53 protein-coding genes (1 of these 53 cut by a window edge) are annotated in these 55,756 nt (G+C 62.4%); 23 read left to right on the forward strand and 30 right to left on the reverse strand.

Annotated elements, in window-relative coordinates; all coding sequences use genetic code 11:
- Positions 1-81 precede the first annotated feature (81 nt).
- From ACF8RA_RS14950 to ACF8RA_RS14990, 9 genes are all read right to left on the reverse strand, one after another.
- Positions 82-1,050, reverse strand: a complete 969-nt coding sequence (locus ACF8RA_RS14950) for a peptide ABC transporter ATP-binding protein (RefSeq protein WP_176683796.1) — start codon at positions 1,048-1,050, stop codon at positions 82-84.
- The gene (locus tag ACF8RA_RS14955) at positions 1,050-2,018 is read right to left on the reverse strand and encodes an ABC transporter ATP-binding protein (protein ID WP_392519315.1); all 969 of its coding nucleotides are present in this window, start codon (positions 2,016-2,018) and stop codon (positions 1,050-1,052) included. The genes ACF8RA_RS14950 and ACF8RA_RS14955 overlap by 1 nt, the downstream gene beginning before the upstream one ends.
- Positions 2,019-2,028: 10 nt before the next feature.
- Positions 2,029-2,955: an ABC transporter permease subunit gene (locus tag ACF8RA_RS14960; protein WP_009685150.1), complete on the reverse strand. Its 927-nt coding sequence runs from the start codon at positions 2,953-2,955 to the stop codon at positions 2,029-2,031.
- A gap of 10 nt (positions 2,956-2,965) precedes the next feature.
- Positions 2,966-3,976, reverse strand: coding sequence for an ABC transporter permease subunit (locus ACF8RA_RS14965; RefSeq protein ID WP_392461913.1), 1,011 nt, complete (start codon positions 3,974-3,976; stop codon positions 2,966-2,968).
- A gap of 91 nt (positions 3,977-4,067) precedes the next feature.
- Positions 4,068-5,678, reverse strand: coding sequence for an ABC transporter substrate-binding protein (locus ACF8RA_RS14970; RefSeq protein WP_176683793.1), 1,611 nt, complete (start codon positions 5,676-5,678; stop codon positions 4,068-4,070).
- A gap of 78 nt (positions 5,679-5,756) precedes the next feature.
- Positions 5,757-7,136: an OprD family porin gene (locus tag ACF8RA_RS14975; protein WP_021781802.1), complete on the reverse strand. Its 1,380-nt coding sequence runs from the start codon at positions 7,134-7,136 to the stop codon at positions 5,757-5,759.
- Positions 7,137-7,364: 228 nt separating this feature from the next.
- Entirely contained in the window at positions 7,365-8,957 is a 1,593-nt protein-coding gene (locus ACF8RA_RS14980) for an ABC transporter substrate-binding protein (RefSeq protein WP_176683792.1), read from the reverse strand.
- Positions 8,958-9,103: 146 nt separating this feature from the next.
- Positions 9,104-10,729, reverse strand: coding sequence for an ABC transporter substrate-binding protein (locus tag ACF8RA_RS14985; protein ID WP_176683791.1), 1,626 nt, complete (start codon positions 10,727-10,729; stop codon positions 9,104-9,106).
- A 388-nt stretch (positions 10,730-11,117) separates the two neighbouring features.
- Positions 11,118-11,834, reverse strand: coding sequence for an SIMPL domain-containing protein (locus tag ACF8RA_RS14990; RefSeq protein WP_021781805.1), 717 nt, complete (start codon positions 11,832-11,834; stop codon positions 11,118-11,120).
- Between the two features lie 202 nt (positions 11,835-12,036).
- On the opposite strand from ACF8RA_RS14990, the gene ACF8RA_RS14995 reads away from it, so the two are divergent.
- The 7 genes from ACF8RA_RS14995 to ACF8RA_RS15025 all read left to right on the forward strand — a co-directional run bounded on the left by ACF8RA_RS14995 (position 12,037) and on the right by ACF8RA_RS15025 (position 17,749).
- Positions 12,037-13,293: an ATP-binding protein gene (locus tag ACF8RA_RS14995; protein ID WP_176683790.1), complete on the forward strand. Its 1,257-nt coding sequence runs from the start codon at positions 12,037-12,039 to the stop codon at positions 13,291-13,293.
- Positions 13,293-13,853: a response regulator transcription factor gene (locus ACF8RA_RS15000; protein ID WP_003255244.1), complete on the forward strand. Its 561-nt coding sequence runs from the start codon at positions 13,293-13,295 to the stop codon at positions 13,851-13,853. The genes ACF8RA_RS14995 and ACF8RA_RS15000 overlap by 1 nt, the downstream gene beginning before the upstream one ends.
- 108 nt (positions 13,854-13,961) lie before the next feature.
- Positions 13,962-15,041, forward strand: coding sequence for a serine hydrolase domain-containing protein (locus tag ACF8RA_RS15005; protein ID WP_392461921.1), 1,080 nt, complete (start codon positions 13,962-13,964; stop codon positions 15,039-15,041).
- Positions 15,038-15,334 (forward strand): amidase, encoded by a 297-nt coding sequence (locus ACF8RA_RS15010; RefSeq protein WP_176683788.1) that lies wholly within the window; start codon positions 15,038-15,040, stop codon positions 15,332-15,334. Before ACF8RA_RS15005 ends, ACF8RA_RS15010 begins: the two co-directional genes overlap by 4 nt.
- Before the next feature lie 44 nt (positions 15,335-15,378).
- Positions 15,379-15,960, forward strand: coding sequence for a YceI family protein (locus ACF8RA_RS15015; protein WP_176683787.1), 582 nt, complete (start codon positions 15,379-15,381; stop codon positions 15,958-15,960).
- A 1-nt stretch (position 15,961) separates the two neighbouring features.
- Entirely contained in the window at positions 15,962-17,119 is a 1,158-nt protein-coding gene (locus ACF8RA_RS15020; protein ID WP_176683786.1) for a phosphatidylserine/phosphatidylglycerophosphate/cardiolipin synthase family protein, read from the forward strand.
- 51 nt (positions 17,120-17,170) lie between these two features.
- A complete protein-coding gene (locus ACF8RA_RS15025; protein WP_021781811.1) occupies positions 17,171-17,749 on the forward strand; it encodes a DJ-1/PfpI family protein in 579 nt (192 codons plus the stop codon).
- Positions 17,750-17,779: 30 nt separating this feature from the next.
- Here ACF8RA_RS15025 and ACF8RA_RS15030 read toward each other — a convergent pair whose 3' ends face one another.
- Positions 17,780-18,178, reverse strand: a complete 399-nt coding sequence (locus ACF8RA_RS15030; RefSeq protein WP_176683785.1) for a nuclear transport factor 2 family protein — start codon at positions 18,176-18,178, stop codon at positions 17,780-17,782.
- 115 nt (positions 18,179-18,293) lie between these two features.
- On the opposite strand from ACF8RA_RS15030, the gene ACF8RA_RS15035 reads away from it, so the two are divergent.
- Positions 18,294-18,884 carry a GNAT family N-acetyltransferase gene (locus ACF8RA_RS15035; protein ID WP_003255235.1) on the forward strand — a complete coding sequence of 197 codons (591 nt, stop codon included), beginning with the start codon at positions 18,294-18,296 and terminating at the stop codon, positions 18,882-18,884.
- Entirely contained in the window at positions 18,881-19,753 is an 873-nt protein-coding gene (locus ACF8RA_RS15040; protein ID WP_176683784.1) for a carbon-nitrogen hydrolase family protein, read from the forward strand. The genes ACF8RA_RS15035 and ACF8RA_RS15040 overlap by 4 nt, the downstream gene beginning before the upstream one ends.
- A 121-nt stretch (positions 19,754-19,874) precedes the next feature.
- Here ACF8RA_RS15040 and ACF8RA_RS15045 read toward each other — a convergent pair whose 3' ends face one another.
- Complete coding sequence (locus ACF8RA_RS15045; protein ID WP_003255232.1) at positions 19,875-21,398, reverse strand: fumarate hydratase; 1,524 nt, start codon at positions 21,396-21,398, stop codon at positions 19,875-19,877.
- 249 nt (positions 21,399-21,647) lie between these two features.
- Here ACF8RA_RS15045 and ACF8RA_RS15050 point away from each other — a divergent pair, with 249 nt between their 5' ends.
- Positions 21,648-22,568, forward strand: a complete 921-nt coding sequence (locus ACF8RA_RS15050; RefSeq protein WP_392461923.1) for an iron-sulfur-binding ferredoxin reductase — start codon at positions 21,648-21,650, stop codon at positions 22,566-22,568.
- Positions 22,569-22,611: 43 nt separating this feature from the next.
- Here ACF8RA_RS15050 and ACF8RA_RS15055 read toward each other — a convergent pair whose 3' ends face one another.
- On the reverse strand, positions 22,612-23,340 hold the full coding sequence (locus ACF8RA_RS15055; protein ID WP_176683782.1) for a phosphatase PAP2 family protein: 729 nt from the start codon (positions 23,338-23,340) through the stop codon (positions 22,612-22,614).
- A gap of 183 nt (positions 23,341-23,523) precedes the next feature.
- Here ACF8RA_RS15055 and colR point away from each other — a divergent pair, with 183 nt between their 5' ends.
- The 5 genes from colR (at position 23,524) to ACF8RA_RS15080 (ending at position 27,230) form a co-directional block, all read left to right on the forward strand.
- A complete protein-coding gene (colR, locus tag ACF8RA_RS15060) occupies positions 23,524-24,207 on the forward strand; it encodes a two-component system response regulator ColR (RefSeq protein WP_003255215.1) in 684 nt (227 codons plus the stop codon).
- Entirely contained in the window at positions 24,197-25,507 is a 1,311-nt protein-coding gene (locus ACF8RA_RS15065) for a HAMP domain-containing sensor histidine kinase (protein ID WP_176683781.1), read from the forward strand. The genes colR and ACF8RA_RS15065 overlap by 11 nt, the downstream gene beginning before the upstream one ends.
- Before the next feature lie 107 nt (positions 25,508-25,614).
- Positions 25,615-26,295, forward strand: coding sequence for a class I SAM-dependent methyltransferase (locus ACF8RA_RS15070; RefSeq protein ID WP_176683780.1), 681 nt, complete (start codon positions 25,615-25,617; stop codon positions 26,293-26,295).
- 6 nt (positions 26,296-26,301) lie between these two features.
- A complete protein-coding gene (locus tag ACF8RA_RS15075; protein WP_176683779.1) occupies positions 26,302-27,000 on the forward strand; it encodes a lipopolysaccharide kinase InaA family protein in 699 nt (232 codons plus the stop codon).
- Positions 27,000-27,230, forward strand: a complete 231-nt coding sequence (locus tag ACF8RA_RS15080) for a hypothetical protein (RefSeq protein ID WP_021781819.1) — start codon at positions 27,000-27,002, stop codon at positions 27,228-27,230. The genes ACF8RA_RS15075 and ACF8RA_RS15080 overlap by 1 nt, the downstream gene beginning before the upstream one ends.
- A 108-nt stretch (positions 27,231-27,338) precedes the next feature.
- Here the strand turns inward: ACF8RA_RS15080 and ACF8RA_RS15085 are convergent, their stop codons facing one another.
- From ACF8RA_RS15085 to ACF8RA_RS15135, 11 genes are all read right to left on the reverse strand, one after another.
- Positions 27,339-30,383: a multidrug efflux RND transporter permease subunit gene (locus tag ACF8RA_RS15085; protein WP_392461925.1), complete on the reverse strand. Its 3,045-nt coding sequence runs from the start codon at positions 30,381-30,383 to the stop codon at positions 27,339-27,341.
- Between the two features lie 12 nt (positions 30,384-30,395).
- Positions 30,396-31,544, reverse strand: a complete 1,149-nt coding sequence (locus ACF8RA_RS15090) for an efflux RND transporter periplasmic adaptor subunit (protein WP_176683777.1) — start codon at positions 31,542-31,544, stop codon at positions 30,396-30,398.
- A 218-nt stretch (positions 31,545-31,762) separates the two neighbouring features.
- Positions 31,763-32,860: a DUF1513 domain-containing protein gene (locus ACF8RA_RS15095; protein ID WP_176683776.1), complete on the reverse strand. Its 1,098-nt coding sequence runs from the start codon at positions 32,858-32,860 to the stop codon at positions 31,763-31,765.
- A gap of 2 nt (positions 32,861-32,862) precedes the next feature.
- Complete coding sequence (locus ACF8RA_RS15100) at positions 32,863-33,927, reverse strand: imelysin family protein (RefSeq protein WP_104960841.1); 1,065 nt, start codon at positions 33,925-33,927, stop codon at positions 32,863-32,865.
- A 19-nt stretch (positions 33,928-33,946) separates the two neighbouring features.
- Positions 33,947-35,374 carry a di-heme oxidoredictase family protein gene (locus ACF8RA_RS15105; protein WP_176683775.1) on the reverse strand — a complete coding sequence of 476 codons (1,428 nt, stop codon included), beginning with the start codon at positions 35,372-35,374 and terminating at the stop codon, positions 33,947-33,949.
- 110 nt (positions 35,375-35,484) lie between these two features.
- A complete protein-coding gene (locus tag ACF8RA_RS15110) occupies positions 35,485-35,871 on the reverse strand; it encodes a hypothetical protein (RefSeq protein ID WP_020192047.1) in 387 nt (128 codons plus the stop codon).
- A gap of 13 nt (positions 35,872-35,884) precedes the next feature.
- Positions 35,885-36,367: a hypothetical protein gene (locus tag ACF8RA_RS15115; protein ID WP_392461930.1), complete on the reverse strand. Its 483-nt coding sequence runs from the start codon at positions 36,365-36,367 to the stop codon at positions 35,885-35,887.
- A 141-nt stretch (positions 36,368-36,508) separates the two neighbouring features.
- Positions 36,509-37,843 carry an imelysin family protein gene (locus ACF8RA_RS15120; RefSeq protein ID WP_392519316.1) on the reverse strand — a complete coding sequence of 445 codons (1,335 nt, stop codon included), beginning with the start codon at positions 37,841-37,843 and terminating at the stop codon, positions 36,509-36,511.
- Between the two features lie 158 nt (positions 37,844-38,001).
- Complete coding sequence (locus tag ACF8RA_RS15125; protein ID WP_176683772.1) at positions 38,002-40,053, reverse strand: bifunctional diguanylate cyclase/phosphodiesterase; 2,052 nt, start codon at positions 40,051-40,053, stop codon at positions 38,002-38,004.
- Positions 40,054-40,547: 494 nt separating this feature from the next.
- Positions 40,548-41,330, reverse strand: coding sequence for a hypothetical protein (locus tag ACF8RA_RS15130; RefSeq protein WP_392519317.1), 783 nt, complete (start codon positions 41,328-41,330; stop codon positions 40,548-40,550).
- 206 nt (positions 41,331-41,536) lie between these two features.
- On the reverse strand, positions 41,537-42,439 hold the full coding sequence (locus ACF8RA_RS15135; protein ID WP_104886648.1) for a GntR family transcriptional regulator: 903 nt from the start codon (positions 42,437-42,439) through the stop codon (positions 41,537-41,539).
- Positions 42,440-42,632: 193 nt separating this feature from the next.
- Between ACF8RA_RS15135 and ACF8RA_RS15140 the strand changes: the two genes are divergently transcribed.
- Positions 42,633-43,382: a hydroxypyruvate isomerase family protein gene (locus ACF8RA_RS15140; protein WP_176683770.1), complete on the forward strand. Its 750-nt coding sequence runs from the start codon at positions 42,633-42,635 to the stop codon at positions 43,380-43,382.
- 152 nt (positions 43,383-43,534) lie between these two features.
- Here the strand turns inward: ACF8RA_RS15140 and ACF8RA_RS15145 are convergent, their stop codons facing one another.
- Both ACF8RA_RS15145 and ACF8RA_RS15150 read right to left on the reverse strand, forming a co-directional pair.
- The gene (locus ACF8RA_RS15145) at positions 43,535-44,131 is read right to left on the reverse strand and encodes a superoxide dismutase (protein WP_003255187.1); all 597 of its coding nucleotides are present in this window, start codon (positions 44,129-44,131) and stop codon (positions 43,535-43,537) included.
- 271 nt (positions 44,132-44,402) lie between these two features.
- Positions 44,403-45,002 carry a LysE/ArgO family amino acid transporter gene (locus ACF8RA_RS15150; RefSeq protein WP_003255185.1) on the reverse strand — a complete coding sequence of 200 codons (600 nt, stop codon included), beginning with the start codon at positions 45,000-45,002 and terminating at the stop codon, positions 44,403-44,405.
- Positions 45,003-45,103: 101 nt separating this feature from the next.
- On the opposite strand from ACF8RA_RS15150, the gene ACF8RA_RS15155 reads away from it, so the two are divergent.
- The 3 genes from ACF8RA_RS15155 to ACF8RA_RS15165 all read left to right on the forward strand — a co-directional run bounded on the left by ACF8RA_RS15155 (position 45,104) and on the right by ACF8RA_RS15165 (position 47,979).
- Positions 45,104-45,994, forward strand: coding sequence for a LysR family transcriptional regulator ArgP (locus ACF8RA_RS15155; RefSeq protein WP_176683769.1), 891 nt, complete (start codon positions 45,104-45,106; stop codon positions 45,992-45,994).
- A gap of 49 nt (positions 45,995-46,043) precedes the next feature.
- Positions 46,044-47,036 (forward strand): NAD-dependent epimerase/dehydratase family protein, encoded by a 993-nt coding sequence (locus ACF8RA_RS15160; protein ID WP_392519318.1) that lies wholly within the window; start codon positions 46,044-46,046, stop codon positions 47,034-47,036.
- 73 nt (positions 47,037-47,109) lie between these two features.
- A complete protein-coding gene (locus tag ACF8RA_RS15165) occupies positions 47,110-47,979 on the forward strand; it encodes an ATPase (RefSeq protein ID WP_176683767.1) in 870 nt (289 codons plus the stop codon).
- Between the two features lie 109 nt (positions 47,980-48,088).
- On the opposite strand, the gene ACF8RA_RS15170 is transcribed toward ACF8RA_RS15165, so the two are convergent.
- On the reverse strand, positions 48,089-49,138 hold the full coding sequence (locus ACF8RA_RS15170) for an alkene reductase (RefSeq protein WP_176683766.1): 1,050 nt from the start codon (positions 49,136-49,138) through the stop codon (positions 48,089-48,091).
- A 17-nt stretch (positions 49,139-49,155) separates the two neighbouring features.
- Positions 49,156-49,458: a helix-turn-helix transcriptional regulator gene (locus ACF8RA_RS15175; protein ID WP_003255178.1), complete on the reverse strand. Its 303-nt coding sequence runs from the start codon at positions 49,456-49,458 to the stop codon at positions 49,156-49,158.
- 150 nt (positions 49,459-49,608) lie between these two features.
- On the opposite strand from ACF8RA_RS15175, the gene ACF8RA_RS15180 reads away from it, so the two are divergent.
- On the forward strand, positions 49,609-50,193 hold the full coding sequence (locus ACF8RA_RS15180) for an ACP phosphodiesterase (protein WP_176683765.1): 585 nt from the start codon (positions 49,609-49,611) through the stop codon (positions 50,191-50,193).
- A gap of 112 nt (positions 50,194-50,305) precedes the next feature.
- On the opposite strand, the gene ACF8RA_RS15185 is transcribed toward ACF8RA_RS15180, so the two are convergent.
- Together ACF8RA_RS15185 and olsB are read right to left on the reverse strand one after the other, a co-directional pair.
- Positions 50,306-51,094, reverse strand: coding sequence for a lysophospholipid acyltransferase family protein (locus ACF8RA_RS15185; RefSeq protein ID WP_209967854.1), 789 nt, complete (start codon positions 51,092-51,094; stop codon positions 50,306-50,308).
- Entirely contained in the window at positions 51,094-51,849 is a 756-nt protein-coding gene (olsB, locus tag ACF8RA_RS15190; RefSeq protein ID WP_003255175.1) for an L-ornithine N(alpha)-acyltransferase, read from the reverse strand. Before olsB ends, ACF8RA_RS15185 begins: the two co-directional genes overlap by 1 nt.
- 160 nt (positions 51,850-52,009) lie before the next feature.
- Between olsB and ACF8RA_RS15195 the strand changes: the two genes are divergently transcribed.
- The 3 genes from ACF8RA_RS15195 (at position 52,010) to ACF8RA_RS15205 (ending at position 55,447) form a co-directional block, all read left to right on the forward strand.
- Positions 52,010-52,894 (forward strand): acyl-CoA dehydrogenase, encoded by an 885-nt coding sequence (locus ACF8RA_RS15195; RefSeq protein WP_176683763.1) that lies wholly within the window; start codon positions 52,010-52,012, stop codon positions 52,892-52,894.
- A gap of 193 nt (positions 52,895-53,087) precedes the next feature.
- Positions 53,088-54,029 carry an AEC family transporter gene (locus ACF8RA_RS15200; RefSeq protein WP_176683762.1) on the forward strand — a complete coding sequence of 314 codons (942 nt, stop codon included), beginning with the start codon at positions 53,088-53,090 and terminating at the stop codon, positions 54,027-54,029.
- 56 nt (positions 54,030-54,085) lie between these two features.
- Complete coding sequence (locus ACF8RA_RS15205) at positions 54,086-55,447, forward strand: amino acid permease (protein ID WP_176683761.1); 1,362 nt, start codon at positions 54,086-54,088, stop codon at positions 55,445-55,447.
- 271 nt (positions 55,448-55,718) lie between these two features.
- Here the strand turns inward: ACF8RA_RS15205 and ACF8RA_RS15210 are convergent, their stop codons facing one another.
- Positions 55,719-55,756: the 3' portion of a calcium/sodium antiporter gene (locus ACF8RA_RS15210; protein WP_176683760.1), read on the reverse strand. The gene runs 1,006 nt beyond the window's last position; 38 of the gene's 1,044 nt are visible here — the last part of the coding sequence; its start codon lies beyond the right edge, outside the window; its stop codon occupies positions 55,719-55,721.

Raw genomic sequence — 55,756 nt, forward strand, 5'->3', positions numbered from 1 at the left:
GGGCCCGAAGCCTGGAGCAGTTCACACTACCCCGGCAGCCTCATCGGCTTTCTCGTCCCCTTCGCGTATCACCTCACAAGATTAGAGAAACTGCTCGGCATAGTGACAAGCCACCTGCCGCGTACTCACCTGCCTCAGCGCCGGCACCTCCTTGGCACACCGCTCGGTCGCATGCGGGCAGCGTTTGTGGAATGCACACCCATCCGGCGGGCTCAGCGGGTTGGGCAGCTCCCCGGCGATGCGAATCTTCGGCTTCAACGGGTCTGGATGAATCGCCGGTGTCGCCGACAGCAACGCCTGGGTATACGGGTGCAGCGGCTTCGCGTAGATGTCCTCCTTCGGCCCCATCTCCGCCGGCCGCCCCAGGTACATCACCAGTACCTGATCCGCCACATGCCGTACCACCGCCAGGTTGTGCGAGATGAACACGTAGGCGGTATTGAACTCCTTCTGCAGATCCATGAACAAGTTCAGCACCTGCGCCTGAATCGACACGTCCAGCGCCGAGGTTGGCTCGTCCGCCACCAGCACTTTCGGCTGCAGCATCATCGCCCGTGCCAGGGCAATGCGCTGGCGCTGACCGCCGGAAAACATGTGCGGGTAGCGCTGATAGTGCTCGGGGCGCAGGCCGACCTGCTCCATCATCTTCTGCACCTTGTCGCGGCGCTCGGCCTTGCTCAGCGAGGTGTTGATCAGCAGCGGTTCGGCCAGTTGGTCGCCGATCTTCTGCCGTGGGTTGAGCGAGGCGTAGGGGCTCTGGAACACCATCTGCACATCGCGGCGCAGTTGTTTGCGCTCTGCCTTGCTGGCGCCCTTCACCTCGGTGCCGGCAATTTGCAGCGAGCCGGACGAAGGCTCTTCGATCAGGGTCAGGGCGCGGGCCAGGGTCGACTTGCCACAGCCGGACTCACCGACCACGGCCAGGGTCTTGCCGGCCTCCAGTTCGAACGACACGCCATTGAGCGCGCGCACCAGCGCGTGGCCCTTGAACAGCCCGCGGGACACTTCGTAATGCCGGGTCAGCTCCCGTGCGGTAAGTACGACGGCCATCACGCCACCTCCTGATTCAGCGGGTAGAAGCAACGCACCAGGCTGTGGGCCTGTGGGTCGAGGGGCGGGCGCTGGCGCTGGCAATTGTCCTGTACATAGGGGCAGCGTGGTGACAGCAGGCAGCCGACCGGGCGGTCGTAGCGGCCGGGGACGATGCCAGGCAGTGTGGCCAGGCGCTCGGCGCCAATGCTGTGCTCGGGAATCGCGGCGAGCAGGGCTTCGCTGTAAGGGTGGGCGGGCACATCGAACAGTTCTGGCACCTGGCCCACTTCCACGGCTTGGCCGGCGTACATCACGCACACCCGCCTGGCGGTTTCGGCGACCACGGCGAGGTCGTGGGTGATCAGGATGAGCGCCATGTTGCGCTCCTTCTGCAGGTTGACCAGCAGTTCCATGATCTGAGCCTGGATGGTCACGTCGAGGGCCGTGGTCGGTTCGTCGGCGATCAGCAGCTTGGGCTCGCCGGCAATGGCCATGGCGATCGCCACACGTTGGCTCATGCCGCCTGACAGCTGGTGCGGGTAAGCGTCCAGGCGGCTTTCTGCGGCCGGGATCTCGACCTTCTTCAAGAGCTCCAGAGCACGCTGGCGGGCAGCCTTGCCCTTAAGGCCCAAGTGCTGGCGCAGCACTTCCTCGATCTGGAAGCCCACGGTGTAGCTGGGGTTGAGCGCGGTCATCGGGTCCTGGAAGACCATGGCGATGTCCTTGCCCACCACCTTGCGCCGCTGACGGCCGCTGAGCTTGAGCATATCAGTGCCGTCGAAGGTCAGTGAGTCGGCGGTGATGCGCCCGGGAGCGTCGATCAGGCCCATCAGGGCCATCATGGTGACCGACTTGCCCGAGCCGGACTCGCCGACGATGGCCAGGATCTCGCCAGCGTCCACTTTCAGGTCCAGGCCGTCTACCACCGGTACTGCATTGGCGTCGCCGAAGCGCACGTTCAGGTTGTTGATCTGCAACAGTGACATGGCGTTCTCCTCAGGCGGCGTTCTTGAGTTTCGGGTCCAGCGCATCGCGCAGGCCGTCGCCCATCAGGTTGATTGCCAGCACACTGAGCAGAATGGTCAGGCCAGGCAGGCTCACTACCCACCAGGCGCGCTCGATGTAGTCTCGGGCCGAAGCCAGCATGGTGCCCCACTCGGGGGTTGGCGGCTGTACGCCGAGGCCAAGGAAACCCAGTGCGGCGGCGTCGAGGATGGCCGAGGAGAAGCTGAGGGTGGCCTGCACGATCAGCGGGGCCATGCAGTTGGGCAGCACGGTGACGAACATCAGACGTGGCAGGCCGGCACCGGCCAGGCGTGCGGCGGTGACGTAGTCGCGGTTGAGTTCACCCATCACCGCGGCGCGGGTCAGGCGCACATAAGAGGGCAGCGAGACGATGGCGATGGCGATCACGGTGTTGATCAGGCCAGGGCCGAGGATGGCGACGATGGCCACGGCCAGCAACAGCGACGGCAAGGCCAGCATCACGTCCATCAGGCGCATGATCGACGGGCCGAGCAACTGCGGAAAAAAGCCGGCCAGCAGCCCAAGGAGAATGCCCGGGATCAGTGACATCACCACTGACGACAGGCCGATCAGCAGCGACAGCCGTGCACCTTGAATCAGCCGCGAAAGCAGATCACGGCCCAGTTCGTCGGTGCCCAGAATGAACTGCCAGGTGCCGCCTTCCAGCCACACCGGCGGGGTCAGCAGGAAGTCGCGGTACTGCTCGCTCGGGTCATGCGGGGCGACCCAAGGCGCGAACAGCGCGCAGAACACCACCAGGCACATGAAGGCCAGGCCCATTACCGCGCCCTTGTTGCGCGCGAAGGCTTGCCAGAATTCTTTGTACGGGGAGGGGTAAAGCAGGCTCTGGTCCACCGGGCTGGCCGGCGACACGGATTTTGGAATCGGGCTAGTCATGGCAAAGGCCTCAGCGCTGATGACGGATGCGTGGGTTGGCCAGGCCGTAGAGGATGTCCACGACGAAGTTGACCAGAATCACCAGGCAGGCGATCAACAGGATGCCGTTCTGGACCACGGGGTAGTCACGGGCACCGATGGCTTCGATCAGCCATTTGCCGATGCCCGGCCAGGAAAAGATGGTTTCGGTCAGCACCGCACCGGCCAGCAGCGTGCCGACCTGCAGGCCGAACACGGTCAGCACCGGGATCAGCGCATTGCGCAGGCCGTGCACGAATACCACACGGGCCGGCGACAGGCCTTTGGCGCGGGCGGTGCGGATGTAGTCCTCACGCAGCACTTCGAGCATCGACGAGCGGGTCATGCGGGCGATCACTGCCAGCGGGATGGTACCGAGCACGATGGCCGGCAGGATCAGGTGCATCACAGCGTCCTTGAACGCGCCTTCTTCATCGCTGAGCAGGGTATCGATGAGCATGAAGCCGGTTTTCGGCTCGATGTCGTAGAGCAGGTTGATGCGCCCGGATACCGGGGTCCAGCCCAGGCTTACCGAGAAGAACATGATCAGGATCAGGCCCCACCAGAAAATCGGCATCGAGTAGCCGGCCAGTGATATGCCCATGACCCCGTGGTCGAACAGCGAACCGCGCTTGAGTGCGGCGATTACACCGGCCAGCAGGCCGACGACGCCGGCGAACAGCAGGGCGGCGAAGGCCAGTTCCAAGGTGGCCGGGAACAGGGTGAGGAACTCGCGCCACACGCTTTCGCGGGTGCGCAGCGATTCGCCAAGGTCACCCTGGGCAAGTTTGCCGACGTAGTCCAGGTACTGGACCGGCAGTGGCTTGTTCAGGCCCAGGCGTTCCATGGCCTGGGCATGCATTTCGGGGTCGACCCTGCGCTCGCCCATCATCACTTCCACCGGGTCGCCGGGGATCAGGCGTATGAGCGCGAAGGTCAGCAAGGTGATGCCGAAAAAGGTCGGTATCAGCAGGCCAAGGCGCCGGGCAATAAAACTCAACATTGTCGGGGTTACCTCATCAGGCCGTGGGGCGATCAGCCCGCTACGGCAGTGCCGCCGGTCCCCGTGTGGGGTGCCGGCGGTCGTTGTTGTTCTACTTCACCTTGGTCGTGGCGAAGTTATTGTTGGTCAGAGGGCTGATCACGTAGCCCTCCACGTTGTCACGCATGGCGGTGAACATCTTTGGATGAGCCATGCTGATCCAGGGTTGGTCGTCATCGTACACTTTCAATGCCTCGTTATAGAGCCTTGCACGCTCGTCGTTGTCGATCACTTCGCGGGCGCGGCTGATCAGTTCCTGGAACTTGGGGTTGCACCAGCGCGCATAGTTCTCGCCACTTTTCACGGCATCGCAACTGAGCAGCGGGCTGAGGAAGTTGTCCGGGTCGCCGTTGTCGCCGGCCCAGCCGGTGGACACCAGGTCGGCTTCGCCGTTCTTCGCCCGGCGCAGCATCTCGGCCCATTCCATGACGCGGATATCCAGCTTGAGGCCGATCTGTTTGAGGTCGGCTTGCAGCATCTCGGCGGACAGGCGCGGGTTGGGGTTGGTCGGGCCGCCGCCGTTGCGGGTGAACAGGGTGATTACCGTGCCCTCGGGTACACCGGCCTGACTGAGCAGTGCGCGGGCTTTATCGAGGTCGCGCGGTGGGTTCTGGTTGTGGGTGTTGTAGCCGATCATGGTGGGGGGGTAAGGGTTTACACCTACCAGCGCGTTGCCTTTGCCAAACAGTTGGTCGACATGGGTCTGGCGGTCGAAGGCCATGTTGATGGCTTTACGCACGCGCACGTCGTTGAGGTATTTGTGCTGGGTATTCATGGCGATGTAGCCGGTGACCAAGGCCTCGATTTCTTCAACCTTGAGTTTCGGGTCTTGCTTGATCGACGGTACGTCATCGGGCTTGGGATAGAGCGCCACCTGGCACTCGTTGGCGCGCAGTTTTTGCAGGCGCACGTTGCTGTCGATGGCGATGGCGAACACCAGCGCATCGGCCGGCGGCTTGCCACGGAAATAGTCCGGGTTGGGCTTGAAGCGGACCTGGGCGTCCTTGTTGTAACGCTGGAAAATGAAAGGGCCGGTGCCGATCGGCTTGCTGTTCAGCTCGGCGGTCTTGCCAGACTTGAGCAACTGGTCGCCGTATTCGGCGGAGTAGATCGAGGTAAAGCCCATGGCCATGTCGCGCAGGAACGGCGCTTCCGGTCGGCTGAGGGTAATCACCACGGTGTGCTCGTCAGCCTTGCTGACCGACTTGAGCAGTTCCTTGAACCCCATGCTCTCGAAGTACGGGTAGCCGACGCTGGTCTTGTCATGCCAGGGGTGGTTCGGGTCGAGCTGGCGATTGAGGCTCCACAGCACGTCATCGGCGTTGAAGTCACGAGTTGGCTTGAAGTAGTCGGTGGTGTGGAACTTCACCCCCTGACGCAGATGGAAGGTGTAGGTCAGGCCGTCGGCTGAAATGTCCCAGCGCTCGGCCAGGGCTGGCTGGATCTCGGTTGTGCCGGGTTTGAAGTCGACCAGGCGGTTGAACACTGTCTCGGCCGAGGCATCGGCGGTGACTGCGGTGGTGTACTGGACGATGTCGAACCCTTCCGGGCTGGCTTCTGTACACACCACCAGCGGTTTGGCCGCCAGTTGCGTGGCGCCGCCCAGAAGCAGCGCGACCAGGGCTAGGCGCAACGGCCGCGATTTCATGAAAGCTCTGTGCATGTGTTGAAAACTCCCTGCTTGCATTGGTTCCAGCGTAGCCGCCCCGGCCCGCAGCGAAACGGGCCAGGGCGCCGACGGTCAGAGAATGTTGAATGGAATGGTGGTGACCACGCGGAACTCATCCAGGCTGCCGTCGCCCTGTGCCTTGCTGGCGCGATGGGTGGTGTAGGTGGCGCGGATGCTGGTGTCTTTCAGCGGCCCGCTCTGCAACGCGTAGCTGGTGCCAATACCCCACTCATAGTGGGTTTCGCCATCCAGGCCATTCACGTCGTAGGCAGTGCCGCGGTAGTGGGTGCCGTCGATACCCCAGCCGCGGGCGTTGTACAGGTTGAACTTCAGGCCAGGCACGCCATAGGGCGCCATGTTCAGCACATAGGAAATCTGCAGCGATTTCTCGTTGGGGCCGTTGAAATCCGACAGCAGCGAGTTGGCCAGGAAGATGCCGTTGGTTTCGTGCAGGTAGTCAAAGTACTCGTTGCCGTTGACCTGCTGCCAGGAGGCGCTGAGGGTGTGGGCCTGATGGGTCAGGCCCAGTGACAGGCTGTAGGTGTCGTTGTCGATCTTGCCCATTTTCTGGCTGCCGGCGTCGACGGTCTTGTAGTAGTTCAGGCCGGTGCTCAGGCTGAGCACTGCGCTGTCGCCGAGCACATGGTTGGCGCCGAAGTAGTACTGGTTCCAGAAGTCGTCGACCTTGGTGGCGTACAGGCTGGTACTCAGGCTCTTGAACGGCTGGTAGTTGATGCCGGCGGTGCTGGCACGGTCGGTTTCCACGCCGGTGGCGCTGTACTCGCTGCGGAACTTGCTGAGGCTCTGTTCGGTACGTGGCGAGACGCGGTCGAAAGTACCCAGGTCGATGCTGAGGTTGTCGAATTCGGCGCTGTGCAGGAATGCGCCCTGGAAGCTCGAGGGCAGGGCGCGGTTGCCGATGTAGGCGATCATCGGCGTGTCTACCGACTGGCGGCCGAGGGTAAGGGTGGTGTTGGACACACGCGCCTTGATATTGCCCAGGCCCAGTTTGCTCCACTGGCCGATGGGGTCGCCATCGCTGTGGGTGAGGGTGCGGTTGTTGGGGCCGGCAATGGCTTCGCGGCTCTGCTGCAGGGCGATGGCGTTGTAGCCGGCGGCCTCGACGGCGAAGCCCACGGTGCCCTGGGTGAAGCCGGAGCTGTAGTTGAGGATGGTGCCCTGGACCCAGTTTTCACGGCTGTGGGTGTCGTGGCGGGTGCCGTCGTTCTTGTAGTACTTCCATAGCGGCGCGCGTGCGGCGCGTTCACGGGCATACCAGTTGCGGGTGCTGCCGGACAGGCTTTGGCCGTCGATGAAGCCGCTGGCTTGCGCTTGCTCGCTGGTGCTTTTGAGGGTGAGCGGGAGGTAGTCCTGGCTCTGCGGATCTGCCTGGGCCACAGTGGAAAAGGCACTGATGGATAACGCCAGTGCGGTCAAGGTGAATACTTTCAAGGTTAAAGCTCCCTTTCTTTTCTAGTTATGGCCGGCCTTGTGGGCCGGGTGATTGCTGCTGTGTTGCCAGGGTTGCCGCGGGATCACCGGGCAGAATCGGGGTGTTGTGTTGGCCGTACTGGCCTCTTCGCGGGCAAGCCCGCTCCCACAGGTAGGGCGCAGTGTCCGAACCTGTTGAGATCCTGTGGGAGCGGGCTTGCCCGCGAAGAGGCCGGTACTGGCTAACGCTTAATCAACACTCACACCGGAAAAATCATTGCGCCCAAACGGGCTGACCTTGAACTGGGAAACCTTGACGCTAAGCGGCTGGTTCACTGTGGAGTGCGCCACCGGGGTAATCGGTACCTGCTGCTTGAGCCGCTGCTGGGCCTGCTGGTAGAGGGCGGTGCGCTGGGTACGGTCGGTCACCTGCTTGGCCTGCTTGACCAGGCTGTCGTACTGCGGGTCGCACCACTGCGAGTAGTTGTTGCTGCCGATGGCATCGCAGCTGTATAGGGTGCCCAGCCAGTTGTCCGGGTCGCCGTTGTCTCCGGTCCAGCCGATCAGGGCGACGTCGTGCTCACCGTTTTTCATGCGTTTGAGGTATTCGCCCCATTCGTAGCTGACGATGCGCACCTTGAAACCGAGTTTGCTCCAGTCGGCCTGGAGCATTTCGGCCATCAGCTTGGCATTGGGGTTGTACGGGCGTTGCACCGGCATGGCCCACAGGGTGATCTCGGTGCCAGGTTCGACACCCGCCTGTTGCAGCAGCTGTCTGGCCTTTTCCGGCGCGTACGGGGCGTCCTTGATGTTGTCGTCATAGGACCACTGGGTCGGCGGCATGGCGTTGACCGCCAGTTGGCCGGCGTCCTGATAAACCGCCTGGATGATGGCTTTCTTGTTAACCGCCATGTCCATTGCCTGGCGCACCTCCAGGCGGTCGAATGGTGGGTGCTGGGTGTTGTAGGCGATGTAGCCGAGGTTGAAGCCTGGTTGCTGGAGCACCTGCAGCGTGCTGTCGGCCTTGAGCGCCGGCAGGTCGGCCGGGCGCGGGTGCAGGGTGACCTGGCATTCGTTGCGGCGTAGCTTCTGGATGCGCACCGAGGGATCGGTATTGATCGAGAACACCAGGTTGTCGATCTTCACTTCGTTCGCTGCCCAATAGTCCTTGTTGCCCTTGTAGCGGATCTGCGAATCCTTCTGGTAGCGCTGGAACACGAACGGCCCGGTACCGATAGGTTGCTGATTGATGTCGCCGGGGCGTCCACTGGCCAGTAACTGCTCGGCGTATTCAGCGGAGAGAATGGAGGCGAAGCTCATGGCCAGGTTCTGGATGAACGCGGCATCGACCGTGTTCAGGGTGAACACCACGGTCATCGGGTCGATCTTCTCGACACGGGCGATGTTCTTGTCCAGGCCCATGCCGATGAAATAGGGGAACTCGGTAGGGTAGGCCTGACGGAACCGATGACCCTTGTCGAGCATGCGGTTGAATGTGAACAGCACATCGTCGGCGTTGAACGCGCGGCTCGGGCTGAAGGCCTTGTTGCTGTGGAACTTGACCCCTTCACGCAGGTGGAAGGTGTAGCGCAGGCCGTCGTCGGACACCTCCCAGCGGGTCGCCAGGGCCGGGTGCACGGCGGTACCGCCACGTTCGAACTCGACCAGGCGGTTGTAGATGGGTTCGGCGGCGTCGTTGTCGGTGGCGCTGGTGTACTGGGCGGTGTCGAAACCGGCGGGGCTACCTTCAGAGCAGAACACCAGGTTGTTGGCGAGCAGGACCGGGGATTGGCTGACCAGACCCAGGGCCAGCAGCGCGGAAAGGCAGGTAACGTGGCGCATGGCAAATCCTTTTACATCTGTTCGCGCCGCCTCCGGGTACGAATGACGGCAACAGTTCGCCGACCCCGTAGCGTATGGCCGCAGGACGACATGAAGAGGTGACGGGGGTGAAGGGCACCCGCGATTCAGCGGGTGCCTCAGTCAGCCTACTTGTCCACGCTGACGCCGTAAAAGGCGTTCAGCGAAAATGGGCTGATCTTGAAGTCCTTCACCTTGGCGCTCATGGGTTGGTAGACAGTGGAGTGGGCGATCGGGGTGATCGGTACCTGCTCCTTGAGGATATGCTGCGCCTTCTGGTACAGCTCGGTGCGCTTGGCCTGGTCGGACGTGGCCTTGGCCTGCTTGATCAGGTCGTCGTAGGGCTTGTAGCACCACTTGGAGAAGTTGTTGCCATCGACGGCATCGCAACCGTAGAGGGTACCCAGCCAGTTGTCCGGGTCACCATTGTCACCGCTCCAGCCAATCAGCATGGCACCCTGTTCGCCACCTTTGGAGCGCTTGATGTACTCGCCCCATTCATAACTGACGATCTTCGCCTTGATACCGATCTTGGCCCAGTCGGACTGGAGCATTTCGGCCATCAGTTTGGCATTGGGGTTGTACGGGCGTTGCACGGGCATGGCCCACAGGGTGATTTCGGTGCCTTCCTTGATGCCGGCTTCCTTGAGCAGTTGCTTGGCTTTCTCGGGGTCGAAGGTGGCGTCCTTGATGCTGTCGTCATAGGACCACTGCGTGGGCGGCATGGCGTTGACCGCCAACTGGCCGGCGCCCTGGTACACCGACTCGATGATCTTTTTCTTGTCCACGGCCATGTCCAGCGCCTGCCGGACTTTCAGCTGGGCCATGGGGTTGGCCTCGTTGCTGCCCTTGATCTTGTCCATCACGTTGTAGGCGATATAACCGAGGTTGAAACCGGCCTGCTGCGGCATTTGCAGGTTCTTGTCGGCTTTTAGCGGCTCGATGTCGGCCGGGCGTGGGAACAGGGTGACCTGGCACTCGTTCTTTTTAAGCTTCTGCATGCGCACCGAGGCGTCGGTGGTGATGGCAAAGATCAGGTTGTCGATCTTCACGTCCTCGGGCTTCCAGTAGTCCTTGTTGCCCTTGAAGCGGATCTGCGCGTCCTTTTGGTACTTGCTGAACACGAACGGGCCGGTGCCGATCGGCTTCTGGTTGATGTCGGCGGCCTTGCCGTTCTTGAGCAGCTGGTCAGCGTATTCGGCGGACTGGATCGAGGCAAAGCTCATGGCCAGGTTCTGGATGAACGCGGCGTCAACCTCGTTGAGGGTGAACCTCACCGTGTGCTCGTCAAGTTTCTCCACCTTGGCAATGTTCTTGTCCATGCCCATGTCGGTGAAGTATGGAAACTCGGTGGGGTACGCCTTGCGGAACGGGTTGTCCTTGTCGAGCATGCGGTTGAAGGTGAACAGCACGTCGTCGGCGTTGAACGGGCGGCTGGGCTTGAAGTAGTCGGTGGTGTGGAACTTGACCCCTTCGCGCAGGTGGAAGGTATAGGTCTTGCCGTCGTCGGACACTTCCCATTGGGTCGCCAGGCCCGGGATGACCGCAGTGCCGCCGCGCTCGAACTGGGTCAGGCGGTTGAACACGGTCTCTGCCGAGGCGTCGAAGTCGGTCCCGGTGGTGTACTGCCCCGGATCGAAGCCGGCCGGGCTGCCTTCGGAGCAGAACACCAGGTTGGATGCGGCAACGGCCGACGGTGCGCCGCTGAGCAAGCCTGCACCCAGCAGGAACGGAATGACTGCGTGTTTGAGCATGGTGGCCTCATTGTTGTCATTTTTTGGATGAGGTGGCCTCGTGAGCCGACCTGCGGATACTTATGCAGGGGCTGTTCCCAATGCAACAGGTAGGAGGATAGTTGGCGCCAGAAAAGTGGAACGTCCGTACATGGATGTCGCATCGATATAACTTTTGGCGAAGTTAAACGTTTGCGTAGGCAGAATGATGGCGTTTTGCGCGATGTTTCGGACGGGCAGGAATGTAGGAAGGCACCTATGTGGTGCGTAGGAAACTTCCGAAAATCGTGAAATTGATGCGGTCACCTGTAGGAGCGGGTTTACCCGCGAACACAGGCGAAGCCCGTGCCATCCACCGCAGTGTCTTGTTCGCGAGCCCGCCCGCTCCCACAGATGATGCGTGGACGCCTTATGGCATCTGCACTTCGATCAGGCCATCGGCATTCATGCTCACTTCACTGGTGCCCGCCTCGATATCTGGCGCCGGTGCTGCTTCATCAGCCCCCATGGCCTTCATCGCCATCGGCGCGCTACGCAAGTACGGACGCGGGTAGCCGCTGCTGTTGAGGTTCAGGCTGACCACTTTGTAGCCTTTGCCGCCCAGCGCTTCGGTGGCCAGTTGCGCGCGTGCCTTGAAGGCATCGACCGCATCCTTGAGCAGTGCATCCTCGCTGGCCTTGCGCGTGGCCGGGGCGATGGAGAAGTCCATGCCGCCCATTTTCAGCTCTTGCAACAGATCGGCGGTAAGCTGGGACAAGGCCGGGAAGTTGGCGCTTTCCAGGCGCAGCTCGGCGCGTTCGCGCCAGCCGGTGATCTTCTGGCCCTTGCTGTCGTACACCGGGTAGCTGTTGCGGCTGCCCTGGCTGATCTTCACGTCCTTGACCTGGCGCGACTGCTGCACGGCCTTGTTCATGGTTTCGGTGATCTGCTTGGCGAGCTTGCCCGGGTCGCTGTTCTGCGCTTCGCTGTACAGGGTCACGACCATCAGGTCGCGCGCCACTTCCTTGCTGACTTCGGCCCGCAGCGATACCTGGTTGAAACGTGGTTCATCGGCGGCCAGTGCCGGCAGGCTGGCGAGCAGGCCGCAAGACATGATCAGGGCGGCGCCGCGACGTGGGATTTGCATGTGATACTCCTTGGCATTGAAAGGCGTGGGGGCTGGACTTCCATTCCACGCATGGCCCATCGGACCGGCAACAGTGTAGTGGGTTCAAAAGTGCCATCATGAACCTGTGACAAAGTGTGGCGCTTTGCCGCATCGCTGCAGCGAGGCGCCCGGCTTCGGTATACTCCAGCCGATTTTTCTGGAGCACTCATCAGGAGAGCTCATGCTCGCCGCCGTACAACCGTTGTCCGCTACCCGCCAGAACCTCTGGCGCCTCACCCTTATTCGGGTCCTGGTCCTGGCTGCCCAGGCCGGCTCGGTGGGCGTTGCCTACTGGACCGAACTGCTGCCGTTGCCCTGGCTGTCGCTGGCCGGCACCTTGGCCCTGTCTTCGCTGCTGTGTGCCTTCACGGCCCTGCGCCTGCGCCTGTCGCTGCCCGTCACCGAAATGGAATACGCCCTGCAGCTGGCCTGTGACCTGCTGATCCACAGCGCCTTGCTGTATTACTCCGGCGGCTCGACCAACCCGTTCGTGTCGTATTACCTGGTGCCGCTGGCGATCGCTGCGGTGACCTTGCCGTGGCTGTATTCGCTGATCCTGTCGGGTATTGCGCTGACGGCCTACAGCCTGCTGCTGGTGCAGTTCTACCCGCTCGAAGGGCTGCCAATGGCGCGGGACAAGATGCAGGTCTACGGCATGTGGCTGAGCATTGCCTTGGCTGCCGCAGTGATCACCTTCTTTGCTGCGCGCATGGCCGAAGAGCTGCGCCGCCAGGAGCAACTGCGTTCAGAACGGCGTGAAGAAAGCCTGCGCGACGAGCAACTGCTGGCTGTGGCTACCCAGGCCGCCGGTGCCGCCCATGAGCTGGGCACACCGCTGGCGACCATGAGTGTGCTGATCAACGAAATGCGCCAGGACCACACCGATCCGCTGTTGCAGGAGGACCTGCAGATCCTCCAGGACCAGGTAAAGCTGTGCAAAGAGACCTTGCAACAGTTGGTACGCGCAGCCGAAGCCAACCGACGCCTGGCCATCGTGGAGCAGGATGTGACTGCGTGGCTGGACGAGGCGCTCAACCGCTGGCACCTGATGCGCCCGGAAGCCAGCTACCGCTTCCAGCGCCTGCGCGACGGCAAAGTGCCGCGCCTGGCACCGCCGCCAGACCTGACCCAGGCGCTACTGAACCTGTTGAACAATGCCGCAGATGCCTGCCCCGATGATCTGGAGGTTCGCCTGGACTGGGACGCCCAGGACATTGTCATCAGTATCCACGACCATGGCCCTGGTGTACCGCCGGCCATTGCCGAAGCCATTGGCAAACCTTTTATTACCACCAAGGGCAAAGGCTTCGGCCTGGGCCTGTTCTTGAGCAAGGCCAGCGTGACCCGTGCGGGCGGCTCGGTGAAACTCTATAGTCATGAACAGGGTGGCACCCTGACCGAACTGCGCCTGCCCTATGGCAAGCGAGGAGATGAATGATGAGCGAAGAAAACCAGGTCGAAAGCGAAGAGCTGCCGCACCTGCTGCTGGTGGATGATGATGCCACCTTCACCCGGGTCATGGCCCGGGCCATGAGCCGTCGCGGTTTCCGTGTGAGCACTGCCAGTTCTGCCGAAGAAGGCTTGATCCTGGCCCAGCAGGACCTGCCGGACTACGCCACGCTGGACCTGAAGATGGATGGCGACTCCGGCCTGGTGCTGCTGCCCAAGTTGCTGGAACTGGACCCGGAAATGCGCGTGGTGATCCTGACCGGTTACTCGAGCATTGCCACCGCAGTAGAGGCAGTCAAGCGCGGTGCCTGCAACTACCTGTGCAAGCCGGCTGACGCCGATGACGTGTTGGCAGCGCTGCTGTCGGAGCACACCGACCTGGATACCCTGGTGCCGGAAAACCCGATGTCGGTCGATCGCCTGCAGTGGGAGCACATCCAGCGCGTGCTGAACGAGCATGAAGGCAACATCTCGGCGACCGCACGGGCGCTGGGCATGCACCGGCGGACGCTGCAGCGCAAGTTGCAGAAGCGGCCGGTTCGGCGCTGATGCTCTATTGATGATGTTGGCCTGTTCGCGGGGGCATCCGCTCCTGCAACTGTGAGAGCGGGCTTGCCCGCGAAGGGCTGCAAGGCAGCCCCAATCAGGGCGAGCACGATGAAGGTACTGTTGGTCCTCCTTGCGATGATTGCAGGTAGCGTCAAGGCTGAGGACTGGCCTGACCCGCAGTGGCAGAACGACCCTGCCTCCCTTGACTGGCGGGCCGTCGACGCTTACGCCTTTCCCGCACGCTCTCCCTCGGAGCGCAACGGCATCCGCACCGACGCTCTGCTGGTCATCCGCGACGGTCGTATCCTCCACGAGCGCTACACAGCGCCCACCCGTGCCGACACCGCGCACCTGACCTGGTCGGTAAGCAAGAGCGTACTGGCCACGATAATGGGCGTGGCCCAGGGCGAAGGCCGCTTCCAGCTGCAAGACCCGGTCAGCCGCTTCTATCCACCTATGCGCGCCCACCCCGGCGTGCGCGTGGCCGACCTGCTGCACTGGGCCAGTGGCCTCGACTGGCAGGAAGACTATGAATATGCACCGCTGAAATCCTCTGTGGTGGCCATGCTGTATACCCGTGGCCGCGCAGACATGGCTGCCTATACGGCAGCGCGGGGTATCGCTGCCAGCCCCGGTCAGCGATTCCTCTACTCCAGCGGCGACAGTAACCTGCTCGCCGCAGCGCTGCGCGGCATGCTCGATGCCGGGCAGTACCCCGACTACCCCTGGCACGCTCTGTTCACCCCGTTGGGTATCGGCAGTGCGGTGTGGGAGCGTGACCGGGCAGGCACCTACGTAGGCTCTTCCTATCTGTACCTCAGTGCCCGCGATTTGGCCCGTATAGGCCTGCTGATGCAGCGCGACGGGCGCTGGCAGGGCCGACAATTGCTGCCTAAAGCCTGGGTAGCCTTCAACCGCACCCCGTTTGCCCAGGCCCAGCCGCTGCCTGGCGAGGCCAACCCTGGTGGCCACTGGTGGCTCAACCAACCGCTGGCTGGCGCCGAACGGCCTTGGCCCAGTGCACCGACAGACACCTTCGCCGCCCTTGGCCACTGGGGGCAGGCGTTATATGTGCTGCCTGAGCAAAAGCTGGTGATCGTGCGCTATGCCGATGACCGCGACAGCAGCTATCGACACGACGAACTGCTCAAACGGGTGCTGGCGGCACTGGCCGGGGAGGGGGCATGAAGCGGTTATGGCTGCTGGTACTGGCAGGGCTCCTGTACTGGGCCTGGCAGGAACGCCAGGCGCTGGCGGACTTCCCCGGCATCCTCCCGGCCTACTCGGCCAAGGAATACTGTTCCTGCCGCTTTGTCATGGGCTTCGACGAGGCGTACTGCCTGGGGTATGTGAAACAATGGCTGCCACTGAGCCTGCTGGAGGAAAACAGCCAGCAGCGGCAAGTCACCGCTGAAGGCCTGGGGCGGCGTAGCCAGGCGGCCTGGCAAGGCGCCCGTGAGGGCTGCCGCTTGCTGCCATGAATGCAGGCGGGTAAGGTTGGCGGCCTGGTTTCACGAGATCTGTCATGTTCAAGTTGCCCCGCCTGCTGCCTGCCTTATTACTTGCTTTGTGCCTACCCGCTCATGCCAATTGGCACCTGGATGGCGAATCTTCACGGCTGTCGTTCATCACCGGCAAGAATGGCAATACCGCCGAAGTGCATCGCTTTCTGGTGCTGCATGGTACGGTCGACCGCAAGGGTGTGGCCGGTTTGAGGATCGAGATGGACTCGGTGAGCAGCGGTATTCCACTGCGTGACGAGCAAATGCGCGACAACCTGTTCGAGGTCGCGCGCTTCGCCGAGGCCACAGTGAAGACGCAGATCGACCTGCAGCCGATCAATGACCTGGCCGATGGTGCACAGATCGAGTTGCGCCTGCCGCTGACGGTCACCCTGCATGGCCAGTCGCACCGCTACAATGTTTTGTTGCTGGCCACCCGCCTGGATGCGCGGCGCTTCCAGGTGGTTACCCTAGAGCCTCTGGTGCTGCGCGCCGAAGATTTTGGCTTGATGCCGGGCCTGGAAAGCCTGCGCAAGTTTGCCAGGTTGAAGTCCATCAACCCGTCGGTGCCGGTTAGCGCGGTGCTGATCTTCACTGCTCGCTGACATGGCGGGGCCGGTCTTCCCCTGGCGGGATGGCAACCAGTTCGAACTGCTTATCGACGGCCCCGCGTTCTTTCCGCGCATGCTCCTGGCGATCATGCGTGCCGACTTCCAGGTTGACCTGGAACTGTACCTGGTCGAGGCCGGCGCCTGTGCCGAGGCGGTGGTCGACGCGCTGGAGCAGGCCGCCCGGCGTGGCGTGCGGGTGCGCTGCCTGTTCGATGACTACGGTGCATTGGCCTTCAACAGTGCGTTGCGTCAGCGCCTGCTGGACGCTGGCGTGTACTTGCGCTGGTATAACCGCCTGCGCTGGAAGCGTGGCCTGCGTAACCTGTACCGTGATCATCGCAAATTGCTACTGGTGGACGAACGTTGGGCCGTGGTGGGGGGGACGGGCGTTACCGACGAGTTCTGGAAGCCGGGTGAGGCGACCAGCGAATGGCACGAAGTGATGGTGCAGATGCAGGGGCCGGTGGTGAGCGACTGGCAGTTGCTGTTCGACCGTCAGTGGCACGCCAACACTCGCCGCACCGCCTGGCGCCCTGCTGAAGGCTTTGGCCTGCCGCGTCTGCCCAGGGTGCCTGCGCAGGGACAGGGCATGGGCCGGGTCGCTTATGCCGACGCCCGCCAGCACCAGGACATCCTGCACGCGCTGGTACGGGCACTGAACAGCGGCAAGAAACGGGTATGGCTGGCCACGCCGTACTTCTTGCCGACCTGGAGCGTGCGCCGCTCGTTGCGTCGGGCCGCCAGCAAGGGCCTGGACGTGCGGCTGTTGTTGACCGGTCCGCGCACCGATCACCCCTCGGTACGCTACGCCGGGCATCGTTACTACCCGCGGCTGTTACGCGCGGGCGTACGGATTTTCGAGTACCAGCCGTGCTTCCTGCACCTGAAGATGGCTGTGGTGGACGACTGGGTCAGCGTCGGTTCGTGCAACTTCGACCACTGGAACTTGCGCTTCAACCTTGAAGCCAACATCGAGGCGCTGGACCCGCCGTTGACAGCGGCGGTGGTGGCCAGCTTCGAGCGCGACTTCGCCCTGAGCGAAGAAGTCGATCTCGCTCACTGGCATGCGCGCCCTTTGTGGCGCAGGGTCAAGCAACGGATCTGGGGCTGGCTGGATCGTTTGGTGGTCAACTTCCTCGACCGCCGTGACTGACAGCGGCTATCGTGCAGTGACTATTCACGGTTAACCGAAGGAGTGGGCAAGATGACGGCGAAGAAAATTCTCATGCTGGTGGGCGACTACGTCGAGGATTACGAAGCGATGGTGCCGTTCCAGGCCCTGAGCATGGTAGGCCACACGGTGCATGCGGTGTGCCCGGAAAAGCTGGCGGGGCAGACTGTGCGTACCGCGATTCATGACTTCGAGGGTGAACAGACCTACAGCGAAAAGCCCGGGCACAATTTTGCCCTGAACTATGACTTCGTGCGGGTGCGGCCCGAGAGTTATGACGCGCTGCTGATTCCGGGTGGTCGCGCGCCGGAATACCTGCGCCTGGATGAAAAGGTGTTGGAGCTGGTGCGGGCGTTCGACCAGGCCGGCAAGCCGATTGCGGCGGTATGCCATGGTGCCCAGTTGCTGGCGGCAGCTGGGGTGCTGGATGGGCGTGAATGCAGCGCTTACCCGGCATGCGCGCCAGAAGTGCGCCTGGCGGGTGGCACGTTCATCGACATCGCGGTGGACCAGGCGCATGTGGATGGCAACCTGGTGACCGCACCGGCATGGCCAGCGCACCCGGCCTGGCTGGCGGCGTTCCTTCAAGTGCTGGGCACGCGTATTGTCTGACAGGCTTGATTGAGTTGGCAGCGGGTTGCTTCAGGCAACCTGTTCAACCCAATCATTGAGGTTGTAGTAGTTGGTCACCCGGGCAATCTTGCCACAGTGAATATAGAAGAACGCCCCCGCCGGCAGCACATAGGTCTGCCCGTTTGCCGCCGGCAAGCCTTCGTCATCGACCAGGTATTGGCCATGTACGGTGAACTCCGCCGCCGCGCGGCTGCCATCGGCGTTCTGCATCACCACGATGTCGGCCAGGCGCTCGCGGTAGCAGCGGTTCATCTTTTCCATGAACGCGGCAAACCTGGCTTTGCCCATCTGACGTTCGCCCTGGTTGATGTCGTGGATCACGTCTTCGCTGAGCAGCGCCAGAAAGCCTGGCATGTCACCCGCGTTGAAGGCGGCGTAGTAAGCATTTACCAGTTCGGTTGCGGTCATGGAACAATTCCTGTCGTGTAGGGAAAAGGCGGGTCGCTAACTCGGATGATAGGGTTTCCCCTCAAGCCCGGCTTAGCCGAGCGCGTCATCCACATCGACAAAACGACCGCCAAACATGGAAATACGCCTGTTGCACGGTGCCGCTATCGCGCCTTACATCGATGACCTCGCTCGCCTGCGCCTTACTGTGTTCCGCGAGTTCCCCTACCTTTACGACGGCACCCCGGAGTACGAGGCCGACTACCTGGCCAACTATGCCCGCTCCGGGCGCAGCCTGGTTGTGCTGGCGCTGGACGACGGCAAAGTGGTCGGCGCCTCTACCGGCCTGCCGCTGGTGGACGTCGCGCCCGAATTCCAGCAGCCGTTCCTGGCCCAGGGGCGCGACCCGGCCAGTGTGTACTACTTCGGTGAGTCGCTGGTGTTGCCGGCATACCGCGGTCAGGGCCTGGGGGTTCGCTTCTTCATCGAGCGCGAGTCCTACGCACACAAACTGGCCGAGTTCGATTATTGCGCGTTCTGCGCGGTCGAACGGCCTGGTGCACACCCGCGACGGCCAGCAGAGTACAAACCCCTGCACGGCTTCTGGCGCAACCGCGGCTTCCTGCACGACCCGTCGCTGCGCACCACCTACGCCTGGCGCGACCTGGACGAGCAGGAAAGCTCCGACAAACTGATGTCGTTCTGGCTCAAGGCACTGCCGATATGATCCGCCTGGCGGCCTGCCAGTACGCCATCGAGCTGCATGAAACATGGGACGCGTACGCCGACCACCTGCAAGGCCTGTGCGCCGAAGCGGTGGAGGCGGGGGCACGCTTGCTGCTGTTGCCGGAGTACGCCGGGCTGGTGCTGAGCGGCCAGCTGAGTGCCGGGCAGCGGGAAGACCTGAAGGCTTCGATTGCCGGCATCCAGCCGCTGATCGAACCCTGGAAAGCGTTGTGCGAGAGCCTTGCCCGGCGCTGGGGGATCTACCTGCAACCGGGCAGTGTGCCGGTGCTGGACAGCGATGGGCGCTACCGCAACCGTGCCTGGCTGTTCGGCCCCCAAGGTGTGCTGGGTTATCAGGACAAACTGATGATGACCCGCTTCGAGCGCGAGCAGTGGGATATTGCTGCAGGCCAGGGGTTGCAGGTATTCGAAACTGAACTGGGGCGGCTTGGCATCCTGATCTGCTACGACAATGAGTTCCCGATGCTGGCCCGCCGCCTGGCCGAGTGTGGTGCCGACCTGATCCTGGCGCCGAGTTGTACCGATACCGAGGCCGGTTACCACCGGGTGCGTATTGGCGCCCAGGCGCGCGCCCTGGAGAACCAGATTGCCGTGTTGCAGAGCCCTACGGTGGGGGTGGCGCCGTGGTCACCGGCATTGGACGAGAATATCGGCCGGGCAGGCCTGTTCGTGCCGCCGGATCACGGGATGCCGGGCGATGGGGTGCTGGCGTTGAGTGAGCAGTTGAGCCCGGACTGCAGCCAGTGGCTGGTGTGTGAGGTGGATCTGGAGGAAGTACGGCGGGTGAGGCGGGAAGGGCAGGTGTTTACCTGGCGGGACTGGCCGGAGCAGTTCGAGAGAGTCCTGTGATGACTGTGGCAGCCTCTTCGCGGGCAAGCCCGCTCCTACAGGTCAACGCGTAGCCTTCTGGCTTGCGCTGTACGTGTGGGAGCAGGCCTGCCCGCGAAGCAGCCACCGCAGTTACATCAGGTTACTTCACTTCGACGGCCAGGCTTTCGGCAATCTTGCTCTGCCACAGGGCAGGGCCAGTGATGTGTACCGACTCGCCGTTGCTGTCCACGGCGACGGTCACCGGCATGTCCTTGACTTCGAACTCGTAGATCGCTTCCATGCCCAGCTCGGCGAAGGCCAGTACCTTCGATTTGCGGATGGCCTGGGCTACCAGGTAGGCAGCGCCGCCAACGGCCATCAGGTACACGGCCTTGTTGTCCTTGATCGCCTCGATGGCGGTCGGGCCACGCTCGGACTTGCCGATCATGCCCAGCAGGCCAGTCTGCTCGAGGATCTGGCGGGTGAACTTGTCCATGCGGGTAGCAGTGGTCGGGCCGGCTGGGCCTACCACTTCGTCACCCACCGGATCGACCGGGCCTACGTAGTAGATGAAGCGGCCTTTCAGGTCTACCGGCAACTCTTCGCCACGGTTGAGCATCTCAACCATGCGCTTGTGCGCGGCATCGCGGCCGGTCAGCATCTTGCCGTTGAGCAGGATGGTTTCACCCGGCTTCCAGCTGGCCACTTCTTCCGGGGTGATGTCGTCGAGGTTGACGCGACGGGCGCTCGGGCCAGCTTCCCAGACGATTTCCGGGTAAGCGTCCAGCGACGGCGCTTCCAGTTCTGCCGGGCCGGTGCCATCGAGCACGAAGTGGGCATGGCGGGTAGCAGCGCAGTTGGGGATCATGCACACCGGCAAGGACGCGGCGTGGGTCGGGTAGTCCATGATCTTGACGTCGAGCACGGTGGTCAGGCCACCCAGGCCCTGAGCGCCGATGCCCAGCTGGTTGACCTTGTCGAACAGCTCCAGGCGGATTTCTTCCAGGCGGTTCTGTGGGCCACGGGCTTTCAGTTCGTGAATGTCGATGGACTCCATCAACACTTCCTTGGCCATGACCGCGGCCTTCTCGGCGGTACCGCCGATGCCGATGCCGAGCATGCCGGGCGGGCACCAGCCAGCACCCATGGTCGGCACGGTCTTCAGTACCCAGTCGACGATCGAGTCGGACGGGTTGAGCATGGCCATCTTCGACTTGTTTTCCGAGCCGCCGCCCTTGGCTGCGACATCCACTTCGACCTTGTCGCCAGGGACGATGGAGTAGTGGATCACTGCCGGAGTGTTGTCCTTGGTGTTCTTGCGGGCACCGGCCGGGTCGGCCAGGATCGAAGCGCGCAGGACGTTCTCAGGCAGGTTGTAGGCGCGACGCACACCTTCGTTGATCATGTCGTCGACGCTCATGGTGGCGCCATCCCAGCGCACGTCCATGCCCACGCGGATGAACACGGTGACGATACCGGTGTCCTGGCAGATTGGACGATGGCCGGTGGCGCACATGCGCGAGTTGATCAGGATCTGGGCGATGGAATCGCGTGCAGCAGGCGACTCTTCACGCAGATAGGCCTCGTGCATGGCCTGGATGAAATCGACGGGGTGGTAGTACGAGATGAATTGCAGGGCGTCGGCGACGCTCTGAATCAGGTCGTCTTGCTTGATCACGGTCATGCAGCGCGCTCCTCTTAAAGACGGGAACATTCAAAAAGACGCTCGACATAGCCGACCAGCACGTCGAAGCGCCTTGCAAGGCGCCGGCAGGTCAGGCCGACGGAAAAAGGCGCGGCAGTATAGCGCGCATCCGTGCCCGGCACACCTGCGGCCGGTCTGGACCATGGTCGGCAGCGCGCAGGCATCTATTTTGCTGGTGTGCTCTGCTTGGCTTACAGTGAGCCTTGGACAGCAGGAGATGTACCGAACATGCCCGAAATTTGCGTGGGCGAGCGCCGCTGGCTGGTGCCCATTGGCAGCAACCTGCTCGATGCCCTCAACGAGGCGGGACTGAATGTGCCTTACAGTTGCCGCGCGGGCAGTTGCCACGCCTGCCTGGTGCGCTGCCTGGACGGGCAACCGGCAGACGCTTTGCCCGAGGCTTTGGCATTGGAGAAACACGCCCAGGGCTGGCGTCTGGCTTGCCAGTGCCGGGTGGTCGAGGACCTGCGTGTGGCGCTATACGACCCCCAGCAGGGTGGCGTACCGGCGCATGTCTGCGCTTTGGAATGGTTTGGCGATGTCTTGCGCCTGCGGTTGCGGCCCGATCGGGTGGTGCGTTACCAGGCGGGGCAGCACGTGGTGCTGTGGCTAGGCGCGGTTGCTCGGCCTTATTCCTTGGCCAGCCTGCCGGGCGAGGATGATTTTCTCGAGTTTCATATCGATTGCCAGCGGCCTGGTGCCTTTTGCGACAAGGCGCGTGGTCTGCGGGTCGGCGATGAGATGCGTTTGGGGGAGTTCAGAGGCGGAGCCCTTCATTACGACCCTGATTGGCAGGAGCGGCCGCTGTGGTTGCTGGCTGCGGGAACCGGGCTGGCGCCGCTCTGGGGTATCTTGCGCGAAGCGTTGCGCCGGGGACATCGGGGCGAAATCCGGGTGGTGCATGTGGCGCGCGATCAGGCTGGGCACTACCTGGCGGAGCCGCTGCTGAAGCTGCCAGGGGTGAGTGTCGAGCTGGTGCTGGCGGAGCAGCTGGATGAAGCGTTGGCCAGGATGCGGTTATTGTCGCGGCAGACGGTGGCGCTGCTGTGTGGGGCGCCGGGGAGTGTCGAACGGTTTGCCCGGCGCATGTTCATGGCAGGGGTACCGCGGGGACAGGTGTTTGCTGATGTGTTCGTCGAGCATGCCTGAGGGTAGCACTTGAAGTGCGAAGGGCCGCAAAGCGGCCCCTCTTTCATGCGGCGCTGTGCTCGGCGACGGGCACCTCGGCCTGCCCCTGCCGATAGAGAATCAGGTAATACGACCCCAACCCGATCAACCAGCAGAACACTGCCGTCCACACATTGTGCGACAGGAAGTGCGCCCCCTGCATCATCCTGCCCACCGACAGTACCGACCCTGCTGTCAAGGCCACTACAAAGGCCACCCGCGCCAGGCGCGGCTTGCGATCACGCAGCATGAAGAACAAGGCGAACAGGCAGAACCCGGTCGCTGCATGCCCGCCCGGCCAGCACAGCCCAGGCTTGTCGGTAGGCGGCCGTGGTTCCAGCAGCTTGCTGTAGGTTTCGGTGCCGCCAAACTGGGTCAGGCTCCAAGGGCACTGCACCTGGGTGACTTTTTTCAGCGGCGTGACAAACGCTGTGGACAAGCCCAGCGCCAGCGCCAGGCAGCCCAGTTCACGGCGCCAGCCAAACAGGCGCTTCCAGAACAGGCTCGCGGCAAAGGTCAGCAGCGATATCACCCCCAACAGAATCACCACTTGCTTGACCCGGTCATGCAGGATGTTTTCCAACAGGTAACTGTGGCGGCCAATGAACTGCCCGGCAGCGGGGTCGAAGAACAGGTTGGCGACATCCATGTCGACTGAAGTCAGTTCCAGCAGGATCAGGGCCAGCGCAGTCGCCAGGGGAATCCCCAGGTACAGCCAGACGTTGATCGGGCGAGGGCGGGTGCGTTGCTGCATGACGGCTCCAGGGCGCGAAAAAGAGCGGGTATTTTCGGCCGCCCGCTATCCTGTGTCCGTGAAGGATCAGTGAAAAAACTGTCAAGTGGGGTGAATTTTCCCAAGGGCTGGCACCGTGCAGGCATTGGCCTTAAGCTGCGCCTGCCGCGCACCACAGCGAGAAGCGCCGCACAGGAGAAACCGATGCGCATTCTTTTGGTTGAAGACAACCGCGATATCCTGGCCAACCTGGCCGATTACCTGGGCATGAAAGGCTACACCGTCGACTGTGCCCAGGATGGCCTGTCCGGGCTGCATCTGGCTGCCACCGAGCACTACGACCTGATCGTACTCGACATCATGCTGCCCGGCATTGATGGTTACACCCTGTGCAAGCGCCTGCGCGAAGATGCCCGCCGTGACACGCCGGTGATCATGCTCACTGCCCGTGACCAGCTGGACGACCGCCTGCAAGGCTTCCGCTCGGGTGCAGACGATTACCTGCTCAAGCCATTTGCCCTGTCGGAGCTGGCGGCGCGCATCGAGGCGGTGCTGCGCCGTGCCCAGGGCGGTGGGCGCCGTACCCTGCAGGTGGCTGACCTCAGCTACGACCTCGATACCCTGGAGGTTACCCGCCAGGGTCGCCTGCTGAAGCTCAACCCGGTCGGCCTCAAGCTGCTGGCGGTACTGATGCAGAAAAGCCCGCACGTACTGCGCCGCGAGGTGCTGGAAGAAGCCTTGTGGGGCGATGACTGCCCCGATAGCGACAGCCTGCGCAGCCATGTGCATCAACTGCGCCAGGTGATCGACAAACCGTTTGAGAAACCGTTGCTGCATACCGTCCATGGCGTCGGCTATCGCCTCGCCGAGGGCCGCGATGGAGTTTAAGCAAAGCCTTGCCCAGCGCATCATCATCGCCTTTGCCCTGATGAGCGCGCTGGTGGCCGGGGCCTTCGCATTCGGTATCGTCGGCACGGTGCACCTGGTCGAGGAGCGACTGATTTCCTCGGTACTGGGTGGTGACCTGCAGCGCCTGCTGCGTATGGACAGCGTCAGTGACTGGAGTCATCGGCCTCGCCCAGACCAGCTGTTCTACTTCAGTGGCGGGCGTGACGACTTCGAGCTGCCCAAGGACCTGCGTCACCTCGACCGCGGTTTCCACGAGGTGTTCCGAGACCAGCTGTCCTACCACGCCATGGTCGAGATCGTCGATGGTCGCCGCTATGTACTGCTGCAGGACCAGAGCGACTTCGAGGAGCGCGAGCGCGTACTGTTTGCCGTGGTTGTAGTGGGCTTCGTGCTCAGTCTGGTGTTGGCGGTCATCCTTGGCTGGCTGGTTGCACGTCGGGTAATGGCACCGGTCATCCGCCTGGCGCGTCAGGTGCGCCACCGCGATCAACTACTGGGCCTGGCCCCGCCGCTGGCTCCGGATTATGCGGCAGACGAAGTCGGCCAGCTTGCAGTGGCTTTCGACGACACCCTTGGGCGCCTGCGCGATGCGCTGACCCGAGAGCGGCTGTTCACCAGCGACGTCAGCCACGAGCTGCGCACGCCGTTGATGGTGTTGGCTACCTCGTGTGAGCTTCTGATGGAAAACCCTGGTCTCGATGCCCGCGCGCGTAGCCAGGTGGAGCGCGTGGCGCGGGCCACCGAAGAAATGCGCGAGCTGGTCAAGACCTTCCTCATGTTGGCCCGGGCGCAGCGTGATGAGGGTGCAGTGGCGTCACGGGCGACCCTGCGCGAAGTGGCCGATGAGCTCATCGGGGTGTGGCGCGACACCATCGAACAGAAAGGCCTCACCCTGTATTTCGATGGCCGCGTGAGCGCTAGCCCTGTGCTGTACAACGCCACCTTCCTGCAGTCGGTGATGGGCAACCTGCTGCGCAATGCTGCGCACTACACCGACAGTGGGTATATCCGCCTGAGCCTGGAAGCCAACGGGTTCAGCGTGGAGGACAGCGGTGTGGGTATCCCCGAAGAGCAGCGCGAGGCCATGTTCAGGCCGTTCGTGCGGGGCGATGAGCGACGCGGCGAGGGCCTGGGGCTGGGGCTTTCGCTGGTGCAGCGGATCTGTGACGACCAAGGTTGGCGTGTCACCCTGACATCCACCTTGCCGCATGGCTGCCGCTTCCAGGTAGACCTGAGCAACACCACGGTCAAAGGCGACATGGACGCCTTGGTCGAGTAATTTCCTGTATCAGGTCAAATAGTGCTCAACGTTTTTTTCACATTGGCATGACCTGATTCCAACGCTTGCCTACCTAATGTGGGCGCAATGGAGTCAGGAGATGCCCAATGCGTAGCCCCATCAAGCTTGAATTTTCCGAGAAGTACGACAAAGACCATGCGCGCGAGTACTTTCTCAAGCACCAGGACGGCCTGGCGCGACGCCTTTCCCACAAGCGAGATGAGCAGTTGGCGCGCCGCGCCTTGGCATTGGCGGGCGAGCCTGGCCTGGTACTCGACCTGCCATGCGGCGCGGGCCGTTTCTGGCCGCTGTTGGCGGAAAAGCCCAATCGGGTAATCATCGGTGCCGACAACTCCGAGGCCATGATCGAGACAGCCTGTGCGGCGCAACCGCCAGAAGTGGTGGCACGGGTACGGCCTTTGCAGACTTCGGCATTTGCCATCGACCTGCCAGATAACGCCGTGGACAGCATTTTCTGCATGCGCCTGTTCCATCACATTGGCGAGTCGGCGCACAGAAAGACCATTCTTTCGGAATTTCAACGGGTTAGCCGTGATAGTGTGATCCTTTCCCTGTGGGTGGATGGCAACTTCAAGGCCTGGCGGCGGAAAAAGCTGGAGCAGCGCCGTAGCACCAAGGCCGAACAGGATAAGTACCAGAACCGTTTCGTGTTACCTGCCGAAACGGTCGAAGAAGAATTCAGGGCCGCCGGCTTCAGAATCCAGGAACGCCTCGACTTCCTGCCGTTCTATGCCATGTGGCGGGTCTATGTATTGCGTAAGGGGTAGTGTTTGATGGCTGTAGCCCATAAAGGGGAATCGCAGTTCGATTTTTACTGGCGCCAGCAAGGCGAGTGGGTCGAGGAGCCTAACCAGCGCCGCGGCGGCGAGAGTGGCGTGCAACGCCTCAACGATGCCAATGGCAAGTTGTTGTATGCCAAGCGCCAGGTTGGGCATATCTACCGCAGCCTGTTGCACCCGTTCGGTCGGCCGACGGTATTGCGTGAACTCGATGCGCTGAACAGTTTCGAGCAACTGGGCGTGCGTGTACCGCGCATCGTCTTCTGTGGCGCGCAGCGCGATGCCGAGCACCAGTGGCGCGCGCTGCTGGTCAGCGAAGCGCTGGACGGTTTCGTCGAACTCGACACCTGGCATGCCGAAGGTGCCCGCGAGCGTTACCCGCAGGTGGTGCATGAGCGCATGCTCAAGGACCTGGCGGACAACCTGGCGCGGATGCACCTGGGGCACTGGCAGCACGGCTGCCTGTACGGCAAGCACGTTTTTATCAAGGTGATCGGCGAGGGCGAGCAGGCCCGCGTCGAAGTGGCGCTGCTGGACCTGGAAAAGTGCAGGCGGCGTATCAGTTGCCAGCGGGCGGCCGGCAATGACTTGCGTCAGCTACGCCGCCATTCGTCGCTCAATGACGCGGAATGGCGGACGCTGCTCTACTTTTACAAGATGGCGTTTGGCAGCGCTGTCAAAGGGTTAGAGTAATGAAACTAGAAATTGCTCGAGCTTTGTTCCTGGTAGCTGGCCTGGCGGTGACCACCGTGGCGGTGGCTGCCTGGGAAGAGCCGAGACCGACGGTGTTCAGCAAGGCAGAGATGGCAGACCAGTGCGCGTTGCCGCGGGATGCAAAACCGCAGCAGGCCCGGACTGAGCCGGACCATGACCTTTTGCTGTTCCTGTTTGGCTTGCGTCAAGGGTTGCGACCATTCGGTTGAACCCTGCGTTAGCGTGAAAAGCCAGAGGCCTCGCGATTGCGGGGCCTCTGGCTTTTTGCGGCTGCGTTGCCGGCCTCTTCGCGGGCATGCCCGCTCCCACAGGTCGGCTCAAGCGATTGCAGGTTCCTTGGCGCTCGCCTTGTGCGCCAGCAGGGTGTAGATGCATGGCAACACAAACAAGGTAAACAGCGTGCCAATCGACATCCCGGTGGCAATCACCATACCGATGTCAAACCGGCTGACCGCGCCCGCCCCGGTCGCCAGAATCAGCGGCACCATGCCGAACACCATCGCCGCCGTGGTCATCAGCACCGGCCGCAGGCGAATGGCCGCTGCTTCCTCGATCGCGTCGCGCACACTCAGGCCACGCTCCTCGCGTAGTTGGTTGGCGAACTCGACGATCAGGATACCGTGCTTGCTGATCAGCCCGATCAAAGTCACCAGCCCGACCTGGGTGTAGATGTTCATGCTCGACACACCCAGGAACAGCGGCAAAAGCGCGCCACAGATCGACATCGGCACTGTCACCAGAATCACCAACGGGTCGCGGAAGCTTTCGAACTGCGCAGCCAGCACGAGGAAAATGATCGCCAGCGCCAGGCCGAAGGTGACCCACAATGCGCTACCTTCCTGAACGTACTGACGGGCCACGCCGGCGTAGTCGAAGGAAAAGCCTTCCGGTGCCTCTTCGCGAGCGATGTCTTCCACGGTCTTCAGCGCCTCGCCCAGGCTGACCATGGGGACGCCCTGGATGATCGCAGCGTTCAGTTGCTGGAACTGGTTGAGCTGGCGTGGGCGAGCGCGATCGGTGAGGGTGATCAGGGTCGACAGCGGCAGCAACTGGCCCTGGTCGTTCTTCACGTAGTAATTGTTCAGCCAGCCGGGGTTGTCGCGGTACGGCCGCTCAACCTGAGCGATCACCTTGTAACTGCGGCCCTCAAGGGTGAAACGGTTGATTTCCGCCTCGCCCAGCAGGGTCGCCAGAGTGCCGCCTATGGTGTCCATCGACACCCCCATCTGCGCCGCCTTTGCCCGGTCGATGTCCACAACCACTTCGGGCTTGTCGAAGGCAAGATCGATATCGAGGAAGGCGAACTTGCCCGACTCCTGAGCGCGCGTCTTGATGCGTTGGGCCACTTCCAGCAGTGCCGGGTAGTCGCCAGCGGTATTGATCACGAACTGGAATGGCAAGCCCTCGCCAGTGCCGGGCAACGACGGCAGGTTGAAGCCGAAGATCTGCAGTCCGCTGATTTCCTCGAGTTTGGCCTGCACCAGCGGCAGTAGCTCCATCTGTGTGCGTTCGCGCTCGTCCCAAGGCTTGAGCAAAAAACCACCAATGCCGGTCTGTACGCCATTGAAGCCGTTGATCTGAAACGACGAATAATACTCGGGGAAGGCCTTGAACAGTGGTGTGAACTGGTCGGTGTAGGCGTTTAGGTAGTCGAGGTTGGTCGGCTGTGGCGAGCTGCTCATCATGAATATCACCCCCTGGTCCTCGTTGGGCGCCAGTTCGTTCTGGGTGAATGTGAGCAGCACCGGAATCAGGCACAGGATGATCACGGCAAACACCAGCACCACCGGCCGGCTGTCGAGGGTGGCGTGCAGCACGCGCTGGTAGCGCTCCTTCAGGCGTTCGAACAGTTGGTCGAGGCGGTGGGCCAAGCCTCTCGGGTTCTGCTCCCGGCGCAGCAGCAGGGCGCACATCATCGGTGACAGGGTAAGGGCAACGACACCTGAAATGATCACCGCCCCGGCCAGCGTCAGGGCAAACTCCTTGAACAGCGCGCCAGTGAGCCCGGTGAGGAAGCCGATCGGTGCATACACGGCGGCAAGGGTGATGGTCATCGACACCACAGGCATAGCGATCTCGCGCGCGCCTTCCAGGGCGGCGTCGAACGGCGACTTGCCTTCTTCCATGTGCCGGTGGATGTTTTCCACCACCACGATGGCATCGTCCACCACCAGGCCGATGGCCAGCACCATGGCGAGCAGGGTCAGCAGGTTGAGCGAATAGCCCATCATCTGCATGAAGAACAGTACACCGATCATCGACAGCGGTATGGTCACTACCGGAATCAGTACCGAGCGCAGGGCACCGAGGAACAGGAACACCACGACGATGACGATCAGCACCGCTTCGCCCAAGGTCTTGATTACTTCGTCGATCGAGGCCTGGATGAACCGCGTGGCGTCGTAGGCAATCGACACTTTCAGTGCCGAGGGCAGCTGGCTTTCCAGCTCTGGCATGATGCGCCGCACTTCCTTGATGACATCCAGCGGGTTGGCGGCCGGGGTGGCCTTGATGCCGATATAGACCGATGGGGTACCGTCGAACGAGCTGACCGTGTCGTAGTTTTCTGCGCCCATCTCGACCCGCGCCACATCGCCCAGCAGCACGCGGCTGTCACCGCTGGTCTTGAGCGGCAGGGCGGCGAACGCCTCGGCCGACTTCAGCTCGGTACTGGCGTTGACGCTGGTGACCACGTATTCACCCTTCACCTCGCCAGCGGCAGAAAGGAAGTTGTAGCGGCGCACGGCATTGGTCACGTCGGTAGCCGAAAGGCCGAAACCGGCCAGTTTTACCGGGTCCAGCCATAGGCGCATGGCGAACACCTGGTTGCCGAGGATCTCCGCCTCGGCCATGCCCGGCAAAGTGGCCAGCTTGGGCTGAATTACCCGTGACAGGTAGTCGGTGATCTGCGGGTTGCTCATTTCCTTGCTGTAGAAACTGACGTACATCAGCGCCGAGGCGTCGGCAGCTTCCTTGCTCAGTACCGGGTCTTCTGAGTCCTGGGGTAGCTTGTTGCGCACCTCATTGGCCTTGGCCAGCAGCTCGGTGAACAGCCGGTCGCTGTCGGCGCCAATGCGCGCGTAAATGGAAATGATCGAGAAGTTCTGCCGGCTCACCGACGTCATGTAGTCGATGCCTTCTGCGCTGGCCAGGCTTTGCTGCAATGGCTGGGTGATGTAGCCCTGAATGGTTTCGGCGTTGGCCCCGGGGTAGGCGGTGGTGACCGTGATCAGGGCGTTTTCCATTTGTGGGTACTGGCGGATCTGCAGCTTGTTCCAGGCCTGGAAGCCGAGCAGCAGAATCAGCAGGCTGACCACGCTGGCCAGCACCGGGCGGCGGATGAACGGGTCGGTGAACGCCATGCCAGCCTCCTGTCAGTCCTTGGCCGCTGCGCCCGGTTCGGGCTTGAGGGCGTTGTCCTGGCCAATGCGTATCGCGGCACCGGGGGTGAGTTTCAGCTGCCCGGCGGTGACCACCTGTTCCCCAGCCTGCAGGCCTTCGCTGACCACAACTACGCCGTCTCGACGCTCGCCAGTCTTCACCGTACGCTGTTCGGCGACCCGCTGGGGTCGGCCCTTGTCGTCGTATTCCGGCTTGCCGTTCTCGTCTTTTTTCGGTGAGGCGACATACACCGAGTTGCCGTACAGGGTGTAGGTAATGGCGCTCTCCGGCACCACCACTTGCGGCTGCGGGTTGGGCATCAGGATCAACAGGCTGGCGAACATGCCTGGCAGCAGTTTGCCGTCGGGGTTGGCCATGGTGGCGCGTACCAGCAGGTTGCGCGTGGTCTCCTCGACCTTGGGGTTGATGGCGCTGAGGCTGGCGGGAAAGCGCTGGCCCGGGTAGGCGGCCACATGCACCAGCACCTGCTGGCCCAGGCTCAGGTCTGGCAGGGCCTGTTCCGGCACGTTGAAGTCCACGTACAGGCTGGACGTGTCTTGCAGGGTGGCGATCACCGTGCCGGCGGCCAGGTATTGGCCAATGTCCACTTGGCGGATGCCGATGGTGCCGCTGAAAGGCGCATTGAGTCTCTTCTTGATTTTCTGCGCCTTGAGCTGCTCGACCACTGCCTGGTTGCGCCGGTACTGGGAGGAAAGGCGATCGAACTCGCCGCGGGAGATGGCCGAATCGCCAACCAGCTGGCTGCCTCGGCCGAAATCGACCTTGGCCAGGCCCAGGTCGGCCTGGGCGGTGCCGAGCAGGGCTGTTTCCTGATCATCGTTGAGCTGCAATAGCAGTTGCCCGGCCTTGACCCGCTGGCCTGAGTCGAAGTGCAGGGATTTGACGATGCCTTCCACCTCCAGGCTCAGGTCCACGCCCTGCAGTGCCTTGAGGCTGCCGACAGCGGGCAGGCGCTCCTGCCACTGGCGCTGTTCGGCCATGGCAGCCGCCACGGTGATGGGTGGCTTGGGGGCAGTGAACATCTGGATCTGCTGGTAGATCGAGAAGGCTTTGTACCCCCCCAGGGCCAGCACGATCAGCAGAACCACGGCCAACATGATGAGCATGCGGCGGCGCAGCATAGGTCCGGTTCCTTGGATGCAGTTGTTATTCGCTTCAACACGACAACGGGCGATCCTGCCCACGTGTGGATGGGGGAAGTATTGACTGTTTTTCGGGAGGAGGGGCGTGAAATGCCTGTGCCGGCCTTTTCGCGGCTAAAGCCGCTCCTACAGGGACTGTGTAGAACCTTGTGGGATCGGCTTTAGCGGCGAGAAGGCCAGTGAGTGCAACAGAACAATCAGACGAGATGCAGGTGGTTGTCCCAGAAGCCGGACGGCAGGTTCATCGGTTGCCCGACCAGTTCGGCCTTGCGGCAATCGTAGAACCGGCAGCGGCCCTGCCCGGAGGTGACGACAAAACCGTCCTTCACCGCGCCAACGCCTGCGCAGTCGGGCATCGGGGCATCCAGCCGCACCGCGCCGCTGTCCAGGTCCCAGACGAACAGGCGGTTGGCCCGCGGCGCAGTCAGCGCCACCAGCCGCAGCTCGCTGTGGATGGCAACGCTTGCAGTGTATTGGGCCATGGCTTGCAGTTGCCGCTCCGGCACCGGGAAGGCCTTGAATGGCTCGCCCGGGCGCTTGATCGCCAGCAGCTCGGCAGTTTCATCGGCATCGCCCATGAACTGCTGGCAGGCGGCGATGGTGCCATCGCTGGCCACTGCCAGGTGTCGCACGCTGTTCATCTGCTGGGCCAGGGTTTCCTTGCTCAGCAGGGTGCCGTCGCGCTGCATCAGCACCAGGCTCGGTTGCATGGCGTCGAGGTTCATCTCGACACGGCTTTCGGCTTCGGTACGGATACCGCCGTTGGCCACGACCAGCGTTTCGCCGTCGGGTAGCCAGGCAACCTCGTGCGGGCCGATACCGTGGGTCGGGATCTCGCCAGTGTGTACCAGGCGCTCGCCTTCGAAACGGTACACGCCAAGCACGCCGCGCCCCGGGTCGGTGGTGTCGTTCTCGGTGGCATACAGCCATTCGCCGCCTTTGTGCACGACGGCGTGGCCATAAAAGTGCCGGTTCGGCTGCGAGGCTACCGTTTGCAGCAGGCGCCCGTCACGGAGGTCGATCAGGTAACTTTCAGTACCAGGGCGGCGGGCGACAAACAGGGCGATTGGCTGCTCGGGGTGGTGGATGATGGCATGGCAACGCTGAGCGACCTGCGTGCTGAACACCTGTGTGCCGTCCAGGCGAAAACCTACGGCATAGTGCTGGCCGTCGCCGTTGTCACGCGCCGAGAGCAGCAAGGGTTCGCTGCCTTTGTTGCGGAACAGGCTCCAGCCGCCCAAGGTGAGGGCGCTGAGCAATACGCTACCGAGTTTGAGTGCCTGGCGTCGCAGCATGATCAGTCACCGTCGTTGGCATTGAAGCCCAGCTGGATGTTCAGCGCCTTGGCCAGATCGCCTTCGTGCAGGCGGTGGACGACGTTTAGGCTGTCGTAGATCTGGTTGAGGGTTTGCTGACCGGCGTCGTCGGCCAGCAGTTCACCGAGCGTTTTCTGGTTATCGGCCAGTAACTTGAGCGAGGTAGCGTAGGCGGCGTCGATCTTGTCCGCCAGCGCTTTCTGATCGCTGGGCAACAGGCCGCGCAGGCCCTGGTTGTCTACCCCGACCCAGACGGCTTCGGCGGCCTTGAGGCTGGCCTGCAGGCTGTTCATCGAGTTGTGGCTGCGCCAGGCCTCGGCCTGCAGCGGCTGCGGAATGCCCTTGCTCTGACGGCCCATCGGTGCGCCGAGCTTTTTCTTCAGGGTGTCCAGGGCGGTAACCTGAGCGCGCAGCAGGTCGGCGATAGCCTCGTGGGAGTCGGCGTAGCGCTGGTTGGGGAACTTGGTCATCTGCGAGAGCATGCCGTCGGTGCTGTTCCAGCCTTTGAGAATTTCCTCTGCCAAGGCCTTCTGGTGCGCGCCGATGGCCACCAGCAGCGGGCAGTAGCGGGCTTTCTGTTCGGCAGTGGCGATGTCCGGCTTGCTGTCGAACAGGATGTACTCATAGGCCGACAGGCCACGCACCACCACGCTGGACTTGCCCAAGACCTCAGCATCAACCGGCTTGTCGCCGTTGACCAGTTGCTCGACCTGACGGCCGACCAGGTTTTTCTTGTCGGGCCAGAACTGTACCTGCCAGGCACGGTTGCCTTCGGCCAACGGGCCGACCAGCAGCGGCTGCAGCTCAGCCCAGGCTTTTTGTGCGTTGAGGAAGTCGGCGCGGGCTTTGTCCAGGCTTTCCTTGCCTTCGCAGTAGGCCAGGGCGCTGGCAGCCAGCGTACGGTCGGCTTCGACCCAGCGGCTGTAGGTAGGCAGGATCACCTGGTTGGCGATGGCGGCGGAGGTCACTGCTTGCGGGTCCTGTGGCGAGCAGGCACCGAGGGCGAGTGCGGCGAGGCTTGTGAACAACAGTTTGGGTCGGAACATGCCCGGCTCCTTTGCGCGTTTAAAGTGAGTTCAGGAACGCCAGCAACGCGGCGCGCTGCTCGGCATTGAAAGTGAGTACGAAGTTGCGTGCCGCCTCGGCTTCGCCACCGTGCCACAACACGGCTTCAAGCAGGTTGCGGGCGCGGCCGTCATGCAGAAACTGGCTGTGGCCACTGACCGTTTCGCTCAGACCGATGCCCCACAGTGGCGCGGTGCGCCAGTCCTGGCCGTTGGCGGCGAATTCGGTGCGCTCGTCGGCCAGCCCCGGGCCCATGTCATGCAGCAGCAGGTCGCTGTAGGGGCGGATGACCTGGTTGGCCAACTCTGGTTCGGCGGCGTCGGCGGCGGTGGTGAACTGCGGTGTGTGGCAACCTTGGCAACCCGCCTGGTAGAACAGGTTCTTGCCCGCCAGTACCTGTGGCGAGCCGACGTCGCGGCGGGCCGGCACAGCCAGGTTGCGGGTGTAGAACGTGACCAGGCGCAGGATGTTGTCGCTGACTTCTTTTTCGCCATCGGCACCGTCGCCGTTGGGCGCAGCCAGGCAGCCGGTTTGTGCCGGGGTGCAATCGTCGTTGGGCTGCAGGGTGCTGGTCAGCCCCATGTCGCCGGCAAAGGCGTGCACGTTCTGCTGGTTGACGTTGGGCTGCCCGGCTTTCCAACCGAACCGGCCGATCACTGTTTTGCCCTGGGCGTCGTCCCATACACGGTTGGCCCGCCCGCGGATGCCATCGCGGTTACGGTCGTCCGGGTCTTCGTTGGCCAGCAGATCGGTTTCGGGGATAGCCTCAAGCAGGCCCAGGCCGATCATCGGTGGTGCCACCCGCGCGGAAAAGCGCGTGTCGGGGTGCATCACACCATAGCCGAGCTGGGTGATTTGCAGGGCCGGCTTGCGCAGCTCGACCTGGTGGCCGTCCTTGAATGACACGGTTTCGCTGGAGTAGCTGACCCGCACCTTGCCTTCCGGCGCCACGCCGGGGATGGCCATGTCCTGCAACTGGGTGCCGTAGACCGGCTCTGGCACCACGCCGAGGCGCTCGATCACTTTGGCCAGGTAGGGTTGGTCGGGGATCGACAGGCGCACCAGCATACCTACCGCGTTGCTGTCGCCCGGCTCTGGCGGGTGGCCACGGCCATCGCGCACGTGGCAGTTCTGACAGGCGTTGGTATTGAACAGCGGGCCCAGACCATCACGCGCGGTGGTGGTGGACGGGGCGATCACCCAAGGGTTGCGAAAGAAGCTGTTGCCAACGGCGAAGTCCAGGCGCAGCTCTGGCGAGAGGTTGGCCGAGGGCAGGGAATAGGCATTGCGGTCGCTGCGCTGCACGGTCGCTTTGCCACCCGACAACGCTTCGCCGGGCTCGGCGTGGGTAAAACGCGGGGCGTCGTCACAGGCGGCCAGGGCACAGGCCAGCAGCAGGGGGGGGAGTCGGGACAGCGACAAGGACATCGAGAATCCTGGGCGTGAGCGAAAAAACCGGCGTGCAGCTTAGCAGGCCCAGGATCATTGAATAAGAGCAATTTGCGTTTGCTTGATGAAATCGCTGCGAGCGCTCCTGCTCAGGCCATATAGAGCATGAAGTGTCGGTTGACCAGGTTGACGATCAGGTTCTTGTTGCCGCCACCGCGATTATCGCCGGTGACCTCGATGACTTCTTCGCTGGTGTATTCCATGGAGGAGGCGGTAATGCACTTGACTGCGTCCATGTGCGCAGGTTGCCAGTAATCCTGGAATATCCAGATGCTGGTGTCGGCAGACGGGCCGAGGATCAGGCGCAAGGCCTTGTGGTTCTCAGTCGATCTGCCGATCCACGGGATGGCCAGCGAGCCATTCCAGACGTGCTGGGCACCGACTGCCAGGCTGTTGCTACGGTTTTCACCGTCGATCAGGGTCAAGGTATAAGGGGTGTTATTGGCGATGGAGCGCAAGTAGGTGACGTTGGCCATGTTTTGTTTCCTTTTAATGTTCAGTTTTCGGGCGGGGTAACGGGCTAGTCGGGGCGCGATAGACATAGGCCGCGAGCAAGGTGATTTCGTTGAACGGGGGGTCGAGCTCGGCGGGATGAAAGCGACCAAGCAGCTGCAGGCCTTGGTCAATGGCGACCGCTTCGAACATCCGGCGGTCGGTTTCGTTGGGGTCGTACAGGTAGATCTTGCCGGGGCGAGCAACTACCCGGCACATTTCCTCGGCCACATGGCGGGTGATCGGGGCGCCCATCAGTGTCACGTGAGGGACTGCATGGTCGTCGAGGGGAAAGTCCGGAGCATCGTATTCGTATACGACAATGAGGTTGGGAATGTGCCCGCCTGCCAACGGCCCGTTGGAGATGAGCTGGCCAGCCTTGTTCAGGTTGTAGGCATCGTTGAATCCGGTAATGAGGTCTCCCCCATTCATGCGCTGGACGATTCGGCCTTCGCCCCAGACATCGAGAATCTGCAGCACTGTGCCTCCTGTTAGGTTTGATCGAAGGCCTACAGGATGAGCATCTGCGCGCGCGCCAGGCAGCGGGAAGCGTTTTACCCGGCAGCAAACGAAAACGCCCGGCACAAGGCCGGGCGTTTGCGATGGAGCACTACCGCGGGATCAGAACTCGTGATCCGCAGTGTCCGGGTTCAGGTTGGCAATGCCCAGCTTGCCCGCGGCCTGCTCGATTGCCCCGGTCTGCTTGACCAGTGCGGCGATGGCGTCACGCACGACCTGGTTACCTGCAGCATTGTCGGCGGCGATCAGCTGGTCGTAGTGCTCGCCTTTGAGGGCGTGGTCGACGATCACCTGGAGTTTGGCCTCGGTGGCTTCCAGATCGGCCTTGAGGGTTGCATCGGCGGCTGGGTCAACCTTGGCGACCAGCGACGACAGGCTAGGGCCGGTCAGCTTGGTGCCGTCCGCACGGGTGTACTCGCCCAGGTAGACGTTGCGGATGCCCTTGGCGTCGTAGAAGTGCGAGTAGTGGGTGTTGTCGCTGAAGCAGTCCTGCTCGTCTTCCGGCGAGTTGGCCTCCAGCGAAACTTTCATGCGCTCGCCCGCCAGTTCGCCCAGCGACAGGCTGCCCATGCCGAACAGCATCTTGCGCAGGCCGTCGTTGACAGGCTCGGCTTCCAGCTTGGCGCGGTAATTGTCGACGACGTTCGGTGCCCAGTTGCCGACCATCTCTTCGAGGTCGGTGACCAGCAGGTCGGTAACCGCTTTCAGGTAGGCGCGGCGGCGGTCGTTGTGGCCGCCGGTAGCGCCCTGGCCTTCCAGGTAGTCGGATGCCGGGCGGTTGCCTGCGCCTGGGCCGGTGCCGTTCAGGTCCTGGCCCCAGAGCAGGAATTCGATGGCGTGATAGCCTGTGGCAACGTTGGCTTCGGAGCCAGCCAGCTCGTTCAGGCCAGCCAGTTTTTCGGGGGTGATGTCCTTGACGTCGACCTTCTCTTCACCCACCTGGATCTCGGTGTTGGCGACGATGTTGGCGCTGGCCGCCGGGTTGCCCAAGGCGTGCTCGTAGCTCTTGTCGACGTAGTCGATCAGGCCTTCGTCCAGGGGCCAGGCGTTCACCTGGCCTTCCCAGTCGTCGATGATGGTGTTGCCAAAGCGGAAGGTTTCGCTCTGCAGGTACGGTACGCGGGCGGCGAACCAGGCTTCCTTGGCGGCTTTCAGGGTTTCGTCGTTGGGCTTGGCGAGGAACGCGTCGACAGCGGTCTGCAGCGTCTTGGCAGTGCTCAGCGAGTCGCTGTACACGGCGTATACCATGTCGGTGTAATGCTTGACCACGGCTTTGCCGGCTGCTTCGTCGACAGCGCCTGGCGCAGCAGCGGTGGCAGCAGCAGCAGGTGCCTGGGCTTGCGCCGCGGCGGCTTTTTCGTCCTTGCCTTCACCGCAACCGGCGAGGGCGATGGCAATGGCCAGCAGACTGGCGGAGGCCAGAGGCATTCGAATCATTGTTGGTTTTCCTGCATCGTGTGGTTGGACCAAAGGGGTGGACCGTGCGCCGTGGCACGCGAAACTACAACATCATGCGAAAGATTTGCATTTGCTGTAAAGGGGCTGCGCGCAATTCATGTAAATCCGGGGCACAGCCTGTAACCGGGCAGGTGGCCTCAGGACACCGAAACCCGGTTGCGTTGCGCTTGTTTGAGGAAGTGGGTCAGTTCACGGGCCGAAAGGGGTTTGCTGTAGTGGTAGCCCTGGCCCTCGTGGCAACCCTGGGCCACGATGTAGGTTTCCTGCTCGGCCGTTTCCACGCCCTCGGCGATTACCTGCATACCCAGGCTCTTGCCCAGCTGGATGATGGCGCGAACGATGGTGGCGTCGTCATCGTCGTCGAGCAGGTCCTGAACGAAACTCTTGTCGATCTTGATCTTGTCCAGGGGCAGCGACTTCAGATAGCTGAGTGACGAGTAGCCGGTGCCGAAGTCGTCGATGGCTATCAGCGCCCCGGAGCGGCGCAGGCTCAACAGGTGCTGGGCGGCGGTGCTGATGTCTTCCATCAGGCCGGTTTCGGTGACTTCCAGTTCCAGGCTGCGCGGTGGTAAGCGATAGGCTTGCAGCAGGTTGTTGACCACCCGAGGCAGCTCGCTGTGGTGCAGTTGCACGGTAGACAGGTTGACCGCCATGCGCAGGTCGCTGAAGCCCTGGTCGTGCCATTCGCGCAGTTGTCGGCAGGCCTGGTCAAGCACCCATTCGCCGATGCTGATGATGCTGCCGTTCTGCTCGGCCAAGGGGATGAACTGGTCGGGTGGCACCATGCCCAGCTCCGGGTGCTGCCAGCGCAGCAGGGCCTCTACGCCGACTACTCGGTGGTCGCGGTAACTGATCTGTGGCTGGTACACCAGGTACAACTGGTTGCGCGGCAGGGCTTCACGCAGGTCCTTTTCCAGTTCGCGACGGCGACGCATCTCGCTGTCGACGCTGGCGATATAGAACTGGTAGCGGTTGCGCGAACGGACCTTGGCCAGGGTCATGGTCTGTTCGGCTTTCTGCAGCAGTTTCTCGGTGCTGTCGCCGTCTTCCGGGAACAGGGTGATGCCGATGGTCGCGCGCAGGCGGATTTGCTCGTGATCGAGGTCGAACGCCACTTCCAGGTCGTCGAGGATGCTCTGCGCCAGTTCGGCAGCCTCGTAAGGCTGCTCGATATTGGCCTGTACCAGGGCGAACTGGTCACCGCCCAGCCGCGCCAGGGCGCCGAGGCGGCCACTGTGGGCGCGTAGTCGGTCGGCCAGCGCCAGCAGCAACTGGTCACCGACCTGGTAGCTGAATTGTTCGTTGATGCCCTTGAAGTCGTCCAGGCCTAAGCACAGCACTGCCACGCGGTGCTGCAGGCGGCCGCCGTCGACGAGGATCTTGTCCAGTTGCTGCTGCAGTTGCTGACGGTTGGGCAGGCCGGTGAGGAAGTCGTACTGGGCCATGCGCTGCAGGCTGTTTTCCGCCTCGTGGCGCAGATGGGTGTTGCGTTCGATCGAGGCCAGCAACTGGTTGGCGGTGTTCACCCACAGCCCCAGTTCGTTTTTCTCGTGCCCCTTGAGCAGCGGTATCTGGTGCTGGCTGGGGCGGTCAGGGTTGATCTGGGTGAGATGCTCGATGATCTTCGACAGCGGTTTGGTCAGCAGCCAGTGGTAGACCAGGTACAGCACCAGGCCCATGGCCATGGCCCGCAGCACCCCGGAAATGAAGATGATCACCGCGTTGATCAGGAAATCTTTACCGTAGGACGAGGTATCGAGGGTAATGCTGAGGTCGCCGTAGTATTCGCTGTAAGGGCCACGGCCGACCAGTTGCGTGGTGTAGGTGCGTTCCTGGCCGAGGATGAGGTCGGTGAGCCAGCGCATGGACATGTCCTGCAGCGGGCGGGACTTTTCTGCCAGCATGGTTTCGTTGGGATGGCCAATGGAGGCCATGCGCACCGACTCGTCCTGGAACAGGCCTTCGATGACCTGCATGCCCATTTCACGGTCGAGGCTGTACACCGCCTGGGTCGAAGGGTCACGGAACATGTCGAGGATGCGCTGGGCATCATTGTTCACGGCTTGGCGGGTCTTGTAGGTGTCGTAGATGATTTGCGCACAGCTGAGCACGACGCCAACCGCCAACGCCGACAGCAGCACGACCCTGAGCAACTTGACCGACAAGCTGTTCCGCAATTCCAGCTTCAATGGGGTTTCCTTAATCCATGCGCATGGCATCATTTTGCCATCAACGATGACGATACACTACCGCCGACCATTAGCAGTGTATCGGTTGCCTGACCCCGCAACTTGAATGCGCTGTGTCAATCTTCCAGAGGTTTGATGTTAGCGTGCTATGCGGCCTGAGCAAGCGTTTTGCGGGTGGGGCGCAGGTGAAAACGTGCTGGCTGCTTCGCGGATAGCCCGCCCCCACAGGCATGGCACATTCCTCGAACAGAGGGCCTGTGGAGCGGACCTGGATGTGCACGCGGCCGAAGAAGTGGATGGGTTCCTGTGAGGGTAAGCAACCACCGGTTTACGCCAGCAGACGAGCACAGCATCCGCCATCAGGCAGACACTGTGAATGGACGCGCTAGCGGGCCGTTGCAGGCAGGGGGAAGGTTATTTGCAATGAGCGTTGCTGACCGGCCATTGTTCAGGTTCGGAAGGCTCGGTCAGGAATATGTCCGACTGGGGCAGTGCTATCGGGACGGCCAAGATCCCAGGCCCACTTTTGTTGGCCGCTGACTGCATCGTAAGCGCGAAACACGCCTGACGGTGCCGGGCGCACATCCGAGTCCAGCACCCGGCCACCTGTGATGACCACCCCATGCCTTGACCAGGCCGGAAACGTTAGCTGGAGTAATCTGCGCTGCAGCGGAATAGTGGTTGCCGAGGTTCGAGCCAGCATAGGCGGTCCAGTTGGTCTTGTCGTGAGACGCGGCGACGTTGGCGTCTGGTGATGCCACCGTGCTGCGGCTGAACGGTTGCTGTGAATGCGCGGTGATAGCCGGCGAGTCGGCCAGATGAACGGTGTTCGGGAAAAACAGCGGTGCCAGGATGGTGGCCGCCATCAGCAGCGGCAGCACGCCCATGATGCTGAAATACAGTGCCTTGTTGATTTTGGTGAAGTCGCGGCGGACCAGTGGCCAGAAAGCCAGAAAGATCACACTGAGCAGTACCAGCCAGGCGAGGCGTGGAATATAGGCCCAGCCGTTGTACCCCGACTCCCAGATCGCCCAACCGTAGGTGGCCAGGGATGTTGCGCCATAGAGGTAGATTCCGACCGCCTTCTTCAGGCCCATGAGTGCGGCGGCCAGCAACAATGCGGTGCCCATCATCGCGTAGTAAGGCGAGCCACCGGCATTGACCAGCGCGCCTCCCTGATAGGCCAGTGTCAGGCCAAGCAGGGCCAGCAGAATCGTGTACACCCCGAACAGAAGGCTCGAGACCCCCGTCCCTTTAGCCAACGTTCCTTGTTCCATTGCATCCATTCCTGTGTGATTCGGTGCCACAGTGCGTCCGAGCGGTGTAAATATTGCTCATCATTGCAACGAAATACAATAAGCGGCGAAAGATTTACTCGGGGCGCCGATTTTTCAGGCTATTTTGTATCTTGTATGAAAAGGAGGCAATGGCTAAGCTGCCACGCCTGATTCACGCGCGGGATTGGAGGAAGGTAGGAGAAGGGTTATGCCTGCTGGCTTTCCTGCAAGGCATCCTGGCCGGTTTTGAGGCGGCCGACTTCGTCCAGATGTTTCCAGAGAAACCGTGCGGCCTCTTCACGCCGACCGGACTCTATCAGGTCGAGCAGGTGCAGGTGCTCCAGGCATTGCGTCATCAGGCGACTGCGGTCGACGTTGGCTTTGTAGCTCATGAAGCGTCTGAGCTGGTTTTGCCGGCGTATGGCATCGATGAAGAAGAGGTTGCCCGAGCATTGCACGATCATTTCGTGAAACTGGGCGCCGATTTCAAACAGTTGGGCACGTGACAGCGTGTGAATCTCGCCGTCGAGCATGGCCTGCTGTTGCGCCCTGGCTTTGGCAAAGGCGGCCTGGTTCACGTTGTAGCCCGGCTCACGCAGTGCGGCCGGCTCGATGGCCATGCGGAAGCGGTAGCTCTGGATGTGGGTCTGGGCGTTGTGCACGAATTCGTTGAGGCTCCAGCCTTGCCCGGGCTTGCGCTCCACCATGGCTTCGCTTGCCAGCCGGTTGAGGACCTTGAGCAGTTGCCCGCGAGGCACAGAGTAGCGTCGCAGTAGCTGGGCTTCAAAGAATTCGGCAGGGATTTCCCCGTTGAGGATGTCGTCCACCACACGCAGGTAGAAGTCTTCGAAGGGGTCGCAGGCGGGCGGTACGGTGGCTTCCTGGATCTGCCCGGCGTCCTGTTTCAGAAAATAGCCGCGATTGGGCTCCTGCACCGCGATGTTCCACTCGGCGAGCAGGGCGAATACCCTGCGGATGGGGGAGCGGGAGACATCGAAGGCTTGGGCGAAGGTCTGCTCGCGCAATGGCTCGCCGGCCTTCATCGACCGGGCGCGGATCATCTCGATGACGCGAGGGGCCAATTGCAGGGCGAGATCTTTCTTGATCACAGGCTGTATTCCGAATGATTGACTTCAGTCGATCCGGCAGATTTGGGTCGGACTGGGGCAGGAAAATACCACACACGAAGGTCCTGAGTATCTGCACGCAGCGAGCTGGCGCAGTTGCCGCCAGCGCAGCGCCGGAGCCGCGGCTCAGGCTTTGGAACGACGAATGTTTTCTTCCCGGGATGGATCGTTACACATGCTCAAATTCAATGCTCACCTTGGCTTCCAGTTCAACGAACTGCCTTTTCTGCAGCGTATCGAAGCCGCTGCTGCCGCCGGATTTCGCGCGGTGGAATTCCCCTCGCCCTATGAGTTGGATGCGAGTTTGTTGGCTGATCAACTGGCGAAGTATGCGTTGCCATTGATCCAGTTTGCCGCACCGGCTGGCGTTTCCAAGGGCATTGCTGCGGTGGCGGGCAAGGAGCCCGAGTTTCGTGACGGGCTGCGCCAGGCAGCCAGCTATGCCCGCACACTGGCATGTACGGATGTGCACCTGATGTCCGGGATAACCCACGAGGATGGCGCCGGCAAGGTGTACGCGAGCAACCTGGACTATGCCGTGAAATTTTTCGAGGACCAGGGGCTGCGGCCATTGATCGAAGTGATCTGCACGCAGGAAATGCCAGGGTATTACATGTCCGACTTCAGCAAGGCACAGCAGGTGCTGGAGGCGCATGCGAGTCTCGGGCTGATCCTTGATCTTTACCATGCACAGTTGTTGACCGGAAATGCGGCCGATGTGCTGGCACAGTTCTTTGAGCGTACGGTGCATGTGCAAGTGGCCGACTGTCCTGGGCGGCATCAGCCGGGGACGGGGCAGATGGACATTGCAGGGTTGTTTGCGACGCTGGAGCAGCGCGGGTATGCGGGGTGGGTCGGGTGTGAGTACCGGCCTAAGGGCGCTACCGCAGATAGCCTTGGCTGGCTTGGTCAGTACGCTTCATGAAAGCCCTGTGCGCTGGCCCGTTCCAGATCCCTTGAAAAAAAACCGATGCCAGAAGACTGGCATCGGTTTTTTGAGGAAGCCCGGCGTGGGCGGCAATGCTGGACTGACAGCATTACGGCACGTGGCCGGGTTTCTTGCTCAGGCTGAGGGACTCAGGCCTTGAAGGTCTTGCCTTCGAACTGCTCGGCAACGAAGGCCCAGTTGACCAGGTTCCAGAACGCCTCGACGTACTTCGGACGCAGGTTGCGGTAGTCGATGTAGTAGGCGTGTTCCCAGACGTCGCAGGTCAGCAGCGGGGTGTCGCCGCTGGTCAGTGGGCAGCCGGCGCCGATGGTGCTGGCCAGGGCCAGGGAACCGTCAGCTTTCTTCACCAGCCAGCCCCAGCCGGAACCGAAGGTGCCAACCGAAGTCTTGGTGAACTCTTCCTTGAACTTGTCGAAGGAACCGAAAGCGGCGTTGATGGCGTCAGCCAGGGCACCGGTCGGCTGGCCGCCGCCGTTTGGCGACAGGCAGTTCCAGTAGAAGGTGTGGTTCCAGACTTGAGCGGCGTTGTTGAAGATGCCGCCCGAAGAGCTCTTGACGATCTCTTCCAGGGTCTTGCCTTCGAATTCGGTGCCTGGGACCAGGTTGTTCAGGTTCACGACATAGGTGTTGTGGTGCTTGTCGTGGTGATACTCCAGGGTTTCCTTGGAGATGTGCGGCTGCAGGGCATCATGGGCGTACGGCAGCGGCGGCAATTCAAAAGCCATGGTGGATCTCCTGATTCAGGTCTGTTTGCGGTTTGCGCAAGGCCGATCACGGGCGGCCCGATAAGCGTCGGCGAGTCTGTACTCTTTGCGACGCAAGCGCTGGATCATAGCACCGGGCCCGGCGCATAACCACGCAACAAACATAGGGAATAGAGGTTCCGGAGGGGTTGGGCTGAGCCGACCGGCGGCTCGCCGTTGCGCGGGTGTTGCCTGTGAGACCGAGTGTCGCTCGATCTTGCAGTCGATGAATATGCCGCGCCAAGCCCCGAGGTCAGTTGAAGATCAGTTGCGCAGCCACCGCAAACATCATCACTGCCACCATCAGGTCGAGCATGCGCCAGGTCGCCGGCCGCGCCAGCCACGGTGCCAGCCACGCCGCGCCAATGGCCAGGGTCGAGAACCACAGCAGCGAAGCGCTGGCCGCCCCGGCCACGTAGGCGCCAGGGGCGGACTGTTGGGCGCCCAGCGAGCCGATCAGCAACACCGTGTCGAGGTACACGTGCGGGTTCAGCAGGGTCACCGCCAGGGCGCTGAGCAGCACGGCGCGACGTGAGCGAACGCCCTGGCCTTGCTGGTGCTGCAGGCTCTGCTTGGAGCAGGCGCTACGCAGCGCCTTGGCGCCGTACCAGATCAGGAACACCGCGCCGCCCCAGCGGGCAATCGCCAGCAAGGTCGGATTATGTGCCAGCACGGTGGCCAGGCCGAATACCCCGGCGGCCACGAGGATGGCATCACAGACGATGCACAGTGCTGCCACCGGCAGATGATGCTCACGACGCAGGCTCTGGGCGAGGACGAAGGCGTTCTGGGCGCCGATGGCCATGATCAGGCCGAAGGCCACCAGCATGCCATTGAGATAGCTTTGCCACATGGCAGGGCTCTCCAAAAAGGGTCACGGAAGATGCTGGCCATTGTGATGTTCGGCGCTGTATAAGAAAAACAAATAAAGCTGATCACCCATTAGGAAAATCGATGTTCGACTACAAGCTGCTGGCTGCCCTTGCGGCAGTGATCGAACAAGGCGGTTTCGAGCGTGCAGCGCAGGTACTGGGCTTGTCGCAGTCGGCCATTTCCCAGCGCATCAAGTTGCTTGAGGCGCGGGTCGGCCAGCCGGTACTGGTGCGTGCCACGCCGCCCGGCACGACCGAAGTCGGCCGCCAGCTACTCAACCATGTGCAGCAGGTGCGCCTGCTCGAGCGCGACCTGCAGCGCCAGGTACCGGCGCTGGACGAAGAGGGCATGCCGGAGCGCCTGCGCATCGCCCTCAACGCCGATAGCCTGGCCACCTGGTGGGCCGGCGCGGTGGGCAACTTCTGCGCACAACAGAACGTGCTGACCGACCTGGTGGTTGAGGACCAGGAAGTGGGCCTTAAACGCATGCGTGCCGGCGAAGTGGCAGCCTGCCTGTGTGGGAGTGAGCGGCCGGTAGCCGGCGCACGCAGTTTGCCCCTGGGGGCCATGCGCTACCGGGCGCTGGCCAGTCCCGTGTTCATGGCGCGGCACTTCCCCCAAGGTTTTGTCGCCAGCCGCTTGGCCCGTACCCCGGCGATCGTGTACGGCCCGGACGATTTTCTGCAGCATCGCTACCTGGCATCGCTGGGCATAGAGGGTGGTTTCCTGCACCACCTGTGCCCTTCATCCGAAGGCTTCCTGCGCATGACCGAGGCTGGGTTGGGGTGGGGCCTGGTGCCCGAACTGCAGGCCCGGGAGCAACTGGCCAGTGGGCAATTGGTGGAAATCTGTCGCGATACCCCCATCGATGTACCGCTGTACTGGCATCATTGGCGCAATGGCGGGCAATTGCTCGCGCAATTGACCGACCACCTGCGGCACACCGCACAACATTGGCTGGTGCCCTTGTAGCCATGGCTGGCGTCAGTTGCATCTGAAATCTGGCAAGACGGAGTGTTACATGCGAATTCTGGTCACCGGCGCGAGTGGCTTCATTGGCGGGCGCTTTGCGCGTTTCGCCCTGGAGCAAGGCCTGGACGTGCGCGTCAGCGGCCGCCGTGCCGAAGGGGTCGAGCACCTGGTCAAGCGTGGCGCACAGTTCATCCCGGGCGATCTGGGTGACGCCGAGCTGGCCCGGCGTTTGTGCCAGGGTGTCGAAGCCGTGGTGCACTGCGCTGGCGCGGTGGGGAACTGGGGGCGCTATCAGGATTTCTATCAGGGCAACGTGGTGGTGACCGAGAACGTGGTCGAGGGCTGCCTGAAGGAGCATGTGCGGCGCCTGGTGCATCTGTCTTCGCCGTCGATCTATTTCAATGGCCGTTCGCGTCTGGACATCCGTGAAGACCAGGTGCCGCGTCGCTTCCACGATCACTATGGGCAAACCAAGTACCTGGCCGAGCAGAAAGTGTTCGGTGCCCAGGAGTTCGGCCTGGAAGTGCTGGCGCTGCGTCCGCGCTTCGTTACCGGCGCTGGCGATGCCAGTATCTTCCCGCGGCTGATGCAGATGCAGCGCAAAGGGCGTGTGGCGATCATCGGTAATGGCCTGAACAAGGTCGATTTCACCAGTGTCCACAACCTCAACGAGGCGCTGCTGAGTGCATTGTTCGCTGATGATCGGGCGCTGGGCCAGGCCTACAACATAAGCAACGGCCAGCCACTGCCGCTGTGGGACGTGGTCAACTACGTGATGCGCCAGATGCAGCTTCCCCAAGTGACCCGCTACCGTTCCTATGGCCTTGCCTACAGCCTGGCCGCGCTGAATGAGGCGGCGTGCATGTTATGGCCAGGGCGCCCGCAACCGACCTTGTCGCGCCTGGGGATGCAGGTGATGAGCTGTGATTTCACCCTGGATATCAGCCGTGCCCGGCAATACCTGGGCTATGAGCCCAAGGTCAGCCTGTGGACGGCGGTGGATGAATTCTGTGGTTGGTGGAAGCATTTGCCGCCCGGCTGATAATGGTCATCAATGCGCCGCGCTGGCGGTTTATACTCGTGCCTCTTTGTGACTACCGCGGTTGAATCTCTACATGCGTAACCATGCTCACGATGACTTCGATGACGTGCCTGCCTTGCGTGCGGGCACCGTTGATGATGACGAACTGATACCGGCGCATGTGATGCGCAGCCGCCAGAAAGCCACCCGCGGGGCCAGCACGGCGCCGTTGTGGGCTTTGATCGGTGCCTCGTTCATCGCGTTGGCGGGCCTGGGCTGGTGGAGCTTCCAGCAGATCTCGCTGATGGAGCAGCAACTGGTGGCGACCCAGGAAAGCTTTGCCCGCATCAGTGAGGAGGCGGCTGGGCGCCTTCAGGCGATCAGTGGCAAAGTGGCGGCCAGCGAGTCAGGCGCCACTACCAGCACTGAGGCATTGAAGCTGCAGCTGCGCCAGTTGCAGAAGGGTGTTGCCGGACAGACCGGCGACCTGGGCAAGCGTCTGGAGCAGGTGCTGGCCGATACCCGAGAACAGCAGAAGGCCGTGACCGAGCTGCAAAGCCAGTTGCAGGCGCAGTTGAAGCTGGTGAATGGTGAGCTGGCGGCGCTGCGTTCGGGCCAGGTCGATGGTGGCAAGCTTGATGCCCAGTTGAAGAGCCTGAACGAGCAGGTTGCCGCGCTGAAGGCTGCGCAGGTGGATGGCGGCAAGCTGGACGGCCAGCTCAAGAGTTTGGGTGGCGAGGTGGCAGCGTTGAAGAAGCAGGGCAACCCGAGTGCGGCTATCCAGAGCCTGGAGCAGGACATGGTCGTGCTCAAGAGCCAGATCGACAACCGCCCGGCTGCGGCGTCCTCCAGTGGTGCTTCGGTGAAGGAGTTCGATGCCTTCCGTGCGCAGATGACGCGTAACCTGAATACGCTGCAGAGCCAGATTCAGAACCTGCAGCAACAGATCAACGCCCGTCCGTGACATCAGCTGAGCCTTGTTCGCGGGCACGATCGCTCCCACAGGATCAAGAACAGCTTTCAAGCTTTTCGCTGTACCGGTGGGAGCGGGCGTGCCCGCGAATGGCCCTCGATCACAACCGCGGATAATCGATGTAACCCACCGGCCCCTTGCCATAGAAGGTTTCGGGGTGTGCCTCGTTCAACGGTGCATCCGCTGCCAGCCGTGCCGGCAGGTCGGGGTTGGCGATGAATGGCACTCCAAACGCCACGGCATCCGCTTTGCCACTGGCCAAGGCCGCATTGGCACTGGCCTTGTCGAACCGCTCGTTGACGATGTACGGGCCTCCGAATGCCTCTTTGATCAGCGGCCCGATGCTGTCGTCGGCTTCCCGCTCCCGTGAGCAGATGAAGGCGATGCCGCGTTTGCCCAGCTCTCGGGCCACATAGGTGAAGGTCTCGGCGCGGTCGGCGTCGCCCATGTCGTGGGCGTCGGTACGCGGTGCCAGGTGCACACCTACGCGCTGCGCGCCCCACACTTCAATGGCCGCATCGGTCACCTCCAGCAACAGGCGCGCGCGGTTTTCCAGCGAGCCACCGTAACGGTCGGTGCGCTGGTTGGTGCTGCTTTGCAGGAACTGGTCGAGCAGGTAACCGTTGGCGCCATGGATCTCCACACCATCGAAACCGGCAGCCTTGGCATTTTCGGCACCACTGCGGTAGGCCTCGACGATGTCGTTGATTTCTTCGGTTTCCAGCGCCCGCGGGGTAGGGTAGTCACTCAGTGGGCGCACCAGGCTCACATGGCCCTTGGGCTGGATCGCGCTGGGGGCCACAGGCAGTTCGCCATTCAGATAGCTGGGGTGGGAGATACGACCCACGTGCCACAGTTGCAGGAAGATGCGACCGCCCGCGGCATGCACGGCCTTTGTCACGTTGTTCCAGCCACGTACCTGTTCATCGTTCCAGATGCCGGGGGTATCTGGGTAGCCGACGCCCATGGGGCTGACCGAAGTCGCCTCGCTGAGGATCAGCCCGGCGCTGGCACGTTGTACGTAGTATTCGGCCATCAGCGCATTGGGCACGCGGCCTTCATCGGCGCGGCAGCGGGTCAGCGGGGCCATGATGATACGGTTGGGCAGTTGCAGGTCGCCCAGTTTGATCGGATCGAAAAGCGTGGTCATAGCGGTTACCTGCCTTGTCAAAGTGCTTGGCGCAGTTGTTCGAGAAACGCCTGGATGGTGGCTTCGTCGCGTTTGAAGAAGTGCCATTGGCCGATCTTCTGGCTGCTGATAAGCCCGGCGCGCTGCAACGTGGCCAGGTGGGCAGAGACGGTCGACTGCGACAGGCCGCAGCGTTGGTCGATTTGCCCGGCACACACACCGTTTTCGGTGCTGTGGTACTGGTCTGGGAACTGGGTTGCCGGGTCTTTCAGCCAGCTGAGAATTTCTCGCCTGACCGGGTGGGCCAGTGCTTTTATGATTTCGTCGAGATCGAGTGGCATGGTTTGAGGTTCGCTGTAGCGGTATATCGCGATAGGACGAAATATAATTCGCTGTATTTCGATATACAAATACGAAGGCGTTCTGAGCTGAGCACGAATCGATATATCGCGTTATAACGATATGTCGGGCGGCGGTGCTAGACTGCGCTCATGAACTACCTCGCACACTTGCACCTGGGCGGCCCGGCGCCGCAACAATTGCTTGGCAGCCTTTACGGCGACTTTGTCAAAGGCTCGTTGGAAGGGCGCTTTCCGCCTGCGCTGGAGGCGGCCATCCGGCTGCACCGGCATATCGACAGTTACACTGACCAGCACCCGTTGGTGCTGGCGGCTCTGGCACGTTTTCCGCGCGAGCGGCGGCGCTTTGCCGGCATCGTCCTGGATGTGTTTTTCGACCATTGCCTGGCACGGCATTGGAGCCATTACGCCGAGCAGCCGCTGGAGCAGTTCACTGGCGCGTTTTATCGGGTACTGCTGGCAGAGCCCGAGCTGCCTGGGCGGTTGGCGCGGATTGCGCCGTTCATGGCAGCGGATGACTGGCTCGGGGCGTATGGCGATTTTGCCACTCTGGAGCAGGTGTTCAACGGTATTGCCCGACGTTTGTCGCGGCCAGAGGGGATGGTTGGGGTGATGGTGGAACTGGAGCGGCTGTATGAGCCGCTGCTGGCGGATTTTCGCGAGTTTTACCCGCAGTTGCAGGCGTTTGCGGCGGTAGGGCGGATGTCTGACCGTTAGAGGTGTGTGGGTGATACTGGCCTCTTCGCGGGTAAACCCGCTCCTACGGGGAATGCGATCGGTGTAGGAGCGGGTTCACCCGCGAAAGGGCCAGAACAGGCCGTGCAAGCATTCAGGCAGCCCGCGCCTGCCGACGTGGCGCCATCTTTACGTCTTCAACCCCGAACAGCGTCAGGTGAATCGCCTGCTGTGCCTGCAACGCCAGCACTGCACGTTCCTTGCCCACGCTACCTATTGGCTGCAGCAGGTGGATGCACACCTCGCCCCGCGGCAGGGCAAACAGGCGCATCAGGTGGGACACCAGGTCGTCCTCACCAATGAACGGCGCTACCGGGTCGATCTGGCCATCACGCAGGTACTGAACAGCGACTGGCTGCACCGCCACGCCACGGTCGATGGCACCTGCCAGCAGGCGGCCATGAAAGGTGCGCAACGTGCGGCCGCTGGTAGTGGTGCCTTCGGGGAAGATCAACAGCGGACGAGCCAGCCCCAGTTGCCCGGCAATCTGTTCGCGCAGGCGCTGACTGTCGCCACCACCACGGCGAATGAACAGCGTACCGGCCTTTTCCGCCAGCCAGCCGGCCACCGGCCAGTGACGCACTTCGGCCTTGGACAGGAAAGACAGCGGCGTGAGCATGCCAAGCAGGGGAATGTCGGTCCAGGAAACATGATTGCTGACCCACAGCATCGGCCGCTGTGGAAGTTCGCCAACTACCTTCACGTCGAAGGGCAGGGCGGCGACCAGGCGTTTCATGAACAGACAGGTCCAGCGCTGGCGCCGTTCGATCGGCGCCTTGAAGCCCAGGCGCTCACCCAAGGCGATAATGCTGGCCATCAGCATGCCCTGCGCCAGCACCAGCAGCAGTCGGATGAGGCGGGCCAGTACCCGCAACTTCGGCATCAGACCGCCGCCTTGAAGTGGCGGGCGTAGCGTGGGCACAGCTCGTCGCGTTTGAGCAGGATGAACACGTCGGCCACCTGGAAATCTTCGTCCCAGCATGGCTCGCCACAAATTTTCGCCCCCAGGCGCATGTAGGCCTTGAGCAGCGGTGGCATTTCGGCAATGACGTTATTGGGCAAGGCCAGTTTCGGCAGCGGGTTTTTCGGCTCGGCACGCAGGTGTTCGGTGCACAGGTAACGCTCACGCAGGCGCTGCATCACTGCATGGGCCTGCACGCCGCCGTCCTGCATGGGGATACTGGCGCAGCCCATCAGATAGCTGTAGCGGCCCTCGTTGAGCACCTCGGCCAGTTCGCCCCAGAGCACGGCGATGGTGCCGCCGTTACGGTAGTCGGGGGCCACGCAGGTACGGCCCAGCTCGAGGATCGGGCCTTGCAGCTGCAACAGGCCGTGCAGGCTGAACTCTTCTTCGCTGTAGAACCGGCCCAGGCTGCTGGCAGCCTGGTGATCGAGCAGGCGGGTGGTGGCAACCAGTTCGCCGGTGCTCAGGTCGCGTACACCAATGTGGCGGCAGTGCACGTCGTAGTCGTCCATGTCCAGGCCTTGCTCGGCACCTTTGAGCTTGGCCTTGAACTCTGCGCTGAATACTGTATAGCGCAGGGCCTGGGCTTCTTGCAGCGCCGCGGCGCCAACCAGGCGTTCGGCTTGCAGACGGCGTTCAGTGCTGTAGTCGCCAGCGGTAGCGATCCGAGTCATTACGAGTCTCCATAAGCCAGCCAAGAAGGGTTGCGGCCGGTCGGCTTTGTTGTGCAAAGTCAGCCTAGGTAGACCCAGTGTCACCCCTGTGAATCTTTGGTGATGCTTGCGTGACACACCCTGAGCCTTAACTGAAAGCCCTCCAGCAAGGAGCTGTTCCATGGCCTGGTTGCAACGACTCAACGATCCGCTTCGCCTCGCGCCGACAGGCACCCTGGGCGAAACCTACGCCGCGCTGCTTGAGCGCCTCGGCACGGTTGCCCCGTTCGAACTGGCGGTACTGGGCGGGCGTGCAATGGCCACCCCGGGCCTGGCCTTCCTGGTGGGTTACCAGGCTGCCCTTCGCGTGCTGTGGCCCAGTGCGCCGCACAGCCTTGGCGCCTTGTGTGCCACCGAGCGGCGCAGCGTGCGGCCGGCAGACATGCACACACGGCTGGGCGCTCTGCGGCTGTCGGGTTGCAAAGACTTCGTTACTGCGGGCCTGGAGGCGGAGTGGTTGCTGGTGGCAGCGCGTAGCGAAGCGGCTGGCGCTGCGCCGCAGTTGAGCCTGGCGGTGGTTTACCCCGGGGAGCCGGGGGTAACACTGGAGCCATTGCCAACCCTGCCGCTGATGCCGGAAGTCGGTCATGGCCGATTGCTGCTGGAGCAGGCATCGTGCGAGTTGCTGGCCGGTGACGGCTGGGATGCCTATGTGAAGCCGTTCCGTTCGCTGGAGGACTTGTATGTACTCACGGCGCTGACCGCCTGGTTGTATGGCGTGGGGCAGGAGTGCGCCTGGCCGCAGGGGCTGCGCCTGCAGTTGCTCGGGCTGTTGGCCGGCTGTGCCGAGGGGAGCCGGCAGTGTGCCGATAGCATGGGGTGTCACTTGTTGCTGGGCGGGTTGTTTGCGCAGTTCCAGGCGTTGCGGGGGGAGATCGATGCAGCGTTGGCGGCAGGGCCGGTGCATTGGGCGCAAATCTGGCAGCGTGACCAGGGGGTGATGGCGCTGGCGGCGTCGGCGCGGGAGAAGCGGCTGAACAAGGCTTGGGTTGCTGCGGGGTTGTAATGACTGGCTGACACGGGTTTGTATGAACCGATGAGTCGCGGCGTGCTAGTCGGTGGGGGGCGTGCAATGAGGCCGGTACGGGCAGCGGATAACCTGAAAAGACATTCCTTTTATCGCGCTTGATCCCCGCAAATCCCGGCCGTTGACGTATCATTGGCCGCCTGACGGCAACCCCCTCCAGGATCGCTTGCGCATGCTCGCCCTTCTTATCCAGACCCTGAACATCACGGCACCGGTTTTCGCCATGCTGTTCATGGGCGTCCTGCTCAAACGCATACACTTGATCGACGACAACTTCAACCGTGTCGCCTCGCAGCTGGTGTTCAACGTCTGCATGCCGGCGCTGCTGTTTCTCGGCATCTATCACGCCGACCTGGCCGCAGCGGTCAAACCCGGCGTCCTCCTGTATTTCATCGTCGCCACTTTGGCCGGTTTCGCCATTGCCTGGGGCATGGCCATCTGGCGCAGCCCGATGGCCGACCGGGGCATCTATACCCAGGGCGCATTCCGCGGCAACAACGGTGTGATAGGCCTGGCCCTGGCCGCCAGCCTGTACGGTGACTATGGCATCTCCCTGGGGGCGGTGCTCGCAGGCCTGGTCATCCTCATGTACAACTCGCTGTCCGCGGTGGTGCTGGCGGTGTACAGCCCGGACCTCAAGTCCGACCCGTGGAGTATCTGCAAGAGCATTTTCAGCAACCCGCTGATCATCAGCGTGCTGGTGGCCGCTCCCATGGCTTATGGCCAGGTGCCGCTGCCCAACTGGCTGCTGACCTCGGGCGACTACCTGGCGCAGATGACCCTGCCGCTGGCGCTGATCTGTATCGGCGGCACGCTGTCGCTGGCAGCCCTGCGTAACTGTGGTCGGCTGGCCATCGATGCCAGCCTCGTGAAAATGCTCTGGCTGCCGCTGCTCGGTACCCTTGGGGCCTGGTTGTGCGGGTTTCGCGGGGCGGAGCTGGGCATCCTGTTCCTGTACATAGGCAGCCCGACCGCTGCGGCCAGCTACGTGATGGCGAGGGCGGCCAACGGCAATCATGAACTGGCCGCGTCGATCATCGTGATCACCACGCTAATGGCGGCGATCACCACCAACATTGGTATTTTCATCTTGCAGTGGGGCGGATGGATCTAGATCCTTGACTGCAAATAACAGCAACAACACTGCCTCACTGAGCTAAAGGACACTTCATGCAAGACCAGAGCACGCCCGAGCGGTTACAGCGCGGGCTGAAGAATCGCCATATCCAGCTGATCGCGCTGGGCGGGGCCATCGGTACCGGGTTGTTCCTGGGCATTGCCCAGACCATCCAGTTGGCCGGCCCCTCCGTGTTGTTGGGCTACGCCATCGCCGGCCTGATGGCCTTCCTGATCATGCGCCAGCTGGGCGAAATGGTGGTGGAAGAGCCGGTCGCCGGCAGCTTCAGCCACTTCGCCCACCAATACTGGAGCGAGTTTGCCGGCTTTGTCTCAGGCTGGAATTACTGGGTGGTGTACGTGCTGGTCGGCATGGCCGAGCTGACGGCGGTCGGTATCTATGTGCAGTACTGGTGGCCGGACTTCCCTACCTGGGCCACGGCGGCGATCTTCTTCGTGGTGATCAACCTGATCAACCTGACCCAGGTAAAAGTTTATGGCGAGATGGAGTTCTGGTTCGCCCTGGTCAAGGTGGTCGCCATCGTCAGCATGATCGGCTTTGGTGCCTGGTTGCTGGGCAGCGGCCATGGTGGCCCGGATGCCAGCGTGGCCAACCTGTGGCAGTACGGTGGCTTCTTCCCTAACGGTGTCACTGGTCTGGTAATGGCCTTGGCGGTGATCATGTTCTCGTTCGGTGGCCTGGAGTTGGTAGGCATCACGGCTGCCGAAGCCGACAACCCGCGCCAGAGCATCCCCAAGGCCACCAACCAGGTGGTGTACCGCATCCTGATTTTTTACATCGGTGCCTTGGCAGTGCTGTTGTCGCTGTACCCTTGGCAGAAGGTGGTGCAGGGCGGCAGCCCGTTCGTGATGATCTTCCACGAACTGGACAGCGACCTGGTGGCGACCATCCTCAATATCGTGGTGCTGACGGCTGCGCTCTCGGTGTACAACAGCTGTGTGTACGCCAATAGCCGGATGCTGTTCGGCCTGGCCAGCCAGGGCGATGCGCCGCGTCAGTTGCTGAAGGTAAGCCGTAGCGGTGTGCCGCTGACCGCGCTGGGCGTGTCGGCCTTTGCGACCGGCCTGTGCGTGCTGATCAATTACCTGATGCCGGGAGGGGCCTTTGGTTTGCTGATGGCGTTGGCGGTGTCTGCGCTGGTGATCAACTGGGCGAGCATCAGTATTACCCATCTGAAGTTCCGCCAGGCCAAGCTGGCCGCCGGGATCACCCCTTTCTACAAAAGCCTGGGGCACCCATTGACCAACTACCTGTGCCTGGCATTCATCGTGCTGATCCTGGTGGTGATGTACCTCACGCCGCCAATTCGCATCTCGGTAATGCTGATCCCGGCATGGATCGCTGTGCTGTGGGTTGCCTTCAAGTTGAAGAAGGCGCGCCAGGCCAAGGGCTGATCGGGTTTGTTCGTATGGGGTATGCCGTTAAGTTTTCGGCGCCTGTGAGATCGAGCGCCGCCCGCGCGGCGCTTCGCGGGTAAACCCGCTCCTACGTTTGTTTCGGGCCAGTCCGTTCTGTGCCAGGCGCGCGCGACCGCCTTGTTTGTACGACGCGATATCGAGGCATGCGCCAAAGCGAAGCGCCGCGCGGGCGGCGCTCGATCTCACAGGCGATGAAAGCCTAAAGGCATGCGTCTGGCGGCCCTGACGCGTCCCCCTTCCATGCCCCTCAATGCTGCCTCCGCCAGGCGCGCACGGTGGTGTACA

Source organism: Pseudomonas sp. FYR_5, assembly GCF_043106315.1.
GTDB classification, from domain to species: Bacteria; Pseudomonadota; Gammaproteobacteria; order Pseudomonadales; family Pseudomonadaceae; genus Aquipseudomonas; species Aquipseudomonas putida_Y.

Excerpts from the sequence above, each read along its gene's own strand:
- ACF8RA_RS14950 (WP_176683796.1), bottom strand. The coding sequence starts at position 1,050 with ATGGCCGTCGTACTTACCGCACGGGAGCTGACCCGGCATTACGAAGTG.
- ACF8RA_RS14955 (WP_392519315.1), bottom strand. The coding sequence starts at position 2,018 with ATGTCACTGTTGCAGATCAACAACCTGAACGTGCGCTTCGGCGACGCC.
- ACF8RA_RS14960 (WP_009685150.1), bottom strand. The coding sequence starts at position 2,955 with ATGACTAGCCCGATTCCAAAATCCGTGTCGCCGGCCAGCCCGGTGGAC.
- ACF8RA_RS14965 (WP_392461913.1), bottom strand. The coding sequence starts at position 3,976 with ATGTTGAGTTTTATTGCCCGGCGCCTTGGCCTGCTGATACCGACCTTT.
- ACF8RA_RS14970 (WP_176683793.1), bottom strand. The coding sequence starts at position 5,678 with ATGCACAGAGCTTTCATGAAATCGCGGCCGTTGCGCCTAGCCCTGGTC.
- ACF8RA_RS14980 (WP_176683792.1), bottom strand. The coding sequence starts at position 8,957 with ATGCGCCACGTTACCTGCCTTTCCGCGCTGCTGGCCCTGGGTCTGGTC.
- ACF8RA_RS14985 (WP_176683791.1), bottom strand. The coding sequence starts at position 10,729 with ATGCTCAAACACGCAGTCATTCCGTTCCTGCTGGGTGCAGGCTTGCTC.
- ACF8RA_RS14990 (WP_021781805.1), bottom strand. The coding sequence starts at position 11,834 with ATGCAAATCCCACGTCGCGGCGCCGCCCTGATCATGTCTTGCGGCCTG.
- ACF8RA_RS14995 (WP_176683790.1), top strand. The coding sequence starts at position 12,037 with ATGCTCGCCGCCGTACAACCGTTGTCCGCTACCCGCCAGAACCTCTGG.
- ACF8RA_RS15000 (WP_003255244.1), top strand. The coding sequence starts at position 13,293 with ATGAGCGAAGAAAACCAGGTCGAAAGCGAAGAGCTGCCGCACCTGCTG.
- ACF8RA_RS15005 (WP_392461921.1), top strand. The coding sequence starts at position 13,962 with ATGAAGGTACTGTTGGTCCTCCTTGCGATGATTGCAGGTAGCGTCAAG.
- ACF8RA_RS15010 (WP_176683788.1), top strand. The coding sequence starts at position 15,038 with ATGAAGCGGTTATGGCTGCTGGTACTGGCAGGGCTCCTGTACTGGGCC.
- ACF8RA_RS15015 (WP_176683787.1), top strand. The coding sequence starts at position 15,379 with ATGTTCAAGTTGCCCCGCCTGCTGCCTGCCTTATTACTTGCTTTGTGC.
- ACF8RA_RS15020 (WP_176683786.1), top strand. The coding sequence starts at position 15,962 with ATGGCGGGGCCGGTCTTCCCCTGGCGGGATGGCAACCAGTTCGAACTG.
- ACF8RA_RS15025 (WP_021781811.1), top strand. The coding sequence starts at position 17,171 with ATGACGGCGAAGAAAATTCTCATGCTGGTGGGCGACTACGTCGAGGAT.
- ACF8RA_RS15030 (WP_176683785.1), bottom strand. The coding sequence starts at position 18,178 with ATGACCGCAACCGAACTGGTAAATGCTTACTACGCCGCCTTCAACGCG.
- ACF8RA_RS15035 (WP_003255235.1), top strand. The coding sequence starts at position 18,294 with ATGGAAATACGCCTGTTGCACGGTGCCGCTATCGCGCCTTACATCGAT.
- ACF8RA_RS15040 (WP_176683784.1), top strand. The coding sequence starts at position 18,881 with ATGATCCGCCTGGCGGCCTGCCAGTACGCCATCGAGCTGCATGAAACA.
- ACF8RA_RS15045 (WP_003255232.1), bottom strand. The coding sequence starts at position 21,398 with ATGACCGTGATCAAGCAAGACGACCTGATTCAGAGCGTCGCCGACGCC.
- ACF8RA_RS15050 (WP_392461923.1), top strand. The coding sequence starts at position 21,648 with ATGCCCGAAATTTGCGTGGGCGAGCGCCGCTGGCTGGTGCCCATTGGC.
- ACF8RA_RS15055 (WP_176683782.1), bottom strand. The coding sequence starts at position 23,340 with ATGCAGCAACGCACCCGCCCTCGCCCGATCAACGTCTGGCTGTACCTG.
- colR (WP_003255215.1), top strand. The coding sequence starts at position 23,524 with ATGCGCATTCTTTTGGTTGAAGACAACCGCGATATCCTGGCCAACCTG.
- ACF8RA_RS15065 (WP_176683781.1), top strand. The coding sequence starts at position 24,197 with ATGGAGTTTAAGCAAAGCCTTGCCCAGCGCATCATCATCGCCTTTGCC.
- ACF8RA_RS15070 (WP_176683780.1), top strand. The coding sequence starts at position 25,615 with ATGCGTAGCCCCATCAAGCTTGAATTTTCCGAGAAGTACGACAAAGAC.
- ACF8RA_RS15075 (WP_176683779.1), top strand. The coding sequence starts at position 26,302 with ATGGCTGTAGCCCATAAAGGGGAATCGCAGTTCGATTTTTACTGGCGC.
- ACF8RA_RS15080 (WP_021781819.1), top strand. The coding sequence starts at position 27,000 with ATGAAACTAGAAATTGCTCGAGCTTTGTTCCTGGTAGCTGGCCTGGCG.
- ACF8RA_RS15085 (WP_392461925.1), bottom strand. The coding sequence starts at position 30,383 with ATGGCGTTCACCGACCCGTTCATCCGCCGCCCGGTGCTGGCCAGCGTG.
- ACF8RA_RS15090 (WP_176683777.1), bottom strand. The coding sequence starts at position 31,544 with ATGCTGCGCCGCCGCATGCTCATCATGTTGGCCGTGGTTCTGCTGATC.
- ACF8RA_RS15095 (WP_176683776.1), bottom strand. The coding sequence starts at position 32,860 with ATGCTGCGACGCCAGGCACTCAAACTCGGTAGCGTATTGCTCAGCGCC.
- ACF8RA_RS15100 (WP_104960841.1), bottom strand. The coding sequence starts at position 33,927 with ATGTTCCGACCCAAACTGTTGTTCACAAGCCTCGCCGCACTCGCCCTC.
- ACF8RA_RS15105 (WP_176683775.1), bottom strand. The coding sequence starts at position 35,374 with ATGTCCTTGTCGCTGTCCCGACTCCCCCCCCTGCTGCTGGCCTGTGCC.
- ACF8RA_RS15110 (WP_020192047.1), bottom strand. The coding sequence starts at position 35,871 with ATGGCCAACGTCACCTACTTGCGCTCCATCGCCAATAACACCCCTTAT.
- ACF8RA_RS15120 (WP_392519316.1), bottom strand. The coding sequence starts at position 37,843 with ATGATTCGAATGCCTCTGGCCTCCGCCAGTCTGCTGGCCATTGCCATC.
- ACF8RA_RS15130 (WP_392519317.1), bottom strand. The coding sequence starts at position 41,330 with ATGGAACAAGGAACGTTGGCTAAAGGGACGGGGGTCTCGAGCCTTCTG.
- ACF8RA_RS15140 (WP_176683770.1), top strand. The coding sequence starts at position 42,633 with ATGCTCAAATTCAATGCTCACCTTGGCTTCCAGTTCAACGAACTGCCT.
- ACF8RA_RS15145 (WP_003255187.1), bottom strand. The coding sequence starts at position 44,131 with ATGGCTTTTGAATTGCCGCCGCTGCCGTACGCCCATGATGCCCTGCAG.
- ACF8RA_RS15150 (WP_003255185.1), bottom strand. The coding sequence starts at position 45,002 with ATGTGGCAAAGCTATCTCAATGGCATGCTGGTGGCCTTCGGCCTGATC.
- ACF8RA_RS15155 (WP_176683769.1), top strand. The coding sequence starts at position 45,104 with ATGTTCGACTACAAGCTGCTGGCTGCCCTTGCGGCAGTGATCGAACAA.
- ACF8RA_RS15160 (WP_392519318.1), top strand. The coding sequence starts at position 46,044 with ATGCGAATTCTGGTCACCGGCGCGAGTGGCTTCATTGGCGGGCGCTTT.
- ACF8RA_RS15165 (WP_176683767.1), top strand. The coding sequence starts at position 47,110 with ATGCGTAACCATGCTCACGATGACTTCGATGACGTGCCTGCCTTGCGT.
- ACF8RA_RS15170 (WP_176683766.1), bottom strand. The coding sequence starts at position 49,138 with ATGACCACGCTTTTCGATCCGATCAAACTGGGCGACCTGCAACTGCCC.
- ACF8RA_RS15175 (WP_003255178.1), bottom strand. The coding sequence starts at position 49,458 with ATGCCACTCGATCTCGACGAAATCATAAAAGCACTGGCCCACCCGGTC.
- ACF8RA_RS15180 (WP_176683765.1), top strand. The coding sequence starts at position 49,609 with ATGAACTACCTCGCACACTTGCACCTGGGCGGCCCGGCGCCGCAACAA.
- ACF8RA_RS15185 (WP_209967854.1), bottom strand. The coding sequence starts at position 51,094 with ATGCCGAAGTTGCGGGTACTGGCCCGCCTCATCCGACTGCTGCTGGTG.
- olsB (WP_003255175.1), bottom strand. The coding sequence starts at position 51,849 with ATGACTCGGATCGCTACCGCTGGCGACTACAGCACTGAACGCCGTCTG.
- ACF8RA_RS15195 (WP_176683763.1), top strand. The coding sequence starts at position 52,010 with ATGGCCTGGTTGCAACGACTCAACGATCCGCTTCGCCTCGCGCCGACA.
- ACF8RA_RS15200 (WP_176683762.1), top strand. The coding sequence starts at position 53,088 with ATGCTCGCCCTTCTTATCCAGACCCTGAACATCACGGCACCGGTTTTC.
- ACF8RA_RS15205 (WP_176683761.1), top strand. The coding sequence starts at position 54,086 with ATGCAAGACCAGAGCACGCCCGAGCGGTTACAGCGCGGGCTGAAGAAT.